Raw genomic sequence first — 57355 nt, forward strand, 5'->3', positions numbered from 1 at the left:
ATCTTTTTTCTTCTTTGCTCATACAGCAAAGCTAGAAACAACATAACACTATTCATAGACGTGGACCATAGGGTGGATACGTATTTCTTGCTGGCCCTCCAAATCCTGGGCTAAATTCGTCTTCCGCATTATTTACATAAATCTCGCTATTATAAGGGCCAGTGAAAGCGATGTCCCATTCGGCTGTTTTCAAGAAGCGTGCTGAATCCGCGGCATTACGTATCCAAATCTGACTTTTATTACGCAGGCTATATAAGAAAATATAAAATGGACGATTTTCTTTACCATCCACGCCGTCGGACATGGAAGCATTGGTGTCGCCGGCCAAATCGTATATGACCGTGCTCTTTCCGTCTTCATAACTTGGAGCAACTTCACTTTCTTGTTTACTGCAAGCGCAAACAAAGGCTGAACAAAGTATAATTGACATAAACAGCCTTCGGTCTGCATCGAGTAGCCGATTTAAATATCGAAGCCACCCACATCTGGTTTTTGTTATTTTCATAGTCTATTAATTATTCGTTATCAATTATCAGTAGTTAGCGCTCGACAACGCCTATTAATTACTGCTTAATATCTCACACGTGACCTTAACATCTCCCTTCAATACTTACCTTTACACTAAAAAAACCGATAGGTTAATCCAGCTAATACCACGCGGCCTAACTGACCCGGCATTAGAAAATCTGTATAATTGGTAATATTCTCTGCAGTCACTTGTAAAGCCAAATGCTTTTTAAATATCTTTTTCTCTATCGAAGCATTGAACAGAAAGAAGCCGGCCACGAAGGTGTCATAACGATCGATATAAAAGTTTCCGTTAGTATCTTCAAACGGATATTTGCCACGATAATTTATTCTGAAAGTAAGTCCCATATCCCACGGCTGGTGATAATAGAAAATCCGAAGGTTAGCCATATGCCTCGAGCGATTTTCTAATCCCCAATAGTCACTGGGTTGAGACCGAAACGTTTCGCCCGTTGCCGGATTACGAAGACTGCTGTAAGGCCAATTGCCGGCTATAATACTGTCTCTCACACTTTGATCTTTGGCCGCGAGGTATTGATAACCGATCGATATATCGAAGTTAGGCAGTGGTTTATGCGAAATAGAGGCTTCTATTCCTTTGTTATTGACTTTAGGCAGATTCAAATAGGAATAAATCATTTGTCCATCGGTCGCTGTAGCTACTTGAAAACTGTTTATCTGATTTTTTATTTGATGATAGAAAGCACTTAGTTCCGTTCGCCAACTACTTGAAGGATTAACCGTTACTGTCAGATTAAACGTATTGCTTTGTTCAGGCTGCAAACCGTCCTGTTGCAGCTTATTGAAAGTGTAATTTCGTAGCTCGCTTAGCTGACCATCCGCTTGCATATCAGACAATTGCTTTCTAGCGATATCCGCTCCCAAGACGGTGTATCCAACCAGCGGATTAGTGAATACTTGGAACCGCTGACGAAAATCAGGCGTTTTAAAGCCCGCACCTAATGCAACTTTAATTGTTAGAAACCGCATAGGCATATAGGTAAGGCCGAGGTTGGGACTAACGCGTCCGCCATAATCAGCATGATAGTCATAACGACCACCTCCCAGGATTTGAAGCTTCTCATCCGCTCGCCATTCAGCCTGCCCATAGAAAAAGCCATTTTCCATGGAGGGAACGTCTCCGAGCGACCGGTCATCCATTGTTTCCAGGGTGCTGCCCAGTCCGCCCGTTAAGGATAAGTCAACGAACCGATTGTAAACGAACTGCTGCTCGAGCCGATAGATCGATTGTATAAAACGGCTTTGTTCACCACGTCTTCCCTGTTGCCATTCAATGCCAGAATTCCAGCTATAATTTGTAAAATAGAAACGACTGAGGGCCTGCAGTCCATCTCGGCCAGTCGTGTTTAGATAAGCCGACGCGTTGAAATCGCCTTCATCCATGTGATCCTCATATACCTCGTTACCATATCCTCGTGTCATCACCGATTTTCTTAACCCATAACGCCCACTGACTCCTATCGTCGTATTCCTGGCCAGACGGTAACGCGAACGGCCCTGCAACGTATAGTTATTTGAAGGAGGAACTGTTGTACCCCTTGTTTGGTATCGACTGTTTACATTAAATCCATCACTACGATAGAAATTGGCAGATAGGCTAGCTTCACCCCGATTAGCAACGAACGGCGTTTCTCCTTCCAACGTAGCATCCAACGTATTAAGCGATCCATAGCGGACAGAGGCCAAGCCTTGGGCTTGCAAGGCACCATGCCGTGTGACAATATTAATGGCACCCCCCATGGCTTCGCTTCCAAAAAGACAAGAGGCAGCCCCTTTGATAATTTCTACACGCTCGATATTCGTCACACTAATGCGCGACAAATCGAAGCTTCCTCCATCCCGACCAACCATCGGTTGCCCGTCAATTAAGATCATTACATAAGCGGAGGAAAAGCCTTGCAACTGAACACCTACCGAGCGATTACCACCAGCAATATTGTTGACGACGGCAATACCCGTTTGTTCTTTCAAAACCTCGTCTAATCGCCTACTTCCCATTAATTCAATCTGTCTACGTGTAATAACAGTTACCGGCATAGCTGAATTTGCTGCTGAAATGAGATTATCTGGTTGTACAAGCTTGTCGTCAACAGCAACTTCGTTCAAAGCGTGCGCATCTGCTGTCAGTTTTATGTTGACATAAGAGGTCTTCTCTGGAACAATTTCTACCGATTGTTCCAGATTTTTATAACCGATATGGCTTACCGTTATAGTGTAGATTCCTTCATATAAATCATTGATTTTAAATGACCCATCACTTTTTACTTGGACGAAATAATTATCTGGACTAAGCCTTACACTAGCAAGGATCGGTCGCCCATCGTCATTATAAACCGTGCCCTGTAGGGCACCCTTCATTTGACTGCATACAACTAGAGGAATAAAGTAAAGCATGAGTAAATAGAATTTAAGCATCCATTCAATTATTTTTAATCATTCTAAATAGTAATACAAATGTTGAGATAATCCGCCGAAAAGGTTGTATGAGAAGCGCCTTATTTTGTATGAATTCCGCCATAGTAAGCGTAAAGCACCTAATAGTAAGCTGATGTATTTTGTAATTATTCTGAATAAGCTTTGTTTTGTAAGAAAAGTTCTCTGGAATAAGAATATCTATGAAGCACCTACTTTTTATAACATGGTTAATTTGGGCGAACATAAGCTATTGTCAATCTCGTCCAAAAAGAATAATAACACTGAGCGGAGCATTAACAGAAACAGTAGATGCTTTAGGCTTTGGACCGAACATTGTAGCAACAGACGTCACCAGCACTTACCCTGCCTATGTGAAGCAGTTACCGAAAGTAAGCCGCAATCGATCAATCTCTATCGAAGGTCTATTGTCATTTACGCCAGATTTGATACTCGCGCCAACCGGACATGTCGCCAAAGAAATACAGCATCAATTAAAGGCTGCAGGAATACCTCTGATTATTTTGAACCAACACTATAGTTCACAAGGCGCAACTGAATTTATTAAAGCCGTGGCAAATGCGCTCGGAGTACCCGACAAGGGAACGATATTAGCTAAAAAAACGGAGGAACGGCTTCAGCAGGCGATAGCACAAGTAAAAGCCTCTAAACAGGTAAAGAAAAAGGTGCTATTTATATATGCTAGAGGTACTGGTGCCATGAGTGTAGCCGGTAAAGCGAGCAGCATAGATGCCATTATTAAACTGGCGGGAGCTGAAAACGCTATTCAGGAATTTGCCGACTTCAAGCCCTATACAACTGAAGCCATGGTAAAAGCCAACCCCGATGTTATATTGATGTTTGATTTTGGTTTAAGCAGTCTCGGCGGAAAAGCCTCTGTGTTGAAATTGCCTGGCATAAAGCTAACCAAAGCGGGGAAAAACGAACGGATTGTTGATATGGACGGCCAACTTCTGACTAACTTTAGTGTCCGCCTACCGGAGGCCATTTTAGCGCTTCACAAGGAACTAATAAAGTGATAACAACCTACATAAGAGGTCACCTGCTTACGGTACGAGGCGACATTGCATTTTAATAACAAAATCAATTCGAATGAAGAAATTTTTTCTATACTGTTTAATGATAAGCGGCTTGGCGATCGTCATTTTCTTTTCGCTGACCTGGGGTGCAATCAAGATCCCATTGCACGACGTGATTTCCATTCTCGCAAAATCCATCGGTTGTTTCAACGGCGTGGTGGACAGCACTTATGAAGGGGTTATTTATATAATAAGATTTCCACGCCTACTGCTAGGATTACTTGTGGGAGCAGCATTAGGCATTTCGGGAGCTGCTATTCAAGGGATTTTTCGTAACCCGCTCGCCGAACCCAGTCTCATTGGTATCTCTGCAGGGGCTTCTTTAATGGCCGTTATTGTGATAACACTGGAAGCGAGTATACTTGTAGGTTTGAGCGACTTATTTGGCTATTATCTACTTGCATTTAGCGCCTTTGCTGGAGCAGGTTTTGTAGCGTTTATAGTCTACAGCGTAGCGAGAATCAATGGCAGCGCTAATGTGGCCACTATGCTATTGGCAGGAATAGCAATAAACGCTTTTGCAGGCGCATTGACAGGGCTTATGACCTATTTAGCGAACGAACAGCAACTGCGTACTATTACTTTTTGGATGTTGGGCAGTTTAGGTGGCGCCACCTGGCAAACAGTATGGACCGTCGCTCCTTTTATTCTTGTCCCCTTAATGCTGTTACCCCTGTTAGCAAAGTCGCTGAATGCCTTCGCGTTGGGCGAAGCACAGGCGAGCATGCTTGGTATACAGCCTAATAAAGTGAAGCTGCAGGTAGTTGTATTGGCCACAATGGCTGTCGGCGCTTCCGTTGCCGTGTCTGGAATCATCGGTTTTGTCGGTTTGCTCGTGCCTCATATTATTCGGCTGATAGGCGGAGTAGATCACAAGTTTGTGTTACCTGCATCCGCATTGCTAGGCGCGCTTACCCTCGCATTGGCGGATATGCTCGCGCGTAACCTTGTCGCTCCTATCGAACTACCAATAGGTGTTATTACCGCGCTGTTGGGAGCCCCCGTTTTTTTGTACATCCTTCTTAAAGAAAAGAAAAAAGTTCTCCACTAAAATATAAATCAGTATGCTTACCGCCATTGCTATTAATTACAAAATCGGAAAACACTGCTTGCTTCGCGACATAAGCTTTCAAATCCGACCAGGAGAATTGTTGGCCGTTTTAGGGGCTAATGGTGCAGGTAAATCTACGTTGATCAATGTGCTGAGCGGAGAGAAACAACCGAGTTCTGGGGCCGTATTGCTTTTTGATAGAGACTTGAAGAAATATACGTCACAGGAGCTATCAAAGAAAAGAAGCATTCTTCAGCAACATAATAGCCTACATATCAGCTTTTCCGTCAAAGAAATACTGCTAATGGGTAGATATCCTCATTTTAGATATCGCCCCAATAAAAGCGACTTAATCGCAATAGCGGAGGCAATGGAAATTTGTGATGTTGGGCACCTTGCCGAGCGCTCCTACCTGTCTCTTTCGGGAGGCGAGCAACAAAGGGTTCAGTATGCCCGAGTCTTATGCCAGATATGGGATCAACCACAAAGTCTATTGTTGTTGGACGAACCCGTTGCTGCGTTGGACCCTCAATACCAGCAACAGACAATTGCTATTGCGAAAGCTTTTAGTCAACGCGGCTTTATGGTAATCGCTGTATTGCATGAAATTAATTTAGCATCCCAATATGCAGATCGCATCCTCATGTTGAAAGGTGGCAGGAAATGGCTTGATGGCAGCCCGGCAGAAGTGCTGACCCCAGCTCATATATATTCAATTTATAATGCCGAGGTTGACGTAATTATCAATAAGCAAAATTTGAAACCGATCGTTATTCCGAAGCAGACAAATCTTGATATCAGCAATTTTAATTCCTTATTACCCTCGGTCGCATTCAGCGGCGTGCAGGTGGCTACTTAATATCACTTGGAGCGATTCCAAAATATTTTTTAAAGGCCGCGCTGAAATTCTGCTGATGGTTATAACCTGTTGCAGCGGCTACTTCAGCAATACTCCTGCCTTCTTCCAATAAAAGCAGTCGAGCTTTTTCCATCCGTACGCGTGTTAGATAGTCATATATAGTGATCGAAAAATAATCTTTGAAAGATTGGCGAAGTTTTGATTCACTCATACCAATCTCTTCCGCTAAGGTCTTTTGTGTTGGCGCGTTCGCATAACGTTCGTCGAGAATAGCTCGTGCTTTGAGCAAGCGAATTAGGTCGTTTCCCACTAAGGGCTCCCTTTCTTCGATATAGGTATCGTTCAGCTGCTCCAGTTGATATACCAACAATTCCGAAATTTTAGATTCCGTATGGATGCGGCGTAATTCCCCGGTCCGCTTGTTGTCTTTGAGCTCCGAGATAACCTTTATCATTTCATGCGTCACGAACATGTCGTCATGCGCAAATGATGTGTATTCCCCTTTATTGATTTTTTGTACAAAGTTTTCATGCAAAACGGACTCCGGGGCAATCAGTTTAAAATAGAAGTCCTTTGATAAAACCACTAAAAAATAGTCATACTCGGCGCCCGACTGCAATTCATAGTCTTCTGTAAAGGAAGGTATATACCGCACGTTGTGTCTTCCGCGCCCGTGAAATGAAGCTTTGATTTTACTGTTCTCATTATTACGATAAAACACAAACTGACTCGTTACCGTTTCTCCCTCCACCTCCGTATGTATACGAACAGGCCCGGTAAAACTCATTTCAGAATAGAGGATAAAAAGGCCTCCCGTTGAAAGCTGGTAGTTAGCCATATGAATCGGATGGCGTTCTATAACCGTCTTTTTTTCGTTAAGCGGGCTATTCGGAAGGCAGCTGTCGGGTATATCTTCTATAAATAACCAATCTTGCAAGCCTTCAATTCTACTTTTTACGATCATGATTTGGCTATTGTTTTCACAAATATAAGCTATTTATACTTATTCTAAATAATGTTTTTACAGACTTCTTTTCTACTCGTAGGGCGCTCTCATTATCTCCGCAGCTTCAGGAGCGGTTGCTTTTTATAAATCGGCGCAACAAAACGAGCTAAAAAATGTTTTTAAGATAAATTTGTTGCCTTGTACCACTAGTATAAAACGGTTATGAAGACCTTAGGAATTGCCACCGTTATACATGTAAAGAACCTCGATCATTCGATTCCATATTATATCCATGTCTTGGGATTTTCATTAGATTTTCAATATGGAGAATACGTTGGAATAAAGCATGGTGATGTTTCTTTGCATCTCAGCAGCTCGTTAAGTCCTGGAAAAAAGAAAGAGCCTGGATCGGGTCACGTTTGTATAGAATGTGACGAAGTTGACACCTATTATGAGGACATCATGAAGAAAGGAGCCGCTATCACGGTTCCTCTGGATAAAAGACCTTACGGCATGCGGGATTTTGCCGTGGACGACTTGGATGGCAACACCCTTGTATTTGGCAAAGCAATCACCTATATTTAACGGGGTGACTGCTTATTGTTTTGTTATTACGTTATTCCACCAATTAGACAACTTTTCATCGTCGAGATCCTCTTTTTCAGATAAATCTATACTTTTATTAACCATGTATAGATTCTTCTCATGGAGGGTATCCGGCTCCGGAAACGGCGACGGATAATTTTTGCTTATTTTTATTTTGCCCAACAGCGACTCGACGGACTGCCCTTGATCACGATCATAAGCCGTCACCCTAAACGCTGATGGTTCCATTACTTCCAACTTCATTAGGCTTGTATAGATATAAACAGGAAACTGCTCGCGATCGATCTTAAAGAACATGTCACCGTTTGCTTTCCAATACTTTTCCCCGTCTATTACCGTGTCGGTCAGTGTACTCTCCCTATCAATAATAAAGAGGGTGTCGGTAGCATTTAGGCCTTTTACTTCAGCAGGCAATGGAATGCTGTTATTTATATCCGTAGCCGTATTTTTATAATCGTTGTTTTTTGATGTGCACCCGTTGAGCAAAAGGGCAAACAAAATAGCAGAAAAACCGCGCATACATGTTAATTAATTCAAACGCATGCAAAATAAGTAATCCTTGCAGCATTATCAATTATATCATTTATTATCCGGCACGGTCCACAAATAAATGGTTGAGTTACCAACACTCATTTGCTTATCTGGTTTCCAATCACCCATGTCGAAAGCATGAGAAACAACGCGCGTTCCAGGCTTTAACTGCAATAATTTGGGACGAAGCTTAAGGTTCACGGACGGTAATAAATAGAGGGACACGACAGAGGCCTTACTAAAATCGGCGTCAAATAAGTTCTGTTGCAAAAAGGCAACCTTGTTTTCTACCGCGGCGCTCTTTGCGTTCGCACGTGCTTCTTGAATACGCTCTGGATCGATGTCAATCCCAACCGCCTTTGCCCCGAATTTTTTTGCCGCCGTCACCACAATGCGGCCGTCTCCACATCCCAAATCATACAACATATCGTTTGGGCCGACATTCGCCAAGGTGAGCATCGCTTCCACTACTTCCTGCTTGGTGGGTACATAAGGAACGTCTTTTTCGATCATTTGCTGAGCTTGTCCGAAAGATGGAGCAAGGAAGGTCATTAGCAGCAGACCACAGAGAAAATTAAGTTTCTTCATCGTGTTTTGATTTTGGTTAACAACTTGATTTTCTTAACGTTTTGTATATACGAATAGTTTTCGTTTTCTTGAAATTGTTACCTACGTAAAAAAACGAAAACAATAAACCCAAGCAATACCACAAGCACTCCCACCAATGCACCGATACCGGTATAAACAAGGCTGCTATAGAGCAGAAGGAGACTGCTTATACAGAATAAAGCTGGAAGAACCGGGTAAAACGGTACTTTGAATGGTCGCGGCGTCTGTGGGTCTTTTTTTCTCAGAACAAACACCGCAATGCCGATTAGCAGGAAAAAAAACCAAAAAACCGGTGCTGTATAATCAACAATGGTTTCAAAGCCCTTTCTTGTCAATAATCCCAGCACCACTAATACAACGGCTATCAATCCCTGTATCAACATCGCTCTTACAGGGGATGAAGTTCGATGATTCCACTGTCCTAAGCCTTTGAAAGAAGCAAAATCCTGTCCCAATGCATAATTTGAACGCGCTCCGGTAATGATGGTAGCATTCGCCGAGGTCAAGGCCGAAATGGCAACAAGCAAGCCTATCAGCTTTGCAGCCTGCTCGCCCCATACCAACCGCATCAGATCGGCTGCTACAGCCTCGGAAGAAGCCATGCGTTCATGGCCAAGCACGTGTATATAGGTATAGTTAACCAACACATAAACAAGGGTAATTATCAGGATGCTCCATATCAATGCCTTTGCAATGCCCGTAGCACCTGTCTTTAATTCAGCAGAGATGTAGGCCGCCTCATTCCAACCTCCGAATGTTAAGAGCACAAAAACCATTGCCATGCCCAACGAAGAAGAAAGAGAGGAGTTGGACTGTAGGGGAAGCGACGACGTCCCGGATGAAGGCGTAAAAAACAAACCCACGCAGATAATCAACAGAATACCGCCAACCTCAAGCAGCGTAAACAGCTTTTGTGCCGTGGCCCCAAAGGTTAATCCTAATACATTAATAAAAGTGAGTATAATGACAATAGCCAAAGCATAGATGCCCTGAGAATAGGGCCCGATTGCATAAAACTGCGTGGCATAGTCGCCGAAAATAAAAGCAAGCAACGCGATGGAGCCTGTTTGGATAACTACCATACGTGTCCAGGCAAAAAGAAAGGCCAATGGCCTACCGTACGCGCGGTATAGAAAATGATAGTCGCCGCCGGTATGTGGATAGGCGGCGCAAAGTTCAGCGTAACTCAGGGCGCCAATAAGCGACACTGCACCGCCTAAAAGCCATGTCAGAAGAAATATGATGTCGCTATTGGTATGGAGCGCAACAAGCGATGGTGTTTTGAATACGCCCGCGCCGATAACAATTCCCACGATGAGTGCTACCGCATCTAATGTTCCGAGCGTCTTTTTGGGTTCATAACTTTTATAAGAATTGTCGACTGATTTTTGAGGCACGGATTCAATAAGATTAGTAACTATTAACCATATGCTTTCTTTAATACAATTTTCGTCACTAATTGTTTTAACACCCCACTAAGTCACCGCTTTAACCCTTACCAAGCAATCGCCGTTAAAGGTACTCAATAGCCGTAATATTTTACAAAATATGTTCTGAGCCGGTATACTTAGTTGGTTATTGAGCTTTACCAATCGATGCCAGCGCTTCTTTGACATAGGATAAAGCTTCGGGAGAATAAGGCAAGGACAAAGCGAAGCTGTGGCCATGTTCATCCATTTTCAAAAGCGATTTTCTTAATATGTTGACAATTTTATCGCGATGTCGAGGATAAAATGCTTCATACTGATAAGCTAAAAACACGAGGCATAGCGCGTTCTCCATGGTTTGTACATCCGCATTGACTTTTATCCTTTTCTTCAGTATAATTTCTTGGACGTCGTTGATCAGTGTTGTAGAATAGCCGACTTCAACAAGAATGTCTTTGGCTTTTTCAGCATGAAATATAGCGAGTTGTTTCCTCCACTTTAGGTATCCTTCTCTATCTTGCGGAAATTCGTCCCGCGAAATTTCCCATCGGCCGATATGCTGGCACCTCGACGCAAGCAGCAACGCTTCACCGGCCTGAGGTGCTAATTTTTTAATCCAGTAATGTAGTTTAATGGCAAAAAAATACGCCTCGGGATAAGTTTGCCCCTCCCATTCGATCCGGTTTGGATCTCTCTTATTATAGGCATCAAACAAAGCAAAAGCGCTCTCCTGTTTATCGTTCATGTTGTTAAAGCTTATAAAATTCGGTTGAAGATAATACTTTTTACTATACCTGGACGGCTCACGGCAAATTTGACCGACCAACTAACACCTGTCTTCATCAAAAGTGTAAAAAGCATACTATGTTCGATCCTTTTTAAAACTCTTTAAAGCCAGCAAAGCACTTATAAACATTAAAACAGCCGCCACATAATAAGGGGCTTCCGGTAAGTAAACAGGAGCTTGGCTACTGGTAAAATAGTAGAAAATATACGTCATGAACCACGGACCGAAAATAGAGCTCAAACTCATCAAGCTCGTAAGTCCGCCCTGCAGTTCACCTTGTTCATTCGGTAAAACCTCATTCGTCATGACACCTTGCAAAGCAGGCCCGGCAATACCACCTAATGAGTAGGGAATCATATATGCAAACATCATCCAACTTTTACTTGCAAGTCCAAAAAGAAGCATACCGAAAGCGTACAACACCAAGCCTATCCAGATACTCCTTTCCTGCCCCAACTTCGGTATTGCAACCCGTATAAGGCCGCCCTGCACCAAGGCTACCATTAAGCCGATAAACCCCAATGAATAACCAACGAGATCTTCATCCCATTTAAATTTCTCCATCGTGTAGAAGGTCCAAACGCTTTGTACTGCATGCCCGGCGAAATAGACGATAAACAGACTGAGGGCTAAGCCAAGTACCGCGGGATATTTCTTTAGCTGAATAAGGGTACCTAAAGGATTGGAGCGCTTCCAGCTAAAGGGTCGGCGATGCTCTTTTGCAAGAGATTCAGGTAATATAAAAAAGCCGTAAAGTGCATTCAAAAATGCAAGCGCCGCTGCCGCGTAAAAGGGATAGTGAACGTTCATTTTACCCAGCACGCCTCCTATAACGGGACCTATGATAAAGCCTAAACCAAAGGCTACGCCGATCATTCCGAAGTTCTGCGAACGCTTGTCTGGGTGACTAACATCTGCTATGTAAGCAGAAGCAGTTGTGAAACTGGCTCCGGTAATACCTGCTATTAATCGACCAACAAATAACCAACCTATGGTGGGCGCAAAGGCTAAAAAAAGGTAATCAATCCCAAAGCCTAACAAAGAAAGCAAGAGCACAGGCCTTCGACCATGCCGATCGCTCAGATTCCCAATCAGCGGCGAAAAGATAAACTGCATAATGGAATAAACCACGAGCAGCAGACCCGATATGCGTGACGCTTCGCTGATAGAACCCGAAATCAGCTTCTCAATAAGTTTGGGAAACACCGGTATGATAATCGCCAGTCCGATAACGTCTATTAACAACGTTATAAATATAAAGCTCAGCGCCGCACGTCCTGTTTTACTTTCTGTTGGATTCATATTTCAAATGCAGAGAATCTGTTTGCAAAGAAAGCACATAGATTCCGAAAAACATTTGATTTTCTATATTTATCATCCCGTCGGACTTAAGATTGTTTTTTAAATGGAATATTGCCCTCTGAAGACAAGAAAGCATTTACTTCTTCCTTATTGTAGACAATTTTACCTTTTTTTGTGCCGTAATTAATAGCTGCCGAAGTGACGTGAGACGGATCCACCTGATTACCATCGTTCTTCGGATAGTGTTCCTCTATACCAATCCAAGGCTTGTCTTTATGGATATAGTACCTTATAACGATATAATCAAAGTTATCGCTTAACACCGGTCCCTCTGAATCTTCAAAGCCTAATTCCAAAAGATCATCGCGATTTATCGTTGCCATTACATAGAAATTAAATCTTTTTGCTGCACATTCCTACCTCGGAAGTGCGCCTATCAAACTAACAAATCATTTCAATTTTTGTTCGTTACGGCTGGCCTTATGGCACATACCGATACCTAGGGTCGCGTCCTGTTTACATCCGCCATTTGGTTGGGGATAAACTTGTTTTGCCGGTTCTTTTTACTCTCTGAAATACAAAGCAAAAACCACCAAGGCCGCCGCCAACAATACGGTACTGAAAATAACCATCCATGTGCTAGCCTCATCCGGCATCATCGCCAGCGCCAGCCGGAATACCATAAGGGACGCCACAAACAGCGCAAGCGCAATCCACATTTTCTTTCGATTTCGCATACATCAAGTATTAGTTCGCTTCTTGTTAGGGAAGCGGATATCTATGATCGTTCCTCTCTGTTTTGCAGAATGTACCTCAAAGCTTCCATTTAAAAGCCTGATTTTATTTTGGATCGTATTGAGTCCTATGCCGCGTTTTGCGGAAGGCTTCCCAAAACCGATCCCGTCGTCGGCAACAGAGATAGTCACCCATGCCTGGCTGAGCGCAATGAGGATGGTACCCTTCGTAGCATTCGCGTGTCTAATAATATTGATAACCAGCTCCTGAACCATTCGAAATATCGCGATTTCAATATGCTTGTCAAGTTTTTCATGAAATCCCTGAAATTGACATTCGAATTTGACCGTCTTGCTAAATTGTTCACAAATATCTTCGATGGCCGCTTGTAAGCCAAAATCCTCTAAGATGCTAGGCATAAGCTCATGTGAAATACGCCTGCTTTCTCGTATGGCTTCTGACAATAAACGCTCCGCTTGTTTTAGGGGTAGCAACGGTAAGACAAGTCCGTCGTCCAATTTAGGCTTTAGATGCTCGAGGTGCAGCTTAACGCTGTATAAAAGCTGACCTAAGCCATTGTGTAAATTCTCGGCAATACGTCGCCTTTCGTCTTCTTGCGCCTTCAATGTAGCCATAAAAATCTCACGTTGCTGCCTTTTCTCCAGTTCGCTTCGCTCCAGTCTCAACTGGAGATTTTTTTGCTGAAGATAAACCTGTTCGGTAATATCTAAGGAAAGACCGATAATGTGTGTCGGATGTCCTTCAGCATCCCGTTTAAACACAGTTCTCCGTGTTTGGACCCAGTGAAGCTTGCCGTAGCCGTCTATTAGGCGATAAACAAGTTCTTTTACTTCATCATCTCCGGTTTGCCTAAGCATATTAATGTTATTGTCAAATTTGGCGCGGTCGTCGGGATAAACGATTTGATCAAAAAGTGCCGCTCCCATTTCTCTGATATCTTCCAATGATCGTTGAAGAAGCTTGGCTATCTTGTTATTCCCATACACCATCTGCATGGAGCGGATATCTATGACATACAACATATCCGGAGCAGCTTCCGCAATACCTCTCAAAAGCGCATCGTCTTCTTTTATTTTATCTTCCGCTAGCTTACGTTCGGTTATATCTAGGTTAGTCGCTACTAAACTATCGGCCATTCTTACAAACATACAAGAAAACCACTTATGAAAACCGTTGTAAGTATAGAAGTACTCCATCTGCCCTGGCTGACCGCTCTTCATCACACGGAGCATCAGATCGAAAATGCCGGCTTCTTTAATGCCGGGATATTCCTGTGAATACAGTTTTCCAACCAGGTCGCTGCGTTTGGTTTCTCGCTCATGTTGTTTGCTGACAATTTTTACACGGAAATCAATTATTTCGCCTACTTCGTTACGTACGGCGTCCAATACCGACATACCGATCAAACTGGTATCAAAAACCGATTGAAGCAACTGATTACTTGTTCTCAACTGGATTTCAGCCTCTTTCCGTTCCGTAATATCCAAGCCTTTTACCACCACTCCATCATGCAATTTAACAAGGCTCATATCGTACCATCGCTCTTTTCCGTCGACTACAATAGCCTGCTCATAACTGACGCTCCGTCCTGTTTCGACAATTTGTAAATAATTCCTAAACGATTCTTCATGCCGGTGGTGCGATAGCAGCTCTGTTCCCAAGGCTTTTTCCAAGATCTCCGCTCCCAGCTTGTTTGTAAACACACATTTAAAATCGAGGACATGATTGGTGCTATCTCTTATAGCCTGCCATACTTGCGTGACATTCTTCGAACTGTCCAACGTTGCCCGTAGCAAATCTTGACTTTCCTTTAGTGCCCTCGTTTGCTGCTTAACCTCTTCCTCCAAACGCAATGTAAATTCTCTGGTCAGCCGTTCCGCTCTCTTTCGTTCGGAAATATCATTAAACAAAATAGCAACTTTATGCGTGTTACGCCCAACCGGAAAGGCCTCTACCTCATACCAGCCATCGATAAGATACGCTGCCTCGGCCTCAAAACGTTTCGGCTGCCCGCTCTTTACAATTTCACCATAAATCTGAAACCAGTGTGTTTCGTGTGCCGGCTCTATCTCTTTCATCGTACGTCCCACAGCATCTTTAATGCCTGTCTGCCGTTCAAACGCTTTATTCACCTGTAAAAATCGGTAATCTAAAGCTCGTCCCTCTTCATCCCAAATCATTTCTATGATGCAAAAACCTTGGTTGATATTATCGAGTAAAAAAAGGTATTTCTCTTCGGTGAACTGTTTTTGTTGGCTTAGCAGCTCCAGTTTATCCTGATTTGCTTGGTGGTGGTTTTTATGCGCATTATAGCGAGCTTTCATGTCTGTTGTAAGGAATAGATGTTCTCCAATTAAGAACATAGGTTCGTAACTTTTGTTTAATCTTCTACCTTTAATGCCGACCAATAGAATTTACTTCCTTTCGATAGCATCAGCTTACTTTTAAAGAAAAACTTTATAGCAAGGTAAGAAATTTTTACTCCACGTAAGCCGTTTAGGAATAGTAATTGAATTACAAACGAAAATTTGTAGTCTATGAAATTAAAGCCACAAGAAGTATTAACAGAGAATGAAATCCAGCGAGGGCTTAAAATGGTTATTTGGGACGGGCTTGCAGCAGAGATAATGACCTCGTTTACGAGCGGTGCATTTTTGGTCGCATTAGCGATCCTGATAGGTGCTAATAATGTGCAGATCGGTCTGCTTGCAGCCTTACCGATGATTACGAACCTTTCGCAACTCATATCGATATGGCTCGTGCGAAAATACAACAATCGGCGCGCAGTAGCCGTTTTTTGTGCCTTTCTCGCTCGGACACCTCTTGTGCTCATTGGACTTACTGTATGGTGGACGTCCGACATTTCCATCAATATACTAATATTCTTTCTATTCTTCTATTATTTTTTCGGATCGATTGCCGGCCCGAGTTGGAACTCTTGGATGAAGGATATGGTGCCGGAGAACATGCTGGGGAGCTATTTTTCGAAACGAAGTCGGTATACACAAATATTAAACGTTATCCTGAGTATTTTATTGGCCCTTTTGCTCGACTTTATAAAAAGCCGTTACCCCGCCTATGAATTGTATACATACGCGGTTTTCTTTATAATCGCGGGCTTGGTGGGTGTTTTGGGTGGCTACTTATTATCGAAAGCACCTGAGCCACAGTCCTATTTAACAAGTGCCAATATCTTTTCATTATTTACACTGCCGTTAAAAGACCTGAATTTTCGTCGATTGTTGGTATTTAACTCGGCCTGGGTCTTTGCGCTGAACATTGCCACTCCCTTTTTTACGGTATTTCTCATCAGAAGTTTAGGCTTACCCTTGTCTTATATCATTGTGCTAGGTATTATTAGTCAGCTCGCCAGTATATTCACCCTACGGATATGGGGTATCTTTTCAGATCGATATAGCAATAAAAGCATTATCGGTTTAAGCGCGCCGCTGTACATTATTTGTATTGTCGGTTGGTGCTTTGTTGGCATTTATTCCACTTTATACGCAAACCTCGCCCTGTTGGTTGCCATCTATGTACTGAGCGGCATTGCCACGGCCGGAATCAATCTTTCCTTGACAAATGTCGGTTTAAAATTGGCACCAAAAGGCGACGCCATTGTATATTTATCCGTTAAAAACATCGTTACATCCGTGTTCTCATCGTTAGCACCTTTAATAGGTGGTTTACTGGCCGATTACTTTACGGATGTCAAAATTCTTATCACGGCACAGGTCAACAGTCCGTATTACAACAAGCTAGTTAAGCTGCTATCACTGCATGAATGGAACTTTTTGTTTCTTATCGGCGCATTACTCGCTTTAATATCTCTAGAGTTTCTCGGTCGGGTTAAGGAGGTCGGCGAAGTGGAAAAAGACGTGGTTAAGCGTATTATGCGTACAAGCATCAAAAACAACCTCCGTGAGTACTTCTTAATAGGTAATATCATCGGTTGGCATGAGCAGCTGGTAGCCATCCTGAAAGGAAGAACAAAAAAATCATCCTAGTGCGGAGCCGTCCACTTGCGGTTTGGCAGTATTTTAACAGTGTCCTAAAAAAAGAATATGAGTGTGTTGAATTTTATCTCATACAGAATGCCCCGCGTACCTAAATTTTTCATAAATGACGTTTGTTCGCGGTAGGCTATTGTCTTGCCCTTCTGCAAAGATAGGCATGAATTTAGAAATAGCATATATAGCGACCGGAAGAATCCGCCACTGAGATAGCTTGATTAGTCCATAACCGAACTGTAAGCTGTATTGGTCGACCACGCTACATAGAGAGAGAGGTCGGATTTATCGCGGAATCTTCGTGGCGCTGCGAATTTTTAACATAAATTAAATAAATAGATTATGGCAAATGTAACAGCGAAATCAGATGTATTAAATGACCTGATCCAAATTAATAACGACAGGATTGCAGGCTATGAGAAAGCGATAGAAGAGCTGGACGGAACAAATACGGACTTGGCTGCCTTATTTCAAGATATGATTGCAGAAAGCAGGCAATGCGTTGTGGAGTTAGCCGACCAGGTTCGAATGGAGGGAGAGCCGGTGGAGACCGACACGACCGCGAGTGGAAAGATCTATCGCGCTTGGATGGATGTAAAAGCATTTTTTGGCGGCAACGACAGAAAAACGATTCTATCGAACTGCGAAGGAGGCGAAGATGCTGCCCAACGTGCATACGAGAGTGCAGAAGCAATGGACGATCTGCCGCCGGCTACCAAGATTTTAATATCGAAACAGCGCCAGCAGTTAAAAGTATCGCATGATAGGATTAAAGCCTTAAGAGACGCGGAAGTCTAATGGCAGTCAGTGTAACCGGATATCGATAGCGCACCTATGGCGCTACATAAGAACTGGTTGAGAACGCTTTATTATACACTATAAAGCGTTCTCTCTCTTTTTTACAAAGTAGGTTTTATTAAGTTACTCCAAATTACCGGTATTTAACAAGCCGTCCGAACCGAAGTGTGAGGTAAGAGCATCTCCGATATTGTCAACACTTTGCTGGTCCGCTACGCCGTTAACCAAGCGCCATCCGCCTTTACCGTCACTAATGATTGATAATTGATCACCACCGCCTCTATTGACCACAAAGATATCCCCCTGTCGTAACACATCCACCGTTTCAATATCACCGGTCCCATTTATGTCTATATTAATTTTGCTGTTCGTATTCGCTACCATAGTTTTATAGATTTATAGAAATAACACCAATATTCTTGCCATACTTACTATAGCTGTAAGCTTTAAGCAATAAGTCCTAAGGCAATAGGCTACTGGCAATTATATACAAATGCTTCGACTCCGCTGAGCACGACCTTATGGAAAAGGTTAAAACCGCCAACTAACAACTCGCAGCTATCTACCTCCTACTCCCTACTAACCGATAACTGCTAACTGCTAGCTACTCCCTCTCTCTTATACCCTATTCCGCCCTGCATCCAAACTTTATTAACAGATTGACTGTTTCATTATAGTGGAATAAAAATTGGAAAACTCTACAGAAACGAACACCTATGAAAAATTTAAAATTTCTATTATTAATTAGCATTGTTGCATTTCTCAACGGGTGCGGCTGCGACAGCCAATCACCAGATGATGTAGAAGAGCAATTCGATCCGGATACAATCAGAAGTGATAAGCCTGCCGATTCTACCTTAAGCGAAAAGATGTATCCGATGAATACGGATAGTATCGCAGGAACAACAGATTCGGCAAAGTAAGGTTAATGCATGCGCGTGAAGGGCTACTGCCTCTTCCTTAGGGAAGGAAGCCTCCGTAGAAACAGGGCCGTTAATCCCAAGCCGGTGCCTAAGGCCACCGCAAGGAAAGGAATGAGCGCTTTGCCCTTCATTCGATCATGCCAACCGCCAAATATTCCAGATCCGTAAGCTACCGGAAGAAAGACGTTGCCATCTGTTTTCTCGGAAGGTTCGGCATGCTTTAAGTAAGAGGAAATTAGCACATAAGAAGCATAAGCGGTTAACTTTGGAAAAAGCATATAGGCATAAGCTAAGCCAGCCGCTACAGGATGTATCCAACGGAAGTCCGCCGGCCGTTCTGCCAGTTTCACTATTTTCCTCGCTAAGGTCACCGGATTATGGACGGGAGGCATTGGTCGAATAGCCTTTCCCGTATAGTTAGCGGCGTGCGACATACCTGGGGTGTCCAAAAATGCCGGATAGACATCGCAGATATGAATCCGCGGCCATTGGACCAGTTCTGCCCTTAGGGCGCTTGAAAAACCTCTTATTCCGAACTTGCTGGCCGTATAACCGACGCCATATGGCACGGGAAGAAAGCCTCCTACAGAAATGTTATTAATCAAAACGCCTTTACCTTGTTGCTTGAAATAGGGTAAAACGGCGTGTGCACCATGAAGGTAACCCATCAAATTTGTTCGAATGACCTGATCGTGAACTTCTACCGACAAATCTTCAAAAGTACCTAAAGCCAAGACACCGGCATTGTTTATCCATATATCAATCCGATTTGCCACCGCCGCCGCGGCATTGGCCAGACGAATCACTTCCAACGGGTTTGAAACATCCGTCTCCTGTATAAAAACGGGGGCACCCAGCGATCGACAGTCAGCCGCCAGCTCTTCTAATGTTTCTCTATCTCTAGAGGCCAATACCAGAGTTGCGCCTGCTAAGGCGAATTGTTCGGCCAATGCCTTGCCCACTCCGCTGGATGCCCCCGTTATAACGACGGTTTGGTCTTTAAACTTCCTATAGTTTCTGTTCATTTCTAAGCACTTTTATTATGGTTCCTCGCGTAAAAGGCGTGGGACGGCGTGCTCAGGGCACTGCCTACGATTTACCTTGGTTTCCAGGATAGGTCCATATAATCATATCACGGTGGTAGCCGGCTCTGTTTGTTGGCCCTTCATCCACGTGTATACATAATCCGCCACTTCCTCCCATCCAGGTTCTCCACATATAAAATGGCTTCTTTGCGGAAAAATCTTAAGGCCTACGAGGCTCTTTTTATCTGTATACGCTTCCGTATTCTGTTTTACCAACGAAGCAGGTATAATCTTGTCCTCTTCTCCCGTAACGAATAATAGCGGAACATGTGGTTTATCAAGATCAACGTGCCCGGCTGGTCCCATACAATCCCGCAGAATGTTACGGCTGTCATGCGTAGCATATTCCCGCCAGGCCAAGTCGGCAGCTTCTTCATCCAAAGTGTTGGCAAAAGATTGATGAAAAGAGGTTTTGTCCATGATAAAAGGCTGGTTTCCTTTTAACGGATTCGTAATCAACGCGCTGTTTTTAATGAAATTCCAATCGAAGTCAAGCATACTATTTGGGGCGACGGAACTTATTAGCACGGCGAGGCTAACCAACTTTTTATTCGCTAATAGCTGCGCGATCAGACCTCCCACCGAATGACCTATAACGATCGGCTTCTCTATTTTTAAGATTTCATGGGTAATAGCCGCAACTACCTCGTCCAAATGCAAATCCCCTAAACCTTCTGGAGGATCAGACTTCAGATTGGCTGGATCGCCTTCATGTAAAGGCCAAGAAAGCGTATGGCAATTATAGCCGCGCGCTCCAAAAAACCGTTCCCAGTGCGTCCAACTTTTGGCATTCTGGAACATGCCATGAATAAAAACAATATCCTTCATCCGTCGCTCCTTAGTATAAACAAAACGCTCCTATTAACAACCACTATTCTGACTATAGCACACCATTTCTGCCGGCATGATTTGCCGTATATTGCATGCCCTTCACAATCGCTTCCAATATCTCTGGATTAAAGTCGTCCTCATCAACAACCTGCCAGTCTTCACCATTTTTCACAATTACAAACGACTCTTTATCCGGATAGAGAATCCGCCATCCCTGCTGTCCATTATAGTCCTCGGGTTCAGCGCTCAAACGTACCAGCGTGTCTGTAACAGGTTCTTTTATCGTAAACTCCATAATAACGCAATATTCTTTTTACTTTTTTCCCTTTGATTCTTCTTTGGCTTTGGTCCCTTTACTCCTTCCGCTTGTTCCAGCGGCAGTCGTTTTACGCGGCTTGGCCTCCTTCGGGCTAGCCGAGCTTTCGCGCTCTTCTTTCGAGGAGGCTTTTACTGATTTTTTCTTACCGCCTGCATTTGCGGGCGGCTCGTCCGCCGGTTCATTTTTAGCGCCCTTATTTAACTGCTTCTCCGCTAATTGTGTTAACTTCACATCCGTTTCTTTTTCCTCTTTTAAAGACTGCTTAAGTAATTCCACAATGGGTTTGTAGCCCAACAGTGAAGCGAGGTTTACAAGGCTACCATAGCAGGCAATTTCATAATGCTCTACCTTCTGAGCGGCGATAACCAGGGCAACATCCCGTTGGAAAGACCCCTCATCTGTTTCGTCAATTACGTGCCAGCCCTCGTCAAACAGACCTTGCATACCGATGCTATTTGTCTCGGTAACAGGCAAACCTAGTTGGTCAAAGATTTGCTCGATCCGCTGCAATTGCTCACGGGTCTCTTCCATGTGCGCCTCAAAAGCATTTTTCAAATCATCGGTCGTCGCCGTGCTTTTCATCGTTTCTAACACATTCACTAAATGTTTTTCCGACCAGTACATTTCGCTGATCATTGTTTGGAAAAAAGTGTCCAGTTTGGAATTTTCGTTGTTCGATACTTGATTGTTATCCATATTCGCTAATGTAAATCGTTCTTTCTGATAAGTTTCTTTTACGTCTTCATGCAATATCCTTTCCATTTTGTTTAAAAAAGCAGATTCCGGGAAAAAGAGCGGTTAGGGTTTTAAAAAGCGGTCTCTATCTAAGCATAAAACGGGAATTCTACGTTTATCTTTTTTGGCCTTGTTTTGATAGTGTACTAAAATCTATAACACGCTGTCTAACTTCGTAGATAAAAACGAACAGACGACATAATTTAGGAGCAGCAGCCGCCTTTTTGTTAGACCGTGAAACCAACAGTAAAACGCACGGAGTCTCTTCTTTCTGTAGCACTCTGATAGCCTTTACGTGAGAGCGTTCCGTACAAAAAAGGACGCTTAACCTAATGGCACTTTAATTGAAAATAACTCCGCTGTTGACAGCCGATAGATATAGACTGCCCAACATCGATTTGGATGGCTGCGAAATAACGGCCATGATCACATAGGGACGAAGAGAAACAATTAATCCAGCACCATGAAAATAAACACGATTACTATTATTCCGCTCCTGCTTTTAACGGCCTGTGGCGGAAACAACACCAAGTCGTACATTAATGAGCCGGGGCAGGACAAAACTGCAAAGGACAAAATATTAAATACAGGTGCAGATTTACTTCAGGATAAAAGCCCATTAGCTGCCTTCAACGTTTATTTGGACGGATTTCACTTTTATAATGGAAACATGCAGGCGCAAATGGAAGCGCACCACTATGTGAGTCAGCTAAACGAAGATATCTATCAGGCGATCATTTTCGATGGAAACGCTAAAGATTCAAAAATTATGGGGGTGGAGTATATCATTACCCCTCGGCTTTTTAAGACCTTATCCCAAGAAGAAAAGAAATTATGGCATTCACACCATTACGAAGTTAAATCAGGCAGCTTAATTGCCCCTGGACTGCCAGCGGTGGCCGAAAAGGAACTAATGGAGAAGTTGGTTTCGACTTATGGTAAAACAATACATACTTGGCATACCGATCAACAAAGGGAGTTACCGCTTGGCGCCCCCATGCTAATGATGGGGTTCACAAAAGATGGGCAATTGAAAGACAGCCTTTTGAAAGATCGGGACGAACGTCTCAAGATATCGTCTGAAAAACGGAAACAGCAGCGGAACGATATTCCAATGCCTAAAGTGGATCCAATGGCTAATTCCTGGGAAAAGGGTCAAGTACGCCAGTTTACGGTATCCGACAATGTCGACAGTGCGAAACATAAACATCAAGGCCCGCTGCCCATCGACCAATAGCCTTTTTTCATTGTTCAGGCGGGTAAAACAAAACCAAGGAAACGATGGTTAATCAGTTATAATGGCGTAATTATGATAGAAACAGATTCAGTAGCAATTGAACAGTGTGCCAAATTGCTGAAAGACCACCAGTTGACCATAGCTTTTGCTGAAAGTGCTACGGGTGGCAGTTTAACATCCACGTATGCTAAACTTCCGAATGCAGGAATTTTTCTTAGAGGTGGCATCATATGTTATGACGCCAAACTGAAAGAAGCTCTTTTAGGCGTTCCAAAAAGTTTGGTGGATCAATACTCAGCCGAATCAACGGAGGTGACGCAGGAAATGGCGGTTCGCTTAAAAGGCTTAATCAATGCGGATGTGCACGTCGCTGTTACCGGATTACCGAGTGCAGGCGGTAGTGAAAGTCCGGAGAAGCCCGTCGGTACGATGTTTTATAGCATCGCTTTCCAAGACAAAGTCACCAACTGCAAAGAGCTGTTCACTGGAACATCCGACGCCATCATTAGCCAAACTATTGAGCAAATAGGACGGACAATAACTAAAGCGCTCATCAATCGTAATAATTTACAGAACACGACAGGTAAATTGGCCGTTGGGGATTAACCTTTATACCTTCCTACAAAAAACGATGGTAGGCGCTTAGTAATAAACAGAGGAACCTCGGAGCCGCTTAAATAGTTTATACATCGACTTTAATCGTGTGCTGAATTATCTGAAAAAAATAGCATCTAATGCCAGACAAAAAATCCGATCCTTCCGAAAAGGCCGAATTAAGACAATTTTCAAAGAAGCTATGGATAACAGTAGGAACAATCGCACTACTGGTTATTGTTATTTTTATTTTGAAAGCAGCTTTTAATGTCCTGTTAATGGTGTTTGCTGGATCTCTCATCGCCGTCTATTTTCATGGGCTCGCCAATTTGTTAAAGCGAAACACGCGCCTGCCACGAGGCTGGTGCCTATTGATAGGTATCCTGTTAACGGTCACTTTATTGGGCTTATTATTTTGGTTTTTGGGAGCGAAAATTTCACTGCAAGTCGGCGAAATGACACAGGATCTACCAAAAATTTGGCAAAACGTTAAAGGTCACTTAAATAACTCCGATATTGGACGTAAGCTGCTTTATTACCTATCAGATGGAAATGGCGAAAAAATGATCGGTTCGTTTCAAGAAGTTTTTCGAACCAGTTTTGGGGTAGTCGGCGACATATACATCATTTTATTTATTGGTGTTTTCTTTACCGTGAATCCGCGCCTCTATCGCGACGGAATAATTAAGCTCGTGCCTGCTGAAGGTAAAAAGCAAGCGAGGGATGTGATCAGGCGATTGGATTTTACCCTAAAAGGTTGGTTAAAAGGTATGCTGATCGCCATGCTTTTTATCGCTTCGCTATCTTTTATAGGACTGTCTATCATAGGCGTCCCGATGAGCCTTGCCTTAGCTTTCTTAGCCGGCCTGTTAAACTTCATTCCCAACTTCGGTCCCCTCATCGCTATGATACCAGCGGTACTAATCGGATTTACCGTCAGTACAAATACTGCGCTATTTATCGCTTTGCTTTACATCGTAATCCAAACGGTAGAAAGTAACGTAATTACACCGATGATCCAGAATGTGATGATCAAAATCCCACCCGCGCTTATCATCATTAGTCAGGTGTTATTCGGAACCTTAACTGGTGGCCTCGGTATCATCTTAGCGACGCCTTTACTGGTTGTGATCATCGTGTTGGTTGATGAATTGTATGTTAAAAGGCAACACAACTCTAAGGAACCAATAGATTAATTTACCCGTGGTTGAATCCTCTTCTTATTTTAAAAACATGCAGAATGGCAGGAAATAAGGCTTGCATACTTTCTTCCACTCCTTTGGTAGATCCCGGTAATGTAATGATCAGCGTATCTCCCATAAATCCGGCGACTCCTCTGGATAACATGGACAAGGGCGTGCGCTGCTGTCCATACGACCGCGCAGCTTCCATCACGCCGGGTATTTCCTGATCTAATAAAGGCGTTAAAGCATCGGGCGTTACATCGCGCGGGGAGAGCCCTGTCCCCCCGGTGTATAGCACCAACTGATAGGCATTTTCTTTGAAATAGAGCGCCTTCTCCCGAATTGTTTCCTTTTCGTCAGGTATTAAAACATACTCGTTAACCTGAATATTGAGCTTCTTAAGCCTTTCTATTATGATCTTTCCGGAACGATCTTCTTTGAGGCCTTGCGCAATACTATCTGAACAAACGACCACCGCACATTTGAACGGTTCGACAACCTTTTCGCGTAAATCGGTTTTACCTCCTTTCTTGCTGGCCAATTTCACGCCTGTTATTTCGATTGCTTTGTCAATAGGCTTTAACATATCATACATGGTAAGTGCTACGTTCATAGCCCCGTGCATTGCTTCTACTTCTACGCCGGTTTTATAGATAGTATGCACTTCTACGTAAATGGTAATAGACAAAGCGGCTACCTCAAACGTTATATTGGCATACTCTATGGGGATAGGGTGGCAATCTGGCACTAGATCTGATGTCTTTTTTATAGCTAACAAACCAGACGCGCGCGAAAATTCGAATACATCGCCTTTAGGGACTTCTTTATTCTGTATGGCCTCAATGGTCTTCACAGACGAAACCTTCAATGTCGCAATTGCCACTGCCTGCCGCAATGTGTTAAATTTATGAGTAATATCAACCATATTATTTTTTTATCACCGTTTAATGCCAGCTTCCAACGAAGCAATTCCTCCTTTTAAGCTGAAAACCGCCTTGCTTTGCGGCGATATCAGCTCCCGATATCGCTGGGCTGCCAACAAGCTTCGTTTCCCACTTTGACAGACAAACACCACTGTATCTTTTTTGATCACAGAAATCTCCTTGTGAAGTGAAGACAAGGGAATTCGTATATGAGTGTAATGGCTTATTTTGGGCAATTCAAAATCCTCCCGCACATCTACCACATCAACTTCCCGATTACTATACAAAGAATTCAGCTCGTCGGCACTAATTTCGTCCTGACGAGGAGCTTCTATACCGCACAACGAAGGGTAGTCGACCTGCTCAAAATCAGCTTTACTTAAGGGACGCACTTGGGCACTCCGTTCAGTGGGACTTATTTCGATGGTATATATATAACTACTTAATATATTATAAACCAATAATTTACCAATAAGAACCTCACCAATTCCTGTAATTAATTTAATGCACTCATTTGCCAACAGATTGCCAATGAAACCCGGTAGGACATTTAATACTCCGGCTTCACTACAGTTCAACACCTCCCCGTCTTTTGGCGGATAAGGAAAAATATCGCGATAATTGATACCGCTTGTAAAAACGGACACTTGTCCTTCGTACCTCGAAATAGCTCCATAGACGAGTGGTTTATTCAGAATAGCACAGGCATCGTTTATTAGATAGCGACTTTGGAAATTGTCGGTCCCATCGATTATTATATCATAAGCAGCAATTATTTCGAACGCATTAAAAGAGGTTACACGGGCAGCAAAAACTTCTATTTCAATGTCATCATTCATTCTTTGAAGTACTTCTTTTGCACACGTCACCTTCTTCTTTCCGATATCTTGCGTGCCATATAAGACTTGCCGATGAAGGTTACTCATTTCAACCAGACCATCGTCTACAATGCCGATCTTACCTACTCCGGCTGCGGCGAGGTAAAGTAAAGCCGGACAACCCAGTCCCCCGGCGCCCACAACAAGTACCGACGCTTGTGATAGCTTCAGCTGTCCTGCCACCCCAAATTCCTTTAGTTGAATCTGCCGCTGATAGCGTTCCGTTAAACCTTTGTGTTCCATTTTCAAGTTCATTTGTTCACTTAATTTTAACCTCCGGAAAAAGGAGGTAACAAAGCGATTTCCATACCTGCAGCGATCTTTGTCTTGGTCCGGACGATTTTTCTATCGACCGTGATCACGTATTTGGCCTGCGCCAATGACGGATATTGGGTTCGGAGAACATTCTCCAAGCTGTCTGTATCTCCTACCGTGCCGAGTTCCAATTGCGTACAACCTGTGATATCGGTCAGTTGACCAAAAAATAATACCCGAAGCATGTTATAATAAATTAGGTAAAAACAATTTAAAAGAAGCAACCATCAACACCAATGCCAGCAATAATTTGATGGCCGATTGTGGAAAGCGCAGGGCACCGCAGTACGAGCCCAATAGCCCGCCCGCGAAGGCAATGGCTACATAACTGACCATATCAGGACTAAACGTTATGCCTTTTGTTATTTGACCTAATAGGCCGGAAAGCGAGTTTACGAAGATGAATAAAGCACTGATAGCAGCCGTTTGCTTTTGATTAGTCCATGCTAATAACAACAAAATAGGTGAAAGTATGACGCCGCCGCCAATTCCTAAAAGCCCCGACAGAAAACCAATTCCACCTCCAAGTAGTATTAACCATCCCATATGCGGCTTTTTCGTCTCGTCCACATCGATGTCACGAAAAAACAAAAAGCGAACGATTGGAATCAGTAGGAACACGCCCAAAAGCTTTTTATAAAGATCAGCATGAACTACCATACTGCCGCCTAAAAAGGCCATCGGTACTGAAGCGAGCGCCAATGGCCAAAACAGTCTCCCATTAAAATATTTTCCTTTGTAGTAATAGGTAAAAGAGGTAAGCGCTACGAAGAGATTGAGCATCAGCGCTGTAGGCTTCATTACAGCGGGTGTTATTCCAAATAAAGCCATCAAAGCAAGATAGCCGCTAGCCCCACCATGCCCGACCGAGGAATATAAAAAAGCGACGGCAAATAACAATACGTAAAACAGCAATAGATTATCCATATGTTGGCAATAAGTGTATTTCAACTAATTCGTTTTCCGAATAGGTTTTCACTTCCTCGCTGAGCACAACAAGACAGTTGGCCATAGCAAAAGAACGCAGTCTATAAGACTCCTGTGCAGAAAGTATTTCTACTTTCCCTTGACGATAAAAACCTTTCAGAAAATGAGTTAACTGATTATTTTTTATATAAGAAGTAAGTAAGGGCACCTCTATTTTTTTTAATTGAATATTTTTTCCGGCCAACCTACACAAAACCGACCATACATATTCGTAAAAACAGGTCAGCACAGAGGAAGGGTTGCCCGGCAATCCAAAGACAACTTGTTCGCCTTTTCTACCAAAAAACAAAGGTTTTCCGGGGCGCTGTTTGATCTTATGAAAAAACTTATCAACGCCACAAGCCTCTGCCGCACGTAGCACAAAATCGTAATCGCCCACGCTTACACCACCGGTTAGCAGAACGACGTCGGCAGCATCCAAGGCCTTTTCCATGGCATGGATGGTATCGTTTAGCTCGTCCTTTGCGAAAAACACCTCAACCCCCTCTATACCCATTTGCCGAAGGGCCGCCATCAGCATACGGGATGATGCCTCATAAACCTGGCCATGCAACAGCGGCGTCCCCGGCTGCTGAAGTTCATCGCCCGTAATAACGAGGGCTACAGTAGGCGCGGCATAGACCGCTATTTCGTTGAGGCCAATTCCCGACAAAAAGCCAATGGTAGCCGGGTTTAAGACCGTGCCAGCAGCCAAAGCAAGTTCTCCACTTTTAATTTCGGAACCTTTTTTTCTCACATAATTACCTAACGCAACATTCGGATCGTTCACCTCCGCCCGATTGTCTTTCACTGTTACCAGCTCTTGCATAACAACCGTGTCGGCACCCAGCGGAAGCGCGGCACCTGTAAATATACGCGCTGTAGTCCCTTTCTGAAGAGACAACGACCCTTGCTTTCCTGCTGGGATTTCCCCGCTGATAGGGAGTGACCGATCTTTTCCCCAATCGCTGAAAGCAAAGGCATAACCGTCCATGGACGACTGATCAAATGCCGGAATATCCATAGGCGCATATAAATCCGTCGCCAATACTTTTCCGTCTGCGTCCTCTACGGCAGTCTTCAATCGCCTTTTTACAAATACTTGTCTGTTGATAATACCTTTCGCTTCTTCTACGCTAATTAACCGATCCATATTCTATATCATCTGTAAATTGCCTAACCTCCAATACTGATCATGCTTCTGTTTTCGAGGGTTTCCTGCTTGAGCTCATTAAAATTTGAATGAAATTGGCCGCCTAACTTCGCTGCTTTTGTTAAAATATTTTGTTGAATCAAGGGTTCAACGGGCAACCCTTTTCGCAGCGCTCCCAGCAAATCACTTTCGTCTTTGGAAAACAAGCAATTCTTCATCTTCCCGTCTGCGGTTAATCGCAAGCGGTTACAGCCATCACAAAAAGGCGCGCTCATGGTACTGATAATAGAAAAACTTCCCTTGTGACCAGCAATCTGATAATGTTTTGCCGTATCGTGCAACGATCCGGCCACGGCCTGTACCTCATATCTCCCAGATATCGTGCTTAATATCTCTTCCAAACTAAACACTTGGTTACTCGTCCACTTATTACCTTCAAAAGGCATGAACTCGATAAAGCGGACCTCCAGGTCTTCGTTTTTTGTCCATTCCACAAAATCTAATAGCTCGTCTTCGTTGAAGTCTCGCATTACTACCATATTGATCTTGATGCGAAAACCTTGCTTTAAAGAAGAGCGAATATTCTGTATCGTTACATCGAACTTGTCCCTACGGGTTAGCCGTATGAATTTTTCGCGCGATAAGGTATCCAGGCTAATATTCAGCGTATCAATACGAGCTTCCTTCAAAACGTCAAAGTAACGATCTAATAAAATAGCATTCGTGGTAATATGTAGGCTCACAGGAAGCTTCGCTAAGCGCAAAATGATTTCCCCGAAGTCGCTTCTAACCATGGGTTCTCCACCGGTAAGTCTTATTTTGTTTACGCCCAGGTCTACAAAACTTCGAGCAATGCTTTCCACTTCCCCTGCTTGCATCAGGTGCTTCATGGGTGCAAAATCGTAACTCTCTTCGGGCATACAATAAAAGCAACGAAGGTTACACCGATCGGTTAACGATATCCGTAAATAATCGTGCACTCTATTATACGTATCAACTATCATGATCTCGCTGTTTTATCGTCTTCAACAGATGTCGAAGCAATTAACGTTAAATAAGCGGCTTCATCGTCGATATCTATCCCACCGGATGGCAGTGGAAGCGCCACCGCTTCGGCTCGATATCGCTGAATGATATTTTTCGCTCCGCTGTCTCCTTTTAAGGCGATTAGCTCATCAAAAAGAGCCCTATTAAATAAAGCCGGCACTCCCATCTGATTATTATATAAACTGGCCGCGACCCTTACTTTTGATTTTTGACCTTCTGCTATCAACTTAAGCAGATGGGCTGCGTCCACATGGGGCTGATCGCAAACCATAATGACTATATTTTCGATCTCAGGCGCGTTGTGCAACAGATAGTTGAGTCCACACCTTATAGAAGAAGCAATCCCCTCCTGAAACGCTGCGTTAAAGACCACAGTAACATCCTTATCCGCTATTTCCTGCACCACAAGCTCCGCTGCGGCGCCCACAACAATGACAACCACCGACGGCTTTGCGGCTTTAGCAGCAGCTATACTCCGACGAATCAGCGTAGTCCCTTGATAATGGAGGAGTTGCTTCGGACGCCCCAAGCGCCGAGAGGAGCCGGCAGCGAGTATAATAATTCCAGTATCGGTAACCATTTCTTTTTACCTTTATTGTTCAAGAAACGCCTTGGTAGCCGCGTTAATAATCCGTTCATTTCTGTCATGAATTTTTCCCGAATAACTACGTAAAGACGCTCCCTGTCTCCGCGCGAAAACGGTTTTTATTTCAGCGATTACAGACAAGGCTATTTCTTCGGATGTCTCTGCACCGATATCCAAGCCAACAGGACTGTAGAGACGATCCAGAGCATGCTCATCCCAAAAACAGTCCACTTCCTGTAGTGCTGTCAACATGCTTTCCTTTTTCTTTTTGGGCCCTAACATCCCAATATACGGAAGCTGATCTTTCTTTAATAAAATTCCCAATAAATCCTTGTCATAATTATAATTATGCGTTATTAACACAACTGCAGTCCGATCGTCTAGCGTCAGGTTATCTAGCGCCTGTCCCGCATCCGACACAACGATGCGGCAGCTTGGGAAGCGAGACTCATTTGCGTGACTCGGTCGCCCGTCAATTAAGGTCACTTCCCAGCCTAAAATATCAGCCATCGTTACCAAGGGAAAAATATCGTTGCCTGCTCCCGCGATGACGAGTGAAATCGCTGGTTGCAGATATTCGTAAATGGCCGTAAGTGAGGTGTTGGGCGCGGTGCTGTCAGCGGTACCGTAATTTACAAAACGCGTACTTCCGTATTCAAAACTCCGCTCGAAATCGTGCTGCAAAACTTCCATCGAAACGGGCAATTTTCCTGATTCGAAACGTGTCTTGTCTGGTCTAATCAGTAAATGCGTCCCCTGTAAAGGATTCCATTTATCATGCAAAGAAAAAAATGTTGCTATAAGGCACGCCTTTCTTATTCGGGTAGCTTCTTTCAAAAGCTCAATGGCATTGTCGGAGTCTGCTGGATCGATCGGCTCTATCAATACCCGGATAATTCCATTGCAGCCAAGGCCGATTCCGAATATTGCATCCCCCTCATCGCTTGTGTCATATGTTGCCAGTAAAGGCCTTTTTTCCACGATAGCCATCAAAGCCTTACGTAGCGCATCGCCTTCCAGACAGCCCCCACTAATCGCACCGGTTAGCGTGCCGTCTTCGTTTACCAACATCCTCGCTCCGGGTCCCCGATAAGAGGCCCCTTCGACATGCACAACGGTTGCTAAAGCTGTCTGCTGTCCGTTTACACATGCAGTATCGTAAGCTTTTATAATTTGTTTTATTTCCTTCATCCGTACTTAATCATAGCTATGCCTATTCTATTATGGCTCGGCTCAACGCATTAATGGCGTAGGTTACGTCGTCCGCTCTTGTAAATCTTCCTAAACTTATTCGAATAACCTGACTGGCCTCAGTCTTAGTCATTCCCATCGCCGTTAGGACATGTGAAGCTTGCTGCGTTAAACCAGCACAAGCACTGCCTCTACTCATCGCCAAATGCTTGGAAAGCTTCAATAATAAATTTTCGGCATCTATCCCATGCAGGCGAACGCTGCTAATATGTGGAAGCCGATTCGCGCCGCCATTGATTGTCATTCCGCTCACTTCTTTTAACAAACCATCTTCCAGACGGTTTCGAAGCGTCTGCAATCGTTTATGTTCGTTAGGCATTTCCTGTAAACAAAGTGCGGCTGCTTTTCCGAAGCCCACAATACCAGGGGTATTTAAGGTTCCGCTCCGGACGCCTCGCTCATGATGCCCGCCGTGCTGTTGCTTAAAGACCGGCAGCTTAGCGTGTTTATTGTTGAGAAACAGGGCACCAACGCCTTTAGGACCATATATTTTATGCGCAGAAAAACACAACAAATCAACTCCGTCGGCATATACATCGATCGGAATTTTTCCCACCGCTTGTGTGGCATCGCACATAAAATATACGCCGTGCTTTTTTGCCAGGGTTCCTATCTCTTTTATCGGGTTGACAACGCCTGTTTCATTATTGGCATACATGATGGCAATACAAAGTGTTTCAGGCCGAATGGCCCGCTCTAAAGCTTCAAGAGATAGATTTCCTTCCTTATCCACCTCTAAGTAAGTTACTAGATATCCGCGCTGTTCTAAATACCGGCAGGTATCCAATACTGCTTGGTGTTCCACTTGGGTGGTAATAATATGCTTGGTCTGGGAAACATTGGCTTCCGCCAATCCCTTTAAGGCCAAATTGATCGCTTCGGTAGCACCGGATGTAAAAATCACTTGCTTTGGCCCAGCTCCGATCAATGCTGCAATTTCTTCTCTCGCCGATTCTGTCGCTTCCTTTGCTACCCAACCGTAATGATGGTCTTTGCTGGTCGCATTACCGAAATGGGTACTAAAATAAGGCAACATCGCTTCTACCACTCGCGGATCACAGGGTGTGGTAGCGCAATAATCCAGATATATGGGCGATTTCATCATGCAAAAAGTCCACTTTTTATAAAGGGTTGACTGGTGAGCCGGATCCCAGTAGCCGCATACACCGCGTTGGCCAGCGCAGGAGCCGCTGGTGGTAAACCGGGCTCGCCTAACCCCGTAGGCTTCTCCCCGTTTTGGATAAAGTGGATCTCGACCTCAGGCGCTTCTGACATACGAATCATCCGATAGTTGTTAAAATTGGTTTGATCGGCTTTTCCCTTGGTAAGCGTCAGCTCAGCATACATCGCATGTCCGATACCATCGATTATGCCTCCCTCCAACTGCGTTTCAGCGCCACTGAGGTTGACGACCGTTCCGCAATCGGCAACGCAATAAATCTTTTTAAGTTTCAATTTCCCATCTTCTTGTTTCACTAATTCAGCCACTTCAGCCACATAAGTTTCGAAGGAAAAATGAGCGGCAAAACCTTGGAAGACGCTGTCGCCCTTTGACTTGCCCCAGCCTGAGACCTCCGCAGCTTTTTTGATAACGATCGCGAAGCGGTCGGGATTATAGCTCACTTTGCCCACGGGATTGGCTTTTGCTTGTTCAAGCAGCTCCAAACGAAAAGCTACAGGGTCTTGCTTTGTTTTATGTGCGATTTCATCGATAAAAGATTGTTCACTAAAGGCTATAAAATTATGTGTAGGCGCCCTCCAAGGTGCTGTCGGTATAGGCGTTTCGTAAACCTCTGTATCCACTTGGAAATGAGGCACAGCACCCGCCGGGAAACTATCTGCACTAGCGGCAGCAGCCCCCACGCCTACCGAACGGTGATGCCAGGCTACTAATTTCCGCTGCCCGTCTACTCCCGCCCGATAACGGTAGCTGTACATTGGACGATAAAAACCGCCCGTTATATCGCTTTCTCTAGACCAGATGACATTGACCGGTATACCGCCTGCTAACTTTGATACTAAAGCCGCCTCTTCTACAAAGTCGGACATTAATCTTCTTCCAAAGCCACCTCCCATGCGCGTCATCATAATGGAAATCTTCTCTTCCGGCAGTCCGAGTAAAGCAGCTATGCGTGTCCGAGTACGTTCGGGGGTCTGTATTGGGCCATGCAGCTCGGCGCGATCCTGCTGAACATGCGCAAAGAAATTCATGGGCTCCATTGTATTATGCGCCAGAAAGGGCGCATCGAAGCTTAATTCAACAAGTTGAGAGGCCCCGGAAAGTGCCTGCTTTACATTCCCGTCTTTACGCTTAGCATCGGCTGTCGGGCTTTTTGACAAGGCCAACTTCAGTTTTTCCTGGTAACCAGTTGTATCTTCCAAAACACCTTCATCCTTCCATTCCGCTTTCACCTTTTTTGCCGCCTGAAATACTTCCCAGGTCGAACGACCGATGATAGCTATTTTATTGTCAAATTGAATGACCTGCGTGATTCCATCCGCATTTTTTGTGTCGCGGTCATCCATCGACTGCAGCACCTGCCCAAAGGCCGGAGCCCTGATGATGGTAGCATAGTGCATACCTTCCCTTTTAGTATCGATACCGTATTTATGTTGACCGGTCACGATGGCCTGGTTGTCGATATTGGCAACGCGCTTTCCGATCAATTTGAAAGATTCCGGCGATTTTACAGTAACATCGGTGGGAACTTCCAGACTTGCTGCCGACACTACCAGCTCGCCGTAAGGGATATGTTTACCGTTCTGTGTGTTTATTACAGCACCCTTCTCGGTGCCGCAAACCTCCTCGGAAACGGCCCACTTCGCCGCAGCCGCACGAATCAACATCGCTCTAGCAGTGGCACCCGCTAAGCGGAAAGAATCCCAGCTTTCCCGTATAGATCCGCTACCGCCAGCTATCTGACGGGTATACTGTTGGGTATCCAAACCCGCCTGTTCCACCTTGACGTCCGTCCAATCTACGTCCAATTCTTCCGCCACCAACATAGGTAAGGACGTTTTCACTCCTTGACCGATTTCGGGGTTCGGATTCATGATAATCACTTGGCCATCGGTATCTATTTTGATGAAAGCGTTCAAGTTAATTACCTTGCCTTCGTCCGCTTGCGTAGAACAAGACAAAAGGGCGTTAAACCCTAACACCAGTCCCCCTCCGGCTAAAGCAGTCACACGAATAAAATCCCTCCTATTTAACGTTTTTACCGATTTCTTCATGATTGTAGGTATTCTTGAATAAAGACAAATTTCGTAGAATGGATTTCTAAACCCTGGTTGATGCTTGTTTTATAGCCTTCTTTATCCGGTTATACGTTCCGCAACGGCATATATTGGTCATTGTCCGTTCAATTTCTTCGTCCGACGGATCAGGATGTTCTCTCAGTAAAGCTACGGCGGCCATAATCTGACCACTTTGGCAGTAGCCGCACTGTGGCACATCGATCTCCTTCCAAGCTTCCTGAACGGGATGGTCACCTTCTTTAGACAGACCTTCTATCGTTGTTATCTTTTCTTCGCCTACGCTTTGTACAGGAAACATGCACGAACGGACCGCCGTGTTCCCTACATGTACCGTACATGCGCCACATTGCGCAATGCCGCAGCCATACTTTGTGCCTGTTAATCCCACCACGTCCCGTATCACCCAAAGTAAGGGCATTTGCGGATCAACGTTCACCTCATGTTTTTCATCATTTACTTCAATACTAAATGTAGCCATAATTGTGTGTTTTAGTGAACCGAAGCAATCAGTCTATCTGCACATGTCAGTAGAAAGCCTTTGGTTGCAGGATCAATGTGAAGAACGCTCTACCAAAAATATTTTTTTTTGGCCTAAAATCCTATTAGCGGTCAATAATGTTACATAACAGCGACTCTGAGGCCCTGTCAATAAAGTCGAAAATATATACTTTAGGAGGAAAGATGAGATAAAGGTGTAAAGTGGGCGGTACAGTCCTAACCGAAGCAAAAAGACGAAATCTGTAGATCGTCATCGCCGGCAAGAACCTAGTGAAGCGCCTGCCTTTGGCAGACACTTCGCTCAAGCTCAAGGCTTATTTACCTTCGTTTTTCTTAGCCGTCACTTCGTTACGAATATCTTGTGCTAAGTTTTTTGTTTCTTGTAAAGCGCCTCGTAGTCTAGTGCCTGCGGCCTTGTTCCCTTTTTCGTAGAACGCTAGGGCGTCTTGCTCAGCTGCAGCAATCAGCTCTTTTAATTCATTAAATTTTTGCATTTTTCTTTTCAGTTAAACCAGAGAAACAACCATTGTTCCTACAAGGCTGCGAAAGTAGGCAAAAAAAGCAGATTCTCTAAATCTTATGCAAAAGAAACTTAACCAAACGGGGAAGCAATTAACTCTTTATTAAGATCGGCAGTGACTGGCGTTATCGGATGTCGTAAGCCGTTAATAAGAATTTTACTGATTTCTTTTTGTTTCTCTACAATTTCTTCTGAGCTATAGCAGTCACTTAGCGTGATCCGACAAATTCTGGCATTTGCACCGAGGTTCAATCCGTATAGCAGTTCAGCATACAAGGCGGCAACACGCTGTAGGGGAAATTCCTTCAACTCACCACTTTTAAGTCCCCTGCGCAAGATGAGCGTCAATTGCTTCACGTCAGCCGATTTGATAACCGCCAAAACCGATTCTGGCAAGCCGGAGTAAACACCGTCATAGCCATAAACCAACTGTGTTTGATGATATTTTCCCCGTGTTCTTTCCCGTATCTCCAATAGCTTATAAATGGACGGCAGAACACGCATTCCCTTCGGGATTAGTCGACTAATCAAGTCGCGCTCCGTTTGTAAGGTATGCTTTACTATTTCGGTAATAAGTTCTATCTTGTTTGAAAAATAAAGCATCATGGTGGCACTTGAAATGCCGACACTCTGTATAATCTCGGCCATTGTAGTCTTTTCTACTCCATAGTGGTTAAAACGTTCAATGGCGGTTTCGATAATCCTTTCGCGAATGTCCTTATTATAAGTCATATCCTAACTTTTTTAATCTTGCTTACCAATCGCCCGTTGACGACACAAACGCATTATTTACTTTATCGCTTTGCTAAATGTACTCCCAGTCCAACTCAAATCCTTATGCCCCCCTACACGGTGATAAAATAACCAGTCAACGCAGCTAAAAAACTTTCGCAAGTTAACTATTTGACTTTTCAAATAAAGTAGTCAAATAAAAAATTACATTTCTATTAATATACGTTGACCGTCAACCGTTCCGGGTGTTCGGCCCCAAAGTTTGGCCTAAGTCACCTTAGTGTCAGACCTAGGCAGCAAAAAAGGTTTTCTTACTTATATAAAGAGCAGTTGAGTAATATTGCAGATGCCAATAAATAACGTAGTGTTATGGAAGCAATCACCCACTATTATAAAGCGGCTTTCGATACCGGAAACATGCTATTTCTATTGAATTTAATAATTTTAGTACTTGGTATCTTTTTCCTGAGTATCAAAAAAACACCCTTTTCTTTTGGGTTTATACTCGTAATCGTTTTTTGTTCTCTCTCGTTTATGGTGATAGCGATGCGATTTTATCAAGATGCACTGAAGGGCATCGATAAGGACCAAAAGGATGTTGCGCTTTACGAAACGGAAATAAAAAAGTCATACCAATTCAGAAAAGAGAGTCGTACGAGAGTTGCCGTCGAAATGAGTGTCGTACTTGTTGCCTTATTCCTTTTGTTAAGAGCAAAACCCGAGTCGAAAAAACAAGGTGTTTCCATCGCGCTGATTATCTGTGGAACACTGATGTTTATTTTCGACATCTATATATCTTCCCATTTAAGTGATCATATCGCCGACCTGAAAATACGCAAACATAATGCGGAGATGAAAGAAAACCTTAATACATCGCTGATCCAAAGGCAAATTCAACCTTATGGACGTGGCGCTTCCGATAGCCATACACTTCGTATAAACGACGCTTTACTGTCGGCCTGATCGTCGATAACTAGGCGGCTTGTTTCATTCGGTTGATAGCGAATACCTGCCAATTCGAAATAATATTCATAGGGAATAGGGGCGGTGCCCTGAACATAGTCGATAAGAAACTGCTTGATCTCCGGATAGCTTAACTTTTCAATTTCGTCAAAGAGCGCTTCGTCATTGAAATAGTGATCTTTGCCGAAACGTATTCCCAGATCATGCGTCAGGTTCTTAAAGCCATAACCGCCATCCGACAAGTGTAAAAGATAGATGTCCAGACAGGCCGCAATTAATGCGCCTTTCTGATAAACATTTCCGTATTGATCGGCATAGGTGCTTGCCGCCTGCTCACTCAATTCCGTAAATGACAGTGTATCGTTGTAATGGGTGCGCGAATCGATAATCTTTTTAGACAGTTTATCTAAAAACTCTTCCGCGGAATTTAGTCCGTATTTAACCTGCACATGATGTGCTGTATATTCAGTGGATCCTTCATACAACCAGAGATGTTTTGAAAGTACCGCTTTATCGTAATTAAATTCTTTTACCTCCTTTGAAGCAATTGTTAAGGGCGTAATGATGTGAAAGAATTCATGAGAGGAAACATCAACGACGAAATTTTTAAGTCGATCGACCGGCAACTCGGGCAAATAATAAAAGGATGACGTGGTGTGTTCTAATGCTCCGGCCAGCCCTGGTTGAAACGAATGTTTTAGGTTGGAGTCTTTGAAGTAGTATAAAAAAGCATAGCGATTAGCCGGTAATTTACCGCCTAAATAGCCTTTTGCCGCGTACAATAAATCGGACAGCCATGAGATGATCTGTTTCGCCTGTACCATTTGATTAGGCGAATACACCGACACCAACACTTCACAATTTCCGACTTTCAGCGAAGCTGTATCCGCTATTCCGTACATAATCGGTGTATCATAAAGTTCGTCTATATGCTTCATGTTGAAGACATCTCTTTCCGCTGTTTCGGAGAGCGGTATACTGCTGGTAGAAGCGTAAAAATTGCTTGGCTTTTCAATCGTCAACTGAACGGGCAATTTTGTCTGATGTTCAATATAGCCGAAAAAACCAGGCGCATTAATCACCACATTCTTTCCTTCCTCTATATTTGTTGCCGCCATCGGATAAATACCATGGGTTTTTTCCGTATCAAAAATATCTTCTACCACGTAGCTTATCGTATGTAGGCGTTTGCCTTTTGATATCTTCCACTGATTATCATTCATACGTTCGACAGGCAACTTCCTCCCTTTCTTATCAAATGCAGCGACCTCCGAAATGAAAGTGCCATAGTCGCTTATTGCATAGGTTCCTGGGATAATCTTAGGAAAAGAGAAAACAACCTCTTTGTTTTGCGACTCAGGGGCAATCAGTGAAACCTTCACTTTATCGTTTTGAATTCGATTAAGATCGATTAAGTACTGATAGTTCTGTGCAAATGAAAAGGCGGTGCAGGAAAAAAGTAAAAAGCAAGTCGACAAAAATGTCTTTAGTATGAAATTTGTTTTGATCATGTGATTGATACATTAAGTGTATTGGAGAAAAATCGTGCGAATATGTTACAAATTATTTTTCGGAACCGCATTTCTATTAAAGGGCTGTTTATGCTTTATCGGCAGACAAATCGATTATTAGTTTGGCTTCTTCCCTCGCCTTTTCTTTTAATATAAAACAAACGATTAAACCGACAATAACCATCGACATACTGAACGGGAAAATATAATTCATTCCGAGTCCTTTGGCCACCAAGCCCACTAACGGGCCCGTTATGCCCAGCGAAATATCAATAAACAGGCCATATGCTCCTAGCGCGGCTCCTTTATTGGAAGCCGAGGCCCTGCTTACAGCCACTACACCCAGCGCCGGGAATACAAGCGAAAACCCGAGTCCGGTGAATGAGGCGCCCAATACTGCCATATGGGGGTCACTCGCTAGCCACAGCAACAATAAACCCAAACTCTCAACAGCCATACAAACAATCGCTACCTGAATTCCACCGAAACGATGTATGCTTCGCGCAAACAATAGTCTACCCAACACAAAGAACAAGCTGAACGCTGTAATGCAGATCGCGGCTTGGTTCCACTTATTAAAGGCATAATATAAGGTAATAAAGGTAGACAGCGTCCCGAATCCGATACCGGCTAAAGCGAGTCCGCTTCCGTAGGGACTCACAGCACTCAAAACTTTTAGAAATGGTTTTCGTGGAGCGTCTTGACCACTTTTGAGCGCGGGCTTTTTTAGCGCCGAAAAAAGACCGATTAGTCCCGCGACAATCGTCAAAACACCTAAGCTCCAATTTCCAAGATCGCCTGCCATCCAAACCCCTAATGGAGCCCCGATGGCCATCGAACTATAGTTCGCAATACCATTATAAGATATCGCGGTGGCCGTATGTTCCTCCCCCATCCGAAGCATCGCCCAGTTTACAGGACTGGCTCCCACCATTCCCTCTCCGCAGCCAGTCGTTAACCGCGATACGACGAGCATGGATAGGCTTAAAATGGGATTATCTGCCAGCGAAAAGGAAGCGATTAGAAGAATTCCTGTTAATAAGAAGCAGCTCATGCTTGCAATCACCGCCGGTTTGGGGCCCTTACTATCTACAACGTGCCCTGCGTAAGCCCGCATGATAAAGGTCATCACGTACTGTATGCTAATGACGGCTCCTGCGATGATGGTATTAAATCCAAGTTGCTGATGAATAAAAATCGGTAGTACGGCTAAGGTCAAGCCAATTGAAAAATATCCATAAAAAGTCAGCAAGACATAATTTGCAATAACGACAGATGGCCTTTGGGATAAACGGGTAAAAGAGGAGTTCTTCATAACAAAAAGTAGTCGATCGCTCAAACTAGTGCAAAAGTAATAGTTTTTTAAATAAGCCCTATTTTCAGTGCAAAACTTGTCGCCATCAAACGCTTATTTTTATCTTCTATCTGTATTTTTATGAAAAAAGTTTATATTGAGTCTGACAATCTATTCAGCATATGAAAAGAAACGAGCACACCAACTTAAAGCAGAAAATCTATACAGTTATTTTTAAAGCAAATACACCTGCAGGCAAATGGTTCGATTTAGCACTACTGGTATTGATTCTACTGAGTGTTTTTTCGGTTTGTCTGGAAAGCGTTTTGACACTTCGCCTTCGCTATCATGACTATATCCTCATTGCCGAATGGACATTTACCGTGTTGTTCACCCTCGAATACGCCCTGCGCGTTTATAGCAGTCCGAAGCCCATCAAGTACATATTCAGCTTCTACGGATTGGTCGATCTGATTTCCTTTATACCCACCTATCTAAGTTTGTTATTAGCAGGTGCGCAATACCTCATCGTTATTAGGTCGATCCGACTTCTGCGGATATTCCGCATATTAAAACTGAGCCGTTTTATGTATGAAGGAAACATTCTTAGAAACGCGCTAAAAGCAAGTATGTATAAGATTGTCGTTTTTCTGACCAGCGTCGTCACATTGGTTACCATTATCGGAGCGCTTATGTATATCGTCGAAGGAGAAAAGACCGGCTTCAGCAGCATCCCTACTTCGATCTACTGGGCAATCGTTACAATTACCACGGTAGGCTATGGCGATATTTCACCACAAACTGCTTTAGGACAAGCTTTGGCGGCCATTCTTATGGTAATCGGTTATGGTATCATCGCCGTTCCCACCGGTATTGTTTCCGTTGAAATGGCGCGCGCTACGGACGCCGCGAGAAAGAAATGTCCGTCTTGTCATTGTTCTGTACTGTCCGATACCGCAAAATATTGCCAAGAATGTGGTTTAAGCCTCCAAACGCCGCACCAAAACACCGAAGAAACAAGCGCAAGGTGAGAGAAAGGCCCTCCTCCCACGGTGGGGAGGAAGGTCGCTGTTAGGTTGGATACCATTATTCTAATGAATTAAAACAAAGGATCATCAACCTCAGCTATTTATCAACAGTTCAAGGAAACAAAAGTTTTAAGGCTGGCTCAAATAATTTAGACAAATCGAAACCTTGCGTTAACTTATGCGTTATTCTTTAAAAAGATTTAGCAAAAGGAGCTGATTATGGATAGTATCAATAAGCAACAGGAAGAAAAGAACAAAAAGGATTTACAAGGGAAAGAAGCCATCGAAAAGGTTAAAGAATTGGTCAATATATCAGAGGCTTGCTTTTTCTGTACAGATCTCAATAAAGTAGGGGTTCCCTTGTCGATCAGACCGATGGCAGTACAAAAGGTCGATGACGACGGCAACCTTTGGTTCTTAAGTGCAAGCGACAGTCATAAAAACGAAGAAATTCAAAGAGACCCCTTTGTTCACTTGCTTTTTCAAGGTTCAAGATATGCCGATTTTCTGAACATCTACGGCTTGGCATCTATTGTTGATGATAAAGAGAAGATTGATGAGCTTTGGAACCCGCTGTTGAAAACGTGGTTTACCGACGGCAAGGAGGATGTACGTATTACGGTCATCAAAGTAGAGCCCACAGAAGCCTATTATTGGGACAACAAGCATGGAAGTGCTATCGCTTTCGTAAAGCAATCAATCGGGTCGATATTGGGAAAAACACTTGACGATTCTGTGGAAGGAAAATTAGAACTGTAAGAAGCTTGTATCACCGAGCTTCAGTTCAAACCAAGTAAAAGATATAGCGTCAAAGGGATTTAATCTTTCTTGACGCTATAATCTTTTATTTGCATCTTTATTTTACCCGTTTTTGTCTCTGTCTCCTTCATTTTCTTTCTGTCAATTTGAGTATCCTTCCCCATAAAATTAAAGGGGATTTTTAGCCGTTCTATCGCAAAAGTTGTTTCCACATAATTGGGTAATATGTCTCGTTCCGATGCATACTGCATTGACAGCACATACGAGCCGTCTTTTCGTGTATTTATCTCGGATTCTACGATTCGATTCGCCTTTGTATCCATATAAAGCGTGGCCATCGCCAAGTCTGAACGCGTATCCGTAGGAATCACGTTGAGCACCTTTAACAGCAAGCCATCCTTTTTCTTTATACCCCGTTCAACCGTTATAAAAGGATATTCAAAAATCTCCGACATCGAAAAATCTAAGCCGCGTTTAGGCAACATAACGAAGTCTGAGGAAGAAAACTGCATCTTCTCCCCTCTCGCATAGCTTATTTTTGCAGACTTAGTAGGCATGCGGATAAATGGAACCTCCAAATCGAATATAACCGTTGCCGAAAACTGTTGAACAGCGTCTATCTTTTTTTTAACGGCCAGCAGATCTGCATCTATCTCTTGTGTAAACGCTGCTTTCGCAGACCACAGAAAAAACAACACGAAAACAAACCGATTCATCCTATATCTTTTTTATCGAACACGTATGTACCTAATATGATCATAAACATACTGTACAATACCAGTAACACATTATTGCTTAGGATACGGATCCAGTCCACCTCATAAACAAAAAGTTGTTGCCAGGTATCAACCAATTTTGGAAAAAACAGCGTATTCAGTTTACTGCTTCCTAAATCGACTTTCAACAGCAGATTGGTAACTACTAAAAATAAGGCAGCTACGATCCAGGTCTTGGAAGACTCTTTGATAAAGATAGCAAAGGTTATACCTGCTATATTGTAAAAAACCATCGCAATCGCTCCCGAAATAAAGGACAAGCAAATCCGCCGAAAGGCTTCATCTGATTCAAAAAAGTTCAAGGTACCGATGTAAACGATCAAATCGCCCTTTCCAAAGATAGCATATGCCAATGCGAAGGTTGTCAACATCATGAACGCCATCACAGCAACCGTAAACAATATTGCGACGACGTATTTAGCTAAAATAAACTGCTTCTTCTTGACCGCCTGCAACATAACCGTTTGCAGGGTGCCATCTTTATACTCGTCAGTAAGGAAGCCTGAAGTAATAATCATTAAAATAAGCGGAACATTAAACCAAAGGGAGTTCAGCACGATGTACATAATCAGGTTGCCATTCAACAAAGTCCCTTCGAAGTAAAAAGACTGCTTGAGGCTGTCCAACAATAAATCTAAGATAGTACTTCCTTGGTAATAAGCAATCAGCAGGATGAGCAACTCGATCAATACAATCGCCCCCAAAGCATAGTAGGTCTTACTTTGCTTAATGATCTTTACCAGTTCGGCATACAATAGCGGCATCATGATACCGTTCCCTTCATTAACTCCTCCAGTGTTAGGTCCGGAATGCAGGCGGTAACCCGGATTCCTTCTTTTAAGAGCGCGTTCAATAAAATTGAAATCTCTTCGCTATTACAAATTACTTTCACTTCGTTTATTCCAATGGTAAACGCATACCTCTTGATCACAGTGGACGATTCTATATTGTCCGCTATAATCGAGTAACTATGGATATGCTGACTGATCAATTGTTTGGTAGGGCCCGCATTGACAATCTTTCCGTCATCGATTACATATAAGGAATGGCAGCATCTGCCTAATTCGCTCAGAAGGTGCGACGACAAAAGAATGGCGATGTGCTCGTGCTCGGCAAGAGCTGAAATGAGTTTGATCAAAGACGCTACTCCGATCGGATCTAAGCCAGAAAATGGCTCGTCAAGAATTAGACAACTGGGATTATTTAGCAAAGCAATAGCAATACCCAGTCGCTGTTTCATTCCCAAAGAAAAATTACCTACGGGATCTTTCCGGTCAAGAGGCAATCCAACTTTCAAGAGATAAGCTTGAACGCTATCGGCGTCTGTTTTAGCGCCCTGTATGCCAGCGAATATTCTAAGATTGTCAAAAGCGTTTAAATAGTTGTATAAGCCGGGCCTCTCGATAATGGCTCCAACCGGTTTTGGCCTCGAAGATTGAACAATAACCTCACCGCTATCGGCTTTAATTAAGCCGCTTAATATCTTAAAAAGTGTGGTTTTGCCAGCTCCGTTGCGACCTAAAAGTCCAGAAACCTCTCCAGCTTCAATCCGGACGCTGACATCGTCCAAGGCTTTTTTGGCAGGGTATGTTTTAGACAGATTCTTCGCTATAAGCATTGCAGACGACGTTTTTGGGTAGGGTATTATTCAGCTCACGGAAGTTGAAGCGCGACTCATAATGCTTCTCCATAAAGGTTCTCGACCAGAAATACCGCTTGAACAAGAATAGCGGATCCCGAACCATAAATTGAGGTATAAAATGGAACCACTTTATGCCTAACTTTTTATAATAGTGTTCAACTTGCGGTCTAAGTCCTAATTCATCGGCTGCAACCAGCACCGCACTGCGCTGACATTTTGATCCACTATAATGGCGGGCTAACTTGGGCGTGAAGCCGTGTATATAAAAATGATCTTTTATTCGTTTGTAATTTTGAAACCTAGACCAAGCGTCCATGACTACTAAAAAGATGTGGCTAAAGGCAAATAACAGACAGCCGAACCAAAATAAGGTAAGTATAAGCTGCTCTTGCATATAGGCACTCTTTAACCTTAGCCAATAGAAATAAGATTCAAGTACGAAAAGTAAAACCGAACAATGCAGCAAAATACCCACATTCCAATAAGAAAGCAGCAAGCTTGGTTGTTTAGGTAATAAATTTCGATCTAACATCTTATACTAATTAAAGCGCTGCTTAATGAATATGCCCTTGCCACCACGGGGAACCAAAAATAAGCATCCCTCGTTGAGACAGAGGAATATCGACCAAGGAACCTTTTTGCACTTTCAGTTAAGCTTTTCAAACATAGACAAAATTGCGTTTTTTCACAAACGCTTGCGGAAAAGTGACAACAACATTAACTTGGAAAGCTAATTTTTCCCATTGACACAGCAGGCGAATTTATTGCTGCTTTAAAATCAGTCCGTCCGCCAACAATTGCCTCATTAGCCAATAATGCAAATAACACGGCTTCTTTTGCATCGGGATTAATTCCCAGTTCATCTGTCGTTCGCAATTTATTCCCGAGAAGATTTTCGACATACCTCATTAATAAGGGATTATATACGCCTCCACCGCTCACATATAGCTCGTAAGGCGCTCCACTTAAACATCGTACAATCGCATTGGCAATACAGCTAGCTGAAAACCGAACGAGGGTTGCCATTACATCGTAATCGTTGATACCCTGCTGGCCGGAACGCGCTATAGCTTCGTCGATATAGGACAGGCTGAAAAGTTCTGGCCCGGTGGTTTTTGGAAAAGGCGCTTCAAAAAAGCGGTGATCTAACAACGCTTTTAACAGCAACTCGTTCACTGTGCCGGCAGACGCGATCGTTGCATCTTTATCGTAATAATTACCCGGAAACTTAAGTTGAATATACTGGTCCATTAAAGTATTGCCAGGCCCGACGTCAGTAGAAAATCCGCCCTTAAGGGAACCGGCGGGCAAATAGGTGAAATTGGCAATTCCGCCTATATTAAGCAGAATCCTATTTTCCTTAAAATTTGAAAAGAGCAGGTAGTCGCCATATACGGCTAAGGGCGCGCCTTCACCTCCTACAGCGACATGCTTTTGCCGAAAATCGCTTAGTGTAATAATCCCTGTCTTAACCGCCAGATGATCTGCATCGCCGATTTGAAAAGTCGCATTGCCGTATTTTTCAATCCCATGCAGGTGTTTGGGGGCATGAAAAACCGTTTGCCCATGACTGGCGATCAGGTCGACGTCTTTCTTTTCCATCCCCCACTCCGCTAAACTGGCTAAAATAAGCGAAGCATAGTAGTCGCCTATATAGGCATTTAATAACGCGATTCGCTCTAAGTCTACGGTCCGTTTGGCAAAAATCGATTTTAATTCCTCCTTAAATTCCGCATCGTATTCTTTTGTCACAAAGTGTAATAGGGTAAAATGTGTTTGCTCTCCACTGCCTTTGAATTGGCACATCGCGATGTCCAGGCCATCGAAAGAGGTTCCAGACATAAGTCCGATAACATTTCTTTGTCGCTTCTTAGCGATTCTATAGAGGTTTTCAATATTAGGGTTCATGATGGCGTAACTTGATCCATGAGTGCGAATATAGGTTTTTACCGATAATATTCCAGTCGTTATCAATGCATGGTTAAGTGCTTAACATTCGATCTTAAGGGTAATACCTTGAACAAATTTCCCTTTTGATTCTTTTATAGTCAATTTTCGGTTTCGAGATAAACCGAGGGTTTCACCGCTTTTCAGTTGGACATTCGATGCCAAAACATAATGTACCACATTATACATGACTGCGTTTAGTTCTGCAAATGTCTTATTAGAATGCACGATTTCCATCTCTTTCATACCGAAATCCGTTAGACCAAAGGTATAAATAGACTGCCTCTTCCGCCTTTGCCTTAGACCAAAATACACCCAGTTGTATATCGGTAAGCGACCCTTCGACATTTCGTTGACATTGTTGATGTAAAAGTTCTTTTCCAATACGAGCGTTCTTCCCGCCATATAAAATCCAAACGACTCCCGGTCTGTTAGTAGCGAACCCACAACTTTACTGAATAACACATTTTCTTTAAGGGGATTTTTCCCCGCATTTACTATGGATACAATAATATGTCCTTTGTGCTTAGCAGTTTCTTCCATTGCATTAAACCAAAAATAGTTATATCCCGCCATTGCCCTCACCTCATCCCCCGGCACCTTGTCCGACACAGGAGCAATAAGCACTTGATAGCCGTCAATGCGCAATACAGTTAACCCCCGCAGCTTTTCATCTTCTATCATCTCAGCATGCAGATCATTTTCAAGTGCTTTTATTATTGCTTCTAATGAGGCGGCAACCGATTCTTTTAATAACACAATTCCTAAAATAATGCTGGCTGTAGCACTTTCTATTTTTTTTCCTGTTTAAAAAAGTTAAAAATCCCCATAGTTACTCAGAAAAGAAACGCTGTAAATTACCAACGACGAACCTTGCGCCACTATCGGACGCCATTTGCGAGACCCAATAACAAAAAACAGGTTACTGTGGTGCTGAAGGAATAAAAATCGTATAGCTATTGAATTACAGATTCTTATTTATTATGTTAATGATGTTTAGTTGACACCACTAACATAACAAATATTATACTACATCACAAACAAAGTGTGAATTTATGTGAAGAAATGAGAAATTATGTGTATTATAAGGATTTTTAAAGAACAAAATCATGTCGTTTTATCGAAAACCGTGTCGTTTCTATCGGAATCTCTTGCCGTTTAGCTTTTTCGAACGTTTGCCTATGCCGTCGCCAATCAACTAAAAGCTTGCACATAAGGGAGTTGAATAATCTCCTCATCTAAGTGCCTCAACTTTTTATCACTTCCCTGTACCTCTATTATTGCGAACAATTTTTCATTTCGCTTACGTAACGAAATCCGCGTATATTTTATACGTTTCTCACGCAAAAAATCCTCAATCTGATACAAATGTTGAATATTGCCATCGCAAAAATCAATATTTAACAACTTGCGATTATGGTAAATACTGATCAACGTTTCTATTTTGGTAAAAAGCGATAGAACGACGATGGTAGCCAAGGTTAAAGTCAATGCCAAGGCATAATATCCAATGCCCGCGGCCATACCGATGCCTGCGGTGGTCCAAATAACGGCAGCTGTTGTCAAACCGAGAACAGACAAGCGATCTTTAAATATCACTCCCGCGCCTATAAAACCAATACCCGTTATAATATTTGCCGAAATCCGATCGTCGCTTCCCGCGCCGTATTTGGAAACGATCGTAAAAATAGTTGACCCGAGACAAATCAGAATAATGGTACGAAAGCCGGCCGACTTATTGTTATATTCGCGTTCAAGACCAATGATACATCCGCAAAGGATGGATATCAAGAAACTCATCATATCCCGCGGTTCAAGTAACCATTCTATTTCACTTACATTCATATCGGATATTTAAACAACCTAAATAGAAGAATAGTTTAAAAGCTGTGGAACCATCCTAAATTAAGCCAGCATTGGTGCTCTGTATTTTTCGCTACAATATTTTCGGCCCGATAGTCCAGCCCACTTTCTAACCGCATTTTCTCAGAGAAATTATAGCCTAATGAAACCAGCAGTCTGATTTCTATATCCAATTGCTTCTCCGCATACGTAGGCAGATATTCATTGTTGATTTTTAAATAAAATTCATGGGGATCTATCTGCAAACCACTTAACGGCTTTTCAAAGCTAAGTCTATATCGAAGTCGAAACGACCATGCGCCGTCTTCCAGTGTTTCGTCTCCGCGAAAGCGATGGGCCAACCTAAATCCCACCTTGTTTTGGACGTGGGCAAATTGTTGGATGAAACGGTGGATGATCTGTCCTTCTTCAATCCGCAACAGATACCCCAGTCCTATTCCATCGAGCGAGCTAAGTTTTCTGTTCAGTATGGTCTCGAAGTCGCTCCGCTCAAAATGGAACCCTTTTTGCGCCGAAATATCCGAAGGGCCATCTTTTAACAACTGTCGCATCTCTATTTTAGAGTTGAGTTCATAACGGTCGCCCAAACTGAACTCATTATTAATTTGAGGAATAATGCCTAATTGATAGCGATCTTGTCCGCTTATATGGAGGAAAACAAACAAGAGGCATCCTAATAATAGGCCTTTTTTTTTCATTCTCGTAAAATCAAAATATTAAATGATTAACAGCGCGCTCCACAATCTTAGACCGATTAATTACCGCTCCCTTTCTGTCGACTAAAAGTTCGTAGAAATGAACGATGTTATCTTCATGATGCCTTCCTTTGACGACAAGTTCATAATTTATAGCGAACTTTTCCAACTGCGCTTGGTTTTCATTTGTAATGATTCGTTGCAGCTGAGCAGGTGGCCCTTTCAACTGTAGTTGAGTTTTACTGATTTTATAATGCTGAAAGTTCGCTTTCAAATATGCGTGAACTCGCTCTTGGTTAGCTTTTGAAATGTCATTAAAGTCAATCGCGACTTCTACATCCTGTAGATTCCCTAACGTATCAAACTCTACGCTATGTAATTGCCCTTTCCATTTCATTTTGGCTTCCACCGAAAAACCGCTGAAACTTTCTTCTTTATACCATTTCACTTTCGTGTTTGAATAGGTGTTTTTAACAAAATCTTTTGCTTTTTCCGGCACCTTGTCAACAGAAATCCGGTATTCCCTTTCCAATTTTTCTTGCCCTTTCGTTTCCACATAAGGCAAACAAAATAGAAGAAAGAACAGAAGCGTGCTAACGAAACGCGTACTTCTGTCATTCAAATAGCTTATTAGAATCATGCACTTTAAGCTGTTTATGCTATTAACGCTTTAAATAATCACATGTTTTTGACCTTGGTATTTCTTTTTACCAACAAATAACTAACATATAGGAGTACTAGCCAAACCGGAATTAATTCAACGGGCGTTTTCATTCCCGTCAGCCACATAACGACTAATACGCCGACTAAAAATAACAAGCATATATAATTTGTGACTGGATATAGGAAGGTGGGGAATTTTGTGACAATCTGTTCTGCTCTTTTTGCTTTACGAAAAAACAAATGCGTAATACTGATCATAATCCAATTGATGATCAACGAGGAAACTACCAGCGACATAAGAATTCCCAAGGCCTCCTCCGGTATCAGTTTATTGACAACAATACAGATTGCCGCAAAAATAGCTGACACTAAGATCGCCATAACGGGGACGTGATTTTTGTTTAACTGTGACAAGACCTTCGGCGCATTTCCCTGCTTGGCTAAACCATAAAGCATCCGACTATTGCTGTAAACACTGCTGTTATAAACCGATAGTGCTGCTGTGAGCACGATCATATTCAATACGTTTGCAATAATACTGGTAAAGTAGAATGTGGTTCCAAAAAGCGAGAACTCAAAACCTTTCAGGGTATCGAAAACAGCCACAAAAGGACTACTTCCTGTCGTGATTTCTCTCCAGGGTGACAATGAAAACAATATAATTAAAGCACCAACATAGAAAATGAGAATCCGATAAATCACCTGGTTGGTTGCTTTAGGGATATTCTTCTCGGGATTTTCAGCTTCGGCCGCGGTAATACCGATCAGCTCCAGGCCACCAAAAGAAAACATAATTAGTGCCATTGCCGTTAGTAGGCCTTGATATCGTCCCTCCTCATCGACGCCGAACAGCCCTTTTGGAAAAAAACCACCATCGTTCCAGAGATTGTTTATACTTGCTTCTTCTCCCCCGCTTCCGCTGATCAACAAATAAGCACCGAAAAGAATCATAGCAATAATAGCAACCACTTTGACGATAGAAAACCAAAATTCGGCTTCACCATATATTTTTACAGAAGCCAAATTGATGGCGTTTATAACAAGGAAGAAAAACAAACTGGAAACCCAGAGCGGAATTTCAGGCCACCAAAATTGCACATAAATACCGATAGCCGTCAGCTCTGACATGCTTACCAATATGTATAAAATCCAGTAGTTCCATCCGGAAGCGTAACCCGGAAATGCGCCCCAGTACTTGTATGCAAAGTGACTAAAACTTCCTGACACCGGCTCTTCCACCACCATTTCTCCTAACTGACGCATAATGAGAAAAGCAATGAGACCTGCTACGGCATATCCTAAAACCACCGCGGGACCCGCCATTACGGCTGCCGGACCAATACCTAGAAACAATCCGGTGCCGATCGCCCCGCCTAAAGCAATTAACTGAATATGTCTATTTAATAATCCCCGTTTAAGTTCTTTGCGATTTGAAGTGCTTTCTTGTAGGTTTTCCAAAATCTATTCTTTTATCGTGTAAAAAGCAAAGGTAAAAGATATATACATTTTGTAATGATTATTTTCAAATAATAGGCGGTAAAGGCAAGTTTTAAGTAGAAATATAGCAAATAATGCAAAAGCGGTACCCTGCTTCTCAGCAAGCGGTGCCGCTTTTCTCAAATCTAAATAGCCGGATGGAACAAAGCGAGATTAAGAAAGTATAATTCTCTTCAGATCGATAATATTCTTGGTACTTGAGTACGTTACCCGGTAACTATGTAATTTATTGGGATGTTTCTCACCATCAATAAATACGACATCCATGTATCGGGTATATTCATAATCCGCACTTAAACGAACGTCCGTCCATGCCATCTGAAAAGGCTTAACTTGAAAGCGGTCGGTATTTACCTCACTTGGCAGTTCTTCAGGGTGCTCAAGCAGGTATTTTTGCAAATGATCAGGGAAGGCCGATAAAGCTTTAAAATTTTCCATAACAAGTTTGTTTTAGCGATATAAAATTAAATTAAAATATGATTGTATGATTATACATCTTTTACACAGATGAAATGAGAAAAAGAGCGTTGAAGATTCCATAGATGCTACGCACATCTGAACCGACAACGTCGCCAGATTGTGTCAGTCGTTACAGCGCGATCCACTGTCCTAAAAAAGGGGCTGTACTGTTCACTTCTTGGTATAACCCCCCGCTTTTTAATGGCTTGGGCACCCACGCTCGCCAGTACGCTTAACCGAAAACAAATAGAAGTTTTCACGATAAAGCACTTCTCGTTAAGTCTTTGCTAGGCTTTCCCCTTCGCTAATGCGTTTAAACACAAATGTCGATGGACTTTGGAAAGGAGTTTGCGTTTCGTTTATCTAGTTTTTTACCATTAACCACAACGATGAAAATAAGAAGCACTTTTGAACCGTTTACCGAAATACCGCAAAAATATACATGTCTAGGTCTTAACGTGAGTCCACCTCTAACATTTGAAGAAATCCCCCCGGAAACGGTCAGCTTAGTACTGTTGTTGGAAGATATGGACGCCACGCCAACGGTATGGACGCACTGGCACGTATTCAATATCCCACCAACCACACACAGCGTGGAAGAAGGACAGATACCGAAGGGCGGGATCGAAGGCTTATGCAACAACCACACTTTTGGCTATGAAGGCCCTTGCCCTAAATACTTTAGTGGCACGCATCAATATGCATTCAAGCTCTATGCGTTGAGCAAGCTATTGGCCTTACCGCCGACCACCGAACCTGAGCAAATTAAAGAAGAGATGAAGGGATACATCGTTTCCACTGCCGAATTAGTGGTACGCTGCACAAGTGATCAACACAAAAGTGAGGCACAGCAAGTATAAGCGAGATCCCTTACGATGAACAGGATTATAAGAGATGTAAAGAAAATAGCCATTCTAAGAGCGAATGCACTCGGCGATCTTTTGGTCGTTCTTCCCGCGGTCAATGCGCTTAGACGCACCTATGTGGATGCCGAAATTGTGTTGCTAGGAAGCCCATGGCACGCTACTTTTCTAGCGAACAAGCGAACGGATATCGATCGTGTGATTGTGATACCGATTTACAAGTATATCCGGGAAGAAAACCAGCAAGCAGAAGATAAGCAGGAAATCGAAAGTTTTTTTCAGCGCATGCAGGACGAGCGATTCGACATAGCAATTCACTTTCAAGGCCGGGGTGTCGCTGCCAATCCATTCATAAAACGGTTGAAAGCACGTATAACAGTAGGGCACACTTGTGAAGAGGCTGTTCCGCTCGACTACTCGATCCCTTACGTCCATTATCAGCACGAAGTGCTTCGATACTTGGAACTAGTAGAACAAATAGGGGCAGTTCGGAGTACTTTGGATCCCGTGGTCGACCTTTTTCCGGCAGAATTGAAAGAAGCAGATCGCATTCTCCAAAGCTTGGCAATAGACAGGCCATACGTCGTTCTTCACCCCGGAGCGAAGGATCTTCGCCGACGCTGGCTTCCGGACAAGTTTGCACAATTGGCCGATGAACTGGCAAAAGAAGGACATACAGTGCTGTTTACGGGTGACGATGAGGACGAAAGCTATATTCAACAGTTAATGAGCAATATGAGAAGCTCCGCTGCTTACGCTTGCCGTCAAATGCCGTTAACAACGTTAGCCGCATTGCTTGCCAAAAGCCAGTTGGTCATTTCGAACGATACAGGCCCACTCCATTTAGCCCGTGCGGTTGGAGCGAAGACCCTTGGCCTCTATTGGGCACCCAATTTTATCAAATGGGGGCCGCTCAATATGCGGAAGCACCGACATGTTACGTCGTGGGATATGCAATGTCCGAGATGTGGTATGGTTCCGAACACACCCTACCCTTTTGAGCCCAAGCATCCCGATTGCGAACATCTCTTTTCTTTCGTAAGAGGCCTCGAAGTACGCGAAGTGTTAATAGAAGCCAAGCGCTTGCTCTCGGACGAGCTGCACGAAAATGAAGGTTACTACAAAGAATAATAAATAGATCAATATGGAAATAATATCGCAAAAGCCGTTAAAAGTGTTAACGTGGCATGTGCACGGTAGCTACCTTTATTATTTGACCCAAGTGCCCTGTCAATTTTATTTGCCGGTAATGCCTGGCCGGCCAGAGGGCTATGGTGGCCGCTCTGGAACCTTTAAGTGGGGCGATAACGTGCATGAAATATCAATAGACGAGGTGAAGAAAACGGATTTTGATTGCATTTTATTTCAATCGAGAAAAAACTACCTGGAAGACCAATTTGAAATTTTGGATGAACATCAAAGAAGCCTTCCTAAGATATACCTGGAGCACGATCCCCCAAGGGAAGTACCTACCGATACCCGACATATTGTCGATGATCCGGATGTACTACTGGTACATGTAACCCATTTTAACAAGCTCATGTGGAATAATAACCGAACACCTACGAGAGTGATCGAGCACGGTGTGTTAATTCCGGAAGACGTTCAATACACCGGTATTCTCGACAAGGGCATCGTAGTAATTAATGGAATAGCTAAGCGCGGAAGGCGCTTGGGGTTTGATATTTTCAAAGAGGTACAACAACACATTCCTTTAGATCTTGTAGGAATGGAATCGGAACAGGCCGGCGGGCTTGGTGAAATACCGCCTCCGGAATTACCCTCTTTTATTTCTCAGTATCGATTTTTCTTTAACCCAATTAGATATACCAGCCTGGGCTTAGCGGTTTGCGAGGCGATGATGATCGGCTTACCAATCGTAGGTCTGGCTACCACGGAAATGGCTGTAACCATCGACAGCGGAAAATCAGGATATATTCATACGGATATTACAAGCCTGATAGATAAGATGCATTTACTGCTCGACGACCCTGTACATGCCAAACAGTTAAGCAATACCGCTAAAGAAACCGCTAAACAAAAATTCGGTATTGATCGATTCATCCAAGATTGGCTACGAACATTTCAGCAGGTAAGTGAACGAGCCACCCAGTTAAGATAAGATATCAAAGTCCATTAAATCATTAAATCAAATAACATTATGAGCAACACGTTAAAAGACAAAGTAATATTAGTTACCGGAGCCGGTCGCGGCTTAGGTGCCGCCATTTGCAAGAGACTTTCTCAAGAAGGTGCCCAGATCGTACTGACAGACATAAGAGAAGACGATTTAACGCGTACCGCGAGCGAAATAACCGATGCAGGCTGTAACGCCCGTAGCTACGTAATGGATGTAGGTCAAGAAAGTAGTGTACAGGAAGTAATGGAAAGAGTTGTAAACGAGTTGGGCAAACTGGACGTAGTAATCAATAATGCGGGGGTCGACTATACGAAATCGGTAGAAGAGTTGAGTCTGGACGAATGGGATAAAGTGATGAGTGTCAACCTGCGTGGACCATTCGTCGTTTCAAAAACGGCCTTCCCGATTTTGAGGAAAAATGGGCAAGGGCATATTGTAAACATCGTGTCGACTGCAAGCAAGCGCGCTTGGGCAAATGCCTCACCGTATCATGCCAGCAAATGGGGATTACTCGGATTTAGTCACGCCCTACATGTTGAAGGACGTAAAGAGAATATAAAAGTAACCGCAGTGATTGCAGGCGGAATGAAAACGCCTTTTCTTTTAGATCGCTTTCCCGACATAGATGTCAATTTACTGCAAGATCCGGAGAATGTGGCAGACACCATCCGATATGTACTGTCGCAACCAGCAGAGACCGTTATTCCAGAGGTGATGGTGCTTCCAATGACTGAAACTTCCTGGCCATAGGCTTTAAGAAATCTCTTATCTTTAAAAATAGGTAAGAGATTTCATTCTATTCCCCGTCCGTGCCAATAGCCAATGCTTCAGCTCGCAAAAACCTGTTTCATGAAGCATCTAACAATTCGACAACCTTCCGTTCCATCAAACTTAAATCAAACGGTTTCGAAATGAAGGCACTGATCTCCTTCCTTTGTTGCAGATCATCGTTCCGCATATGAGCAGACATGATCACGATCGGTTTATTTTTAGCTAATAGGTTATTTGAAATATCCATAGCAAGTTCCAATCCGTTTCCGTCCGGAAGATTAATGTCGAGCAAGAATAAATGTGGTATAACCGTCAGCATAGCCTCTTTAAAGCTTTTTATGTTTGCGAAAGTTTTTACTTCTGCATGTTCCGATAGAAAAATAGATAATATGTCCCGTATATCCTCTTCATCTTCAAGAATATAAACTAACTTTCTCATTAGTGTTCGATTGTTTGGTAGTCAGCATACACATGCAATTCTCAGGCCATATTCATTCCAAAACGGAATGAATTTATCAATATGTGTATATTCAGTGCATATGTGTAAACTTACCCTGAGCAATCGGCTCAATTAATCAGCAACGCTGTGTAGGATTCAACTCTCCTAATGCGAAAATATCTACTTAAAGATCACGCACATAGCGTATCACTAAGACTCGCCATGGTCATAATATCATATTAATTCTTATTTTTACCAATTAGTTAAAAAATAAAAACAATGCACCCGGATTATTATGGAATGTAATATTGGAATTCTAGACGATCAGCGCCTATTTCTTCACGCAATTTCCCTACTTATTCAGCAGTTTGAAGATTTTAACGTTGTAATCGCCGTAGAAAACAGTTTCGACTTATATAGTAAGCTAAAGTCGTCGCCTTCACTTCCCGACATTCTTTTGATCGATGTGGTACAGCCGACAATAGACGTTGCTTCACTGGTGAAAGAAGTCAAAAACAGCTACCCTGACATCAAGCTCGTTGCATTATCCGCACATGAAGATAGCGACAAAGTGATCAAAATGGTGAAGGCCGGATGCTGTGCCTATCTTTCTAAAATGATGGCCGCAAACGAGCTGAAAGAAGCATTAGAATCTATAAATTCGCTCGGATACTATAATAACCATTTAACCAGTTTATCCTATCACCATATGTCAACTGCTGAAATCGTATTAACCGACCGGGAAAGAGAATTTTTAAATCTTGCTGCAAGCGATTTTAATTATCAGGAGATCGCCGGTAAAATGTTCCTTTCTGTCAAAACGATTGATGGCTATCGCGCCAGCCTTTTTGAAAAATTTAATGTAAAGAGCAGAGTCGGACTTATTTTAGAGGCTATCAGACGGAACTACCTAGAAGTGTGAAACGCGGTTCACCTAATTTTATTTGCTTTTCTTTCGCACGAAGCCATCCAAATAATAGGCTTCTTCGGCCTCACCACAAAAACAATTTTGTTGATAATAAAAGAGTTTACTAAATCCGTTTACGATGTTGGACGTATAGATCGCTTTGATATGCTTAGCGACGATCTCTTCCTCCGAAGACTTATACAGGTCCCTTGCCGCCTGTTTGGGAAAATCAGCATATGTTTCATCGTCAAAAAACACATAGGTTACCTGTACTGCGCCAAACATATACAGGTCTTTCTTTCTCCGACAATATCGAACGATTTCCGCCTTTTTTAAAGCCTGAACAACTTTAAATAAAAG

61 protein-coding genes and 1 pseudogene (1 of these 62 cut by a window edge) are annotated in these 57355 nt (G+C 43.1%); 18 read left to right on the top strand and 44 right to left on the bottom strand.

Features of this window, described 5'->3' with window-relative positions; all coding sequences use genetic code 11:
- Positions 1–52: 52 nt before the first annotated feature.
- Both EPX21_RS14600 and EPX21_RS14605 read right to left on the bottom strand, forming a co-directional pair.
- The gene (locus EPX21_RS14600) at positions 53–505 is read right to left on the bottom strand and encodes a hypothetical protein (protein WP_206106084.1); all 453 of its coding nucleotides are present in this window, start codon (positions 503–505) and stop codon (positions 53–55) included.
- Positions 506–621: 116 nt separating this feature from the next.
- A complete protein-coding gene (locus tag EPX21_RS14605; RefSeq protein ID WP_134090431.1) occupies positions 622–2964 on the bottom strand; it encodes a TonB-dependent receptor in 2343 nt (780 codons plus the stop codon).
- 200 nt (positions 2965–3164) lie between these two features.
- Between EPX21_RS14605 and EPX21_RS14610 the strand changes: the two genes are divergently transcribed.
- The 3 genes and pseudogenes from EPX21_RS14610 to EPX21_RS14620 form a co-directional block, all read left to right on the top strand.
- A complete protein-coding gene (locus tag EPX21_RS14610; protein WP_134090432.1) occupies positions 3165–4001 on the top strand; it encodes a hemin ABC transporter substrate-binding protein in 837 nt (278 codons plus the stop codon).
- A 73-nt stretch (positions 4002–4074) separates the two neighbouring features.
- Entirely contained in the window at positions 4075–5112 is a 1038-nt protein-coding gene (locus EPX21_RS14615) for an iron ABC transporter permease (RefSeq protein WP_134090433.1), read from the top strand.
- A 73-nt stretch (positions 5113–5185) separates the two neighbouring features.
- Positions 5186–5971 (top strand): annotated as a pseudogene (locus tag EPX21_RS14620) (heme ABC transporter ATP-binding protein); the annotation flags it as partial.
- Here the strand turns inward: EPX21_RS14620 and EPX21_RS14625 are convergent.
- Complete coding sequence (locus tag EPX21_RS14625; RefSeq protein ID WP_134090435.1) at positions 5964–6935, bottom strand: AraC family transcriptional regulator; 972 nt, start codon at positions 6933–6935, stop codon at positions 5964–5966. The pseudogene EPX21_RS14620 and the gene EPX21_RS14625 overlap by 8 nt on opposite strands.
- Before the next feature lie 204 nt (positions 6936–7139).
- Between EPX21_RS14625 and EPX21_RS14630 the strand changes: the two genes are divergently transcribed.
- On the top strand, positions 7140–7502 hold the full coding sequence (locus tag EPX21_RS14630; RefSeq protein WP_134090436.1) for a glyoxalase/bleomycin resistance/extradiol dioxygenase family protein: 363 nt from the start codon (positions 7140–7142) through the stop codon (positions 7500–7502).
- A gap of 12 nt (positions 7503–7514) precedes the next feature.
- Here the strand turns inward: EPX21_RS14630 and EPX21_RS14635 are convergent, their stop codons facing one another.
- The 8 genes from EPX21_RS14635 to EPX21_RS14665 all read right to left on the bottom strand — a co-directional run bounded on the left by EPX21_RS14635 (position 7515) and on the right by EPX21_RS14665 (position 15298).
- The gene (locus EPX21_RS14635; protein WP_134090437.1) at positions 7515–8042 is read right to left on the bottom strand and encodes a hypothetical protein; all 528 of its coding nucleotides are present in this window, start codon (positions 8040–8042) and stop codon (positions 7515–7517) included.
- Positions 8043–8102: 60 nt separating this feature from the next.
- A complete protein-coding gene (locus tag EPX21_RS14640; RefSeq protein WP_134090438.1) occupies positions 8103–8642 on the bottom strand; it encodes a cyclopropane-fatty-acyl-phospholipid synthase family protein in 540 nt (179 codons plus the stop codon).
- Between the two features lie 77 nt (positions 8643–8719).
- Positions 8720–10060, bottom strand: a complete 1341-nt coding sequence (locus EPX21_RS14645; protein WP_134090439.1) for an APC family permease — start codon at positions 10058–10060, stop codon at positions 8720–8722.
- A 178-nt stretch (positions 10061–10238) separates the two neighbouring features.
- The gene (locus EPX21_RS14650; RefSeq protein WP_134090440.1) at positions 10239–10835 is read right to left on the bottom strand and encodes a DUF4202 domain-containing protein; all 597 of its coding nucleotides are present in this window, start codon (positions 10833–10835) and stop codon (positions 10239–10241) included.
- 117 nt (positions 10836–10952) lie between these two features.
- Entirely contained in the window at positions 10953–12179 is a 1227-nt protein-coding gene (locus tag EPX21_RS14655; RefSeq protein ID WP_134090441.1) for a TCR/Tet family MFS transporter, read from the bottom strand.
- An 86-nt stretch (positions 12180–12265) separates the two neighbouring features.
- Positions 12266–12562: a hypothetical protein gene (locus EPX21_RS14660; RefSeq protein ID WP_134090442.1), complete on the bottom strand. Its 297-nt coding sequence runs from the start codon at positions 12560–12562 to the stop codon at positions 12266–12268.
- A 180-nt stretch (positions 12563–12742) separates the two neighbouring features.
- Positions 12743–12916: a hypothetical protein gene (locus tag EPX21_RS22740; RefSeq protein WP_166670777.1), complete on the bottom strand. Its 174-nt coding sequence runs from the start codon at positions 12914–12916 to the stop codon at positions 12743–12745.
- Positions 12917–12919: 3 nt separating this feature from the next.
- Positions 12920–15298 (bottom strand): PAS domain S-box protein, encoded by a 2379-nt coding sequence (locus EPX21_RS14665; protein ID WP_134090443.1) that lies wholly within the window; start codon positions 15296–15298, stop codon positions 12920–12922.
- A gap of 174 nt (positions 15299–15472) precedes the next feature.
- Between EPX21_RS14665 and EPX21_RS14670 the strand changes: the two genes are divergently transcribed.
- Positions 15473–16942 carry an MFS transporter gene (locus EPX21_RS14670; RefSeq protein ID WP_134090444.1) on the top strand — a complete coding sequence of 490 codons (1470 nt, stop codon included), beginning with the start codon at positions 15473–15475 and terminating at the stop codon, positions 16940–16942.
- 345 nt (positions 16943–17287) lie between these two features.
- On the top strand, positions 17288–17743 hold the full coding sequence (locus EPX21_RS14675; protein WP_134090445.1) for a PA2169 family four-helix-bundle protein: 456 nt from the start codon (positions 17288–17290) through the stop codon (positions 17741–17743).
- 123 nt (positions 17744–17866) lie between these two features.
- Here the strand turns inward: EPX21_RS14675 and EPX21_RS14680 are convergent, their stop codons facing one another.
- Complete coding sequence (locus tag EPX21_RS14680; RefSeq protein ID WP_134090446.1) at positions 17867–18127, bottom strand: hypothetical protein; 261 nt, start codon at positions 18125–18127, stop codon at positions 17867–17869.
- A gap of 332 nt (positions 18128–18459) precedes the next feature.
- On the opposite strand from EPX21_RS14680, the gene EPX21_RS14685 reads away from it, so the two are divergent.
- The gene (locus EPX21_RS14685; RefSeq protein WP_134090447.1) at positions 18460–18666 is read left to right on the top strand and encodes a hypothetical protein; all 207 of its coding nucleotides are present in this window, start codon (positions 18460–18462) and stop codon (positions 18664–18666) included.
- Positions 18667–18689: 23 nt separating this feature from the next.
- Here the strand turns inward: EPX21_RS14685 and EPX21_RS14690 are convergent, their stop codons facing one another.
- The 4 genes from EPX21_RS14690 to EPX21_RS14705 all read right to left on the bottom strand — a co-directional run bounded on the left by EPX21_RS14690 (position 18690) and on the right by EPX21_RS14705 (position 21663).
- On the bottom strand, positions 18690–19691 hold the full coding sequence (locus EPX21_RS14690) for an SDR family oxidoreductase (RefSeq protein ID WP_134090448.1): 1002 nt from the start codon (positions 19689–19691) through the stop codon (positions 18690–18692).
- A gap of 102 nt (positions 19692–19793) precedes the next feature.
- Positions 19794–20579: an alpha/beta hydrolase gene (locus tag EPX21_RS14695; RefSeq protein WP_134090449.1), complete on the bottom strand. Its 786-nt coding sequence runs from the start codon at positions 20577–20579 to the stop codon at positions 19794–19796.
- Positions 20580–20631: 52 nt separating this feature from the next.
- Entirely contained in the window at positions 20632–20877 is a 246-nt protein-coding gene (locus EPX21_RS14700) for a hypothetical protein (RefSeq protein ID WP_134090450.1), read from the bottom strand.
- Between the two features lie 18 nt (positions 20878–20895).
- Positions 20896–21663 (bottom strand): ferritin-like domain-containing protein, encoded by a 768-nt coding sequence (locus tag EPX21_RS14705; protein WP_206106085.1) that lies wholly within the window; start codon positions 21661–21663, stop codon positions 20896–20898.
- A 436-nt stretch (positions 21664–22099) separates the two neighbouring features.
- On the opposite strand from EPX21_RS14705, the gene EPX21_RS14710 reads away from it, so the two are divergent.
- The 3 genes from EPX21_RS14710 to EPX21_RS14720 all read left to right on the top strand — a co-directional run bounded on the left by EPX21_RS14710 (position 22100) and on the right by EPX21_RS14720 (position 24663).
- Positions 22100–22873 carry an OBAP family protein gene (locus EPX21_RS14710; protein ID WP_134090451.1) on the top strand — a complete coding sequence of 258 codons (774 nt, stop codon included), beginning with the start codon at positions 22100–22102 and terminating at the stop codon, positions 22871–22873.
- Between the two features lie 72 nt (positions 22874–22945).
- Positions 22946–23479 (top strand): CinA family protein, encoded by a 534-nt coding sequence (locus EPX21_RS14715; protein WP_134090452.1) that lies wholly within the window; start codon positions 22946–22948, stop codon positions 23477–23479.
- A 128-nt stretch (positions 23480–23607) separates the two neighbouring features.
- Complete coding sequence (locus EPX21_RS14720) at positions 23608–24663, top strand: AI-2E family transporter (protein ID WP_134090453.1); 1056 nt, start codon at positions 23608–23610, stop codon at positions 24661–24663.
- Position 24664: 1 nt separating this feature from the next.
- Here the strand turns inward: EPX21_RS14720 and moaCB are convergent, their stop codons facing one another.
- The 13 genes from moaCB to EPX21_RS14785 all read right to left on the bottom strand — a co-directional run bounded on the left by moaCB (position 24665) and on the right by EPX21_RS14785 (position 36778).
- Positions 24665–25576, bottom strand: a complete 912-nt coding sequence (gene moaCB / locus EPX21_RS14725) for a bifunctional molybdenum cofactor biosynthesis protein MoaC/MoaB (protein ID WP_134090454.1) — start codon at positions 25574–25576, stop codon at positions 24665–24667.
- 12 nt (positions 25577–25588) lie between these two features.
- Entirely contained in the window at positions 25589–26707 is a 1119-nt protein-coding gene (locus tag EPX21_RS14730; RefSeq protein WP_240768696.1) for a HesA/MoeB/ThiF family protein, read from the bottom strand.
- A 14-nt stretch (positions 26708–26721) separates the two neighbouring features.
- Complete coding sequence (locus EPX21_RS14735) at positions 26722–26952, bottom strand: MoaD/ThiS family protein (RefSeq protein WP_134090455.1); 231 nt, start codon at positions 26950–26952, stop codon at positions 26722–26724.
- A gap of 1 nt (position 26953) precedes the next feature.
- Positions 26954–27694: a sulfite exporter TauE/SafE family protein gene (locus EPX21_RS14740; protein ID WP_134090456.1), complete on the bottom strand. Its 741-nt coding sequence runs from the start codon at positions 27692–27694 to the stop codon at positions 26954–26956.
- Positions 27687–28886: a gephyrin-like molybdotransferase Glp gene (gene glp, locus EPX21_RS14745; RefSeq protein ID WP_134090457.1), complete on the bottom strand. Its 1200-nt coding sequence runs from the start codon at positions 28884–28886 to the stop codon at positions 27687–27689. The genes EPX21_RS14740 and glp overlap by 8 nt, the downstream gene beginning before the upstream one ends.
- 23 nt (positions 28887–28909) lie before the next feature.
- The gene (gene moaA, locus EPX21_RS14750; protein WP_134090458.1) at positions 28910–29890 is read right to left on the bottom strand and encodes a GTP 3',8-cyclase MoaA; all 981 of its coding nucleotides are present in this window, start codon (positions 29888–29890) and stop codon (positions 28910–28912) included.
- Positions 29887–30513, bottom strand: a complete 627-nt coding sequence (locus EPX21_RS14755; protein ID WP_134090459.1) for an NTP transferase domain-containing protein — start codon at positions 30511–30513, stop codon at positions 29887–29889. The genes moaA and EPX21_RS14755 overlap by 4 nt, the downstream gene beginning before the upstream one ends.
- A 12-nt stretch (positions 30514–30525) precedes the next feature.
- Positions 30526–31710 carry an XdhC family protein gene (locus EPX21_RS14760; protein ID WP_134090460.1) on the bottom strand — a complete coding sequence of 395 codons (1185 nt, stop codon included), beginning with the start codon at positions 31708–31710 and terminating at the stop codon, positions 30526–30528.
- A 22-nt stretch (positions 31711–31732) separates the two neighbouring features.
- Positions 31733–32875: a cysteine desulfurase family protein gene (locus EPX21_RS14765; RefSeq protein ID WP_134090461.1), complete on the bottom strand. Its 1143-nt coding sequence runs from the start codon at positions 32873–32875 to the stop codon at positions 31733–31735.
- Complete coding sequence (locus tag EPX21_RS14770; protein WP_134090462.1) at positions 32872–35004, bottom strand: xanthine dehydrogenase family protein molybdopterin-binding subunit; 2133 nt, start codon at positions 35002–35004, stop codon at positions 32872–32874. The genes EPX21_RS14765 and EPX21_RS14770 overlap by 4 nt, the downstream gene beginning before the upstream one ends.
- A 46-nt stretch (positions 35005–35050) precedes the next feature.
- Complete coding sequence (locus EPX21_RS14775; RefSeq protein WP_134090463.1) at positions 35051–35506, bottom strand: (2Fe-2S)-binding protein; 456 nt, start codon at positions 35504–35506, stop codon at positions 35051–35053.
- A gap of 334 nt (positions 35507–35840) precedes the next feature.
- Positions 35841–36020: a histone H1 gene (locus tag EPX21_RS14780; protein WP_134090464.1), complete on the bottom strand. Its 180-nt coding sequence runs from the start codon at positions 36018–36020 to the stop codon at positions 35841–35843.
- 98 nt (positions 36021–36118) lie between these two features.
- Positions 36119–36778 (bottom strand): TetR/AcrR family transcriptional regulator, encoded by a 660-nt coding sequence (locus tag EPX21_RS14785; RefSeq protein ID WP_134090465.1) that lies wholly within the window; start codon positions 36776–36778, stop codon positions 36119–36121.
- A 369-nt stretch (positions 36779–37147) separates the two neighbouring features.
- On the opposite strand from EPX21_RS14785, the gene EPX21_RS14790 reads away from it, so the two are divergent.
- Positions 37148–37741, top strand: coding sequence for a hypothetical protein (locus EPX21_RS14790; RefSeq protein WP_134090466.1), 594 nt, complete (start codon positions 37148–37150; stop codon positions 37739–37741).
- Here EPX21_RS14790 and EPX21_RS14795 read toward each other — a convergent pair.
- Both EPX21_RS14795 and EPX21_RS14800 read right to left on the bottom strand, forming a co-directional pair.
- Positions 37678–39252 (bottom strand): peptidase M61, encoded by a 1575-nt coding sequence (locus tag EPX21_RS14795; RefSeq protein WP_134090467.1) that lies wholly within the window; start codon positions 39250–39252, stop codon positions 37678–37680. The genes EPX21_RS14790 and EPX21_RS14795 overlap by 64 nt on opposite strands.
- An 88-nt stretch (positions 39253–39340) precedes the next feature.
- Positions 39341–40567, bottom strand: coding sequence for an MFS transporter (locus EPX21_RS14800; RefSeq protein ID WP_134090468.1), 1227 nt, complete (start codon positions 40565–40567; stop codon positions 39341–39343).
- Positions 40568–40728: 161 nt separating this feature from the next.
- Between EPX21_RS14800 and EPX21_RS14805 the strand changes: the two genes are divergently transcribed.
- A complete protein-coding gene (locus EPX21_RS14805; RefSeq protein WP_134090469.1) occupies positions 40729–41577 on the top strand; it encodes an ion transporter in 849 nt (282 codons plus the stop codon).
- Between the two features lie 216 nt (positions 41578–41793).
- Complete coding sequence (locus EPX21_RS14810) at positions 41794–42333, top strand: pyridoxamine 5'-phosphate oxidase family protein (protein ID WP_134090470.1); 540 nt, start codon at positions 41794–41796, stop codon at positions 42331–42333.
- A 59-nt stretch (positions 42334–42392) separates the two neighbouring features.
- Here EPX21_RS14810 and EPX21_RS14815 read toward each other — a convergent pair whose 3' ends face one another.
- The 11 genes from EPX21_RS14815 to EPX21_RS14865 form a co-directional block, all read right to left on the bottom strand.
- Entirely contained in the window at positions 42393–43049 is a 657-nt protein-coding gene (locus tag EPX21_RS14815; RefSeq protein WP_134090471.1) for a hypothetical protein, read from the bottom strand.
- Entirely contained in the window at positions 43046–43876 is an 831-nt protein-coding gene (locus EPX21_RS14820; protein ID WP_134090472.1) for an ABC transporter permease, read from the bottom strand. Before EPX21_RS14820 ends, EPX21_RS14815 begins: the two co-directional genes overlap by 4 nt.
- Entirely contained in the window at positions 43873–44727 is an 855-nt protein-coding gene (locus tag EPX21_RS14825) for an ABC transporter ATP-binding protein (RefSeq protein WP_134090473.1), read from the bottom strand. Before EPX21_RS14825 ends, EPX21_RS14820 begins: the two co-directional genes overlap by 4 nt.
- Positions 44702–45283, bottom strand: coding sequence for a hypothetical protein (locus EPX21_RS14830; protein WP_134090474.1), 582 nt, complete (start codon positions 45281–45283; stop codon positions 44702–44704). The genes EPX21_RS14825 and EPX21_RS14830 overlap by 26 nt, the downstream gene beginning before the upstream one ends.
- A gap of 185 nt (positions 45284–45468) precedes the next feature.
- The gene (locus EPX21_RS14835) at positions 45469–46659 is read right to left on the bottom strand and encodes an anhydro-N-acetylmuramic acid kinase (RefSeq protein ID WP_134090475.1); all 1191 of its coding nucleotides are present in this window, start codon (positions 46657–46659) and stop codon (positions 45469–45471) included.
- An 81-nt stretch (positions 46660–46740) separates the two neighbouring features.
- Complete coding sequence (locus EPX21_RS14840; protein WP_240768697.1) at positions 46741–47457, bottom strand: DUF4261 domain-containing protein; 717 nt, start codon at positions 47455–47457, stop codon at positions 46741–46743.
- A 435-nt stretch (positions 47458–47892) separates the two neighbouring features.
- The gene (locus tag EPX21_RS14845) at positions 47893–48543 is read right to left on the bottom strand and encodes an MgtC/SapB family protein (RefSeq protein WP_240768698.1); all 651 of its coding nucleotides are present in this window, start codon (positions 48541–48543) and stop codon (positions 47893–47895) included.
- Between the two features lie 35 nt (positions 48544–48578).
- The gene (locus EPX21_RS14850; RefSeq protein ID WP_134090476.1) at positions 48579–49259 is read right to left on the bottom strand and encodes a DUF2490 domain-containing protein; all 681 of its coding nucleotides are present in this window, start codon (positions 49257–49259) and stop codon (positions 48579–48581) included.
- Between the two features lie 10 nt (positions 49260–49269).
- The gene (locus tag EPX21_RS14855) at positions 49270–49896 is read right to left on the bottom strand and encodes a hypothetical protein (RefSeq protein ID WP_134090477.1); all 627 of its coding nucleotides are present in this window, start codon (positions 49894–49896) and stop codon (positions 49270–49272) included.
- Positions 49897–49934: 38 nt separating this feature from the next.
- Complete coding sequence (locus EPX21_RS14860) at positions 49935–51377, bottom strand: amino acid permease (RefSeq protein ID WP_134090478.1); 1443 nt, start codon at positions 51375–51377, stop codon at positions 49935–49937.
- Positions 51378–51569: 192 nt separating this feature from the next.
- Entirely contained in the window at positions 51570–51854 is a 285-nt protein-coding gene (locus EPX21_RS14865; protein ID WP_134090479.1) for a hypothetical protein, read from the bottom strand.
- Between the two features lie 410 nt (positions 51855–52264).
- Here EPX21_RS14865 and EPX21_RS14870 point away from each other — a divergent pair, with 410 nt between their 5' ends.
- From EPX21_RS14870 to EPX21_RS14885, 4 genes are read left to right on the top strand one after another with little or no spacing between them, the layout of a single operon-like run.
- Positions 52265–52735: a YbhB/YbcL family Raf kinase inhibitor-like protein gene (locus tag EPX21_RS14870; protein WP_134090480.1), complete on the top strand. Its 471-nt coding sequence runs from the start codon at positions 52265–52267 to the stop codon at positions 52733–52735.
- Positions 52736–52750: 15 nt separating this feature from the next.
- The gene (locus EPX21_RS14875) at positions 52751–53869 is read left to right on the top strand and encodes a glycosyltransferase family 9 protein (RefSeq protein ID WP_134090481.1); all 1119 of its coding nucleotides are present in this window, start codon (positions 52751–52753) and stop codon (positions 53867–53869) included.
- Positions 53870–53882: 13 nt separating this feature from the next.
- On the top strand, positions 53883–54860 hold the full coding sequence (locus tag EPX21_RS14880) for a glycosyltransferase family 4 protein (RefSeq protein WP_134090482.1): 978 nt from the start codon (positions 53883–53885) through the stop codon (positions 54858–54860).
- Between the two features lie 39 nt (positions 54861–54899).
- A complete protein-coding gene (locus EPX21_RS14885; RefSeq protein ID WP_134090483.1) occupies positions 54900–55628 on the top strand; it encodes an SDR family oxidoreductase in 729 nt (242 codons plus the stop codon).
- A 97-nt stretch (positions 55629–55725) separates the two neighbouring features.
- Here the strand turns inward: EPX21_RS14885 and EPX21_RS14890 are convergent, their stop codons facing one another.
- Entirely contained in the window at positions 55726–56088 is a 363-nt protein-coding gene (locus EPX21_RS14890) for a response regulator (RefSeq protein ID WP_134090484.1), read from the bottom strand.
- Between the two features lie 295 nt (positions 56089–56383).
- On the opposite strand from EPX21_RS14890, the gene EPX21_RS14895 reads away from it, so the two are divergent.
- Positions 56384–57010, top strand: a complete 627-nt coding sequence (locus EPX21_RS14895; RefSeq protein ID WP_134090485.1) for a response regulator — start codon at positions 56384–56386, stop codon at positions 57008–57010.
- Between the two features lie 18 nt (positions 57011–57028).
- Here EPX21_RS14895 and EPX21_RS14900 read toward each other — a convergent pair whose 3' ends face one another.
- Positions 57029–57355: the 3' portion of a hypothetical protein gene (locus EPX21_RS14900; protein ID WP_134090486.1), read on the bottom strand. 3 nt of this gene lie beyond the right edge of the window; 327 of the gene's 330 nt are visible here — the last part of the coding sequence; the start codon falls outside the window, past its right edge — the gene reads right to left on this strand; the stop codon is at positions 57029–57031.

Origin of the sequence: Olivibacter sp. XZL3 (assembly GCF_004368405.1) — a bacterium.
In the GTDB taxonomy this organism is placed as follows: Bacteria; Bacteroidota; Bacteroidia; order Sphingobacteriales; family Sphingobacteriaceae; genus Olivibacter.

Bases quoted from the DNA above. Each gene is read 5' to 3' on its own strand.
- EPX21_RS14705 (WP_206106085.1), bottom strand. From the start codon at position 21,663: ATGGAAAGGATATTGCATGAAGACGTAAAAGAAACTTATCAGAAAGAA.
- EPX21_RS14610 (WP_134090432.1), top strand. From the start codon at position 3,165: ATGAAGCACCTACTTTTTATAACATGGTTAATTTGGGCGAACATAAGC.
- EPX21_RS14615 (WP_134090433.1), top strand. From the start codon at position 4,075: ATGAAGAAATTTTTTCTATACTGTTTAATGATAAGCGGCTTGGCGATC.
- EPX21_RS14825 (WP_134090473.1), bottom strand. From the start codon at position 44,727: ATGCTTATAGCGAAGAATCTGTCTAAAACATACCCTGCCAAAAAAGCC.
- EPX21_RS14680 (WP_134090446.1), bottom strand. From the start codon at position 18,127: ATGGTAGCGAATACGAACAGCAAAATTAATATAGACATAAATGGGACC.
- EPX21_RS14635 (WP_134090437.1), bottom strand. From the start codon at position 8,042: ATGCGCGGTTTTTCTGCTATTTTGTTTGCCCTTTTGCTCAACGGGTGC.
- EPX21_RS14845 (WP_240768698.1), bottom strand. From the start codon at position 48,543: ATGAATGTAAGTGAAATAGAATGGTTACTTGAACCGCGGGATATGATG.
- EPX21_RS14665 (WP_134090443.1), bottom strand. From the start codon at position 15,298: ATGTTCTTAATTGGAGAACATCTATTCCTTACAACAGACATGAAAGCT.
- EPX21_RS14670 (WP_134090444.1), top strand. From the start codon at position 15,473: ATGAAATTAAAGCCACAAGAAGTATTAACAGAGAATGAAATCCAGCGA.
- EPX21_RS14800 (WP_134090468.1), bottom strand. From the start codon at position 40,567: ATGAAGAACTCCTCTTTTACCCGTTTATCCCAAAGGCCATCTGTCGTT.
- EPX21_RS14695 (WP_134090449.1), bottom strand. From the start codon at position 20,579: ATGAAGGATATTGTTTTTATTCATGGCATGTTCCAGAATGCCAAAAGT.
- EPX21_RS14690 (WP_134090448.1), bottom strand. From the start codon at position 19,691: ATGAACAGAAACTATAGGAAGTTTAAAGACCAAACCGTCGTTATAACG.
- EPX21_RS14655 (WP_134090441.1), bottom strand. From the start codon at position 12,179: ATGAATCCAACAGAAAGTAAAACAGGACGTGCGGCGCTGAGCTTTATA.
- EPX21_RS14880 (WP_134090482.1), top strand. From the start codon at position 53,883: ATGGAAATAATATCGCAAAAGCCGTTAAAAGTGTTAACGTGGCATGTG.
- EPX21_RS14835 (WP_134090475.1), bottom strand. From the start codon at position 46,659: ATGAACCCTAATATTGAAAACCTCTATAGAATCGCTAAGAAGCGACAA.
- glp (WP_134090457.1), bottom strand. From the start codon at position 28,886: ATGGATCGGTTAATTAGCGTAGAAGAAGCGAAAGGTATTATCAACAGA.
- EPX21_RS14890 (WP_134090484.1), bottom strand. From the start codon at position 56,088: ATGAGAAAGTTAGTTTATATTCTTGAAGATGAAGAGGATATACGGGAC.
- EPX21_RS14885 (WP_134090483.1), top strand. From the start codon at position 54,900: ATGAGCAACACGTTAAAAGACAAAGTAATATTAGTTACCGGAGCCGGT.
- EPX21_RS14850 (WP_134090476.1), bottom strand. From the start codon at position 49,259: ATGAAAAAAAAAGGCCTATTATTAGGATGCCTCTTGTTTGTTTTCCTC.
- EPX21_RS14870 (WP_134090480.1), top strand. From the start codon at position 52,265: ATGAAAATAAGAAGCACTTTTGAACCGTTTACCGAAATACCGCAAAAA.
- EPX21_RS14765 (WP_134090461.1), bottom strand. From the start codon at position 32,875: ATGATGAAATCGCCCATATATCTGGATTATTGCGCTACCACACCCTGT.
- EPX21_RS14760 (WP_134090460.1), bottom strand. From the start codon at position 31,710: ATGAAGGAAATAAAACAAATTATAAAAGCTTACGATACTGCATGTGTA.
- EPX21_RS14700 (WP_134090450.1), bottom strand. From the start codon at position 20,877: ATGGAGTTTACGATAAAAGAACCTGTTACAGACACGCTGGTACGTTTG.
- EPX21_RS14640 (WP_134090438.1), bottom strand. From the start codon at position 8,642: ATGAAGAAACTTAATTTTCTCTGTGGTCTGCTGCTAATGACCTTCCTT.
- EPX21_RS14810 (WP_134090470.1), top strand. From the start codon at position 41,794: ATGGATAGTATCAATAAGCAACAGGAAGAAAAGAACAAAAAGGATTTA.
- EPX21_RS14785 (WP_134090465.1), bottom strand. From the start codon at position 36,778: ATGACTTATAATAAGGACATTCGCGAAAGGATTATCGAAACCGCCATT.
- EPX21_RS14660 (WP_134090442.1), bottom strand. From the start codon at position 12,562: ATGGCAACGATAAATCGCGATGATCTTTTGGAATTAGGCTTTGAAGAT.
- EPX21_RS14755 (WP_134090459.1), bottom strand. From the start codon at position 30,513: ATGGTTACCGATACTGGAATTATTATACTCGCTGCCGGCTCCTCTCGG.
- EPX21_RS14875 (WP_134090481.1), top strand. From the start codon at position 52,751: ATGAACAGGATTATAAGAGATGTAAAGAAAATAGCCATTCTAAGAGCG.
- EPX21_RS14855 (WP_134090477.1), bottom strand. From the start codon at position 49,896: ATGATTCTAATAAGCTATTTGAATGACAGAAGTACGCGTTTCGTTAGC.
- EPX21_RS14740 (WP_134090456.1), bottom strand. From the start codon at position 27,694: ATGGATAATCTATTGCTGTTTTACGTATTGTTATTTGCCGTCGCTTTT.
- moaA (WP_134090458.1), bottom strand. From the start codon at position 29,890: ATGATAGTTGATACGTATAATAGAGTGCACGATTATTTACGGATATCG.
- EPX21_RS14735 (WP_134090455.1), bottom strand. From the start codon at position 26,952: ATGCTTCGGGTATTATTTTTTGGTCAACTGACCGATATCACAGGTTGT.
- EPX21_RS14770 (WP_134090462.1), bottom strand. From the start codon at position 35,004: ATGAAGAAATCGGTAAAAACGTTAAATAGGAGGGATTTTATTCGTGTG.
- EPX21_RS22740 (WP_166670777.1), bottom strand. From the start codon at position 12,916: ATGCGAAATCGAAAGAAAATGTGGATTGCGCTTGCGCTGTTTGTGGCG.
- EPX21_RS14600 (WP_206106084.1), bottom strand. From the start codon at position 505: ATGAAAATAACAAAAACCAGATGTGGGTGGCTTCGATATTTAAATCGG.
- EPX21_RS14895 (WP_134090485.1), top strand. From the start codon at position 56,384: ATGGAATGTAATATTGGAATTCTAGACGATCAGCGCCTATTTCTTCAC.
- EPX21_RS14805 (WP_134090469.1), top strand. From the start codon at position 40,729: ATGAAAAGAAACGAGCACACCAACTTAAAGCAGAAAATCTATACAGTT.
- EPX21_RS14865 (WP_134090479.1), bottom strand. From the start codon at position 51,854: ATGGAAAATTTTAAAGCTTTATCGGCCTTCCCTGATCATTTGCAAAAA.
- EPX21_RS14685 (WP_134090447.1), top strand. From the start codon at position 18,460: ATGAAAAATTTAAAATTTCTATTATTAATTAGCATTGTTGCATTTCTC.
- EPX21_RS14790 (WP_134090466.1), top strand. From the start codon at position 37,148: ATGGAAGCAATCACCCACTATTATAAAGCGGCTTTCGATACCGGAAAC.
- EPX21_RS14715 (WP_134090452.1), top strand. From the start codon at position 22,946: ATGATAGAAACAGATTCAGTAGCAATTGAACAGTGTGCCAAATTGCTG.
- EPX21_RS14830 (WP_134090474.1), bottom strand. From the start codon at position 45,283: ATGTTAGATCGAAATTTATTACCTAAACAACCAAGCTTGCTGCTTTCT.
- EPX21_RS14720 (WP_134090453.1), top strand. From the start codon at position 23,608: ATGCCAGACAAAAAATCCGATCCTTCCGAAAAGGCCGAATTAAGACAA.
- EPX21_RS14780 (WP_134090464.1), bottom strand. From the start codon at position 36,020: ATGCAAAAATTTAATGAATTAAAAGAGCTGATTGCTGCAGCTGAGCAA.
- EPX21_RS14820 (WP_134090472.1), bottom strand. From the start codon at position 43,876: ATGATGCCGCTATTGTATGCCGAACTGGTAAAGATCATTAAGCAAAGT.
- EPX21_RS14775 (WP_134090463.1), bottom strand. From the start codon at position 35,506: ATGGCTACATTTAGTATTGAAGTAAATGATGAAAAACATGAGGTGAAC.
- moaCB (WP_134090454.1), bottom strand. From the start codon at position 25,576: ATGGTTGATATTACTCATAAATTTAACACATTGCGGCAGGCAGTGGCA.
- EPX21_RS14605 (WP_134090431.1), bottom strand. From the start codon at position 2,964: ATGCTTAAATTCTATTTACTCATGCTTTACTTTATTCCTCTAGTTGTA.
- EPX21_RS14630 (WP_134090436.1), top strand. From the start codon at position 7,140: ATGAAGACCTTAGGAATTGCCACCGTTATACATGTAAAGAACCTCGAT.
- EPX21_RS14675 (WP_134090445.1), top strand. From the start codon at position 17,288: ATGGCAAATGTAACAGCGAAATCAGATGTATTAAATGACCTGATCCAA.
- EPX21_RS14650 (WP_134090440.1), bottom strand. From the start codon at position 10,835: ATGAACGATAAACAGGAGAGCGCTTTTGCTTTGTTTGATGCCTATAAT.
- EPX21_RS14625 (WP_134090435.1), bottom strand. From the start codon at position 6,935: ATGATCGTAAAAAGTAGAATTGAAGGCTTGCAAGATTGGTTATTTATA.
- EPX21_RS14795 (WP_134090467.1), bottom strand. From the start codon at position 39,252: ATGATCAAAACAAATTTCATACTAAAGACATTTTTGTCGACTTGCTTT.
- EPX21_RS14730 (WP_240768696.1), bottom strand. From the start codon at position 26,707: ATGAACTTGAAAATGGAACACAAAGGTTTAACGGAACGCTATCAGCGG.
- EPX21_RS14815 (WP_134090471.1), bottom strand. From the start codon at position 43,049: ATGAATCGGTTTGTTTTCGTGTTGTTTTTTCTGTGGTCTGCGAAAGCA.
- EPX21_RS14710 (WP_134090451.1), top strand. From the start codon at position 22,100: ATGAAAATAAACACGATTACTATTATTCCGCTCCTGCTTTTAACGGCC.